The sequence below is a fragment of the Streptomyces sp. N35 genome, assembly GCF_016464295.1.
GTDB lineage: Bacteria > Actinomycetota > Actinomycetes > Streptomycetales > Streptomycetaceae > Streptomyces.
Genome location: NZ_JAEIMH010000079.1, coordinates 1 through 42,934, shown reverse-complemented (window position 1 = coordinate 42,934; position 42,934 = coordinate 1). Strand labels below are relative to the sequence as shown.

The 42,934-nt window shown below is 66.7% G+C and carries 31 protein-coding genes and 3 pseudogenes; 16 read left to right on the top strand and 18 right to left on the bottom strand.

The features are described 5' to 3' along the window. From JAO81_RS32745 to JAO81_RS32735, 3 genes and pseudogenes are all read left to right on the top strand, one after another. Positions 1-127 (top strand): annotated as a pseudogene (locus JAO81_RS32745) (IS5/IS1182 family transposase); the annotation flags it as partial. 102 nt (positions 128-229) lie between these two features. Next, positions 230-1,059, top strand: a pseudogene (locus JAO81_RS32740) (IS5 family transposase). A gap of 611 nt (positions 1,060-1,670) precedes the next feature. Beyond that, positions 1,671-2,042: a hypothetical protein gene (locus JAO81_RS32735; protein WP_199551602.1), complete on the top strand. Its 372-nt coding sequence runs from the start codon at positions 1,671-1,673 to the stop codon at positions 2,040-2,042. A 4-nt stretch (positions 2,043-2,046) separates the two neighbouring features. On the opposite strand, the gene JAO81_RS32730 is transcribed toward JAO81_RS32735, so the two are convergent. Further along, the gene (locus JAO81_RS32730) at positions 2,047-2,388 is read right to left on the bottom strand and encodes an STAS domain-containing protein (RefSeq protein WP_199551601.1); all 342 of its coding nucleotides are present in this window, start codon (positions 2,386-2,388) and stop codon (positions 2,047-2,049) included. Positions 2,389-2,952: 564 nt separating this feature from the next. On the opposite strand from JAO81_RS32730, the gene JAO81_RS32725 reads away from it, so the two are divergent. Continuing rightward, positions 2,953-3,504, top strand: coding sequence for a DNA-binding protein (locus JAO81_RS32725; RefSeq protein ID WP_199551600.1), 552 nt, complete (start codon positions 2,953-2,955; stop codon positions 3,502-3,504). 744 nt (positions 3,505-4,248) lie between these two features. On the opposite strand, the gene JAO81_RS32720 is transcribed toward JAO81_RS32725, so the two are convergent. The 4 genes from JAO81_RS32720 to JAO81_RS32705 form a co-directional block, all read right to left on the bottom strand. After that, positions 4,249-5,013, bottom strand: coding sequence for a DUF4239 domain-containing protein (locus JAO81_RS32720; protein ID WP_199551599.1), 765 nt, complete (start codon positions 5,011-5,013; stop codon positions 4,249-4,251). Between the two features lie 78 nt (positions 5,014-5,091). Continuing rightward, positions 5,092-5,631, bottom strand: coding sequence for a hypothetical protein (locus JAO81_RS32715; protein WP_199551598.1), 540 nt, complete (start codon positions 5,629-5,631; stop codon positions 5,092-5,094). Between the two features lie 47 nt (positions 5,632-5,678). Next, entirely contained in the window at positions 5,679-6,146 is a 468-nt protein-coding gene (locus tag JAO81_RS32710; RefSeq protein WP_199551597.1) for a GXWXG domain-containing protein, read from the bottom strand. A gap of 86 nt (positions 6,147-6,232) precedes the next feature. Then, a complete protein-coding gene (locus tag JAO81_RS32705) occupies positions 6,233-7,024 on the bottom strand; it encodes a squalene/phytoene synthase family protein (protein WP_267913094.1) in 792 nt (263 codons plus the stop codon). Positions 7,025-7,348: 324 nt separating this feature from the next. Here JAO81_RS32705 and JAO81_RS32700 point away from each other — a divergent pair, with 324 nt between their 5' ends. The 6 genes and pseudogenes from JAO81_RS32700 to JAO81_RS42970 all read left to right on the top strand — a co-directional run. After that, positions 7,349-8,752, top strand: coding sequence for an oxygenase MpaB family protein (locus JAO81_RS32700; protein WP_307813983.1), 1,404 nt, complete (start codon positions 7,349-7,351; stop codon positions 8,750-8,752). Between the two features lie 20 nt (positions 8,753-8,772). After that, on the top strand, positions 8,773-9,030 hold the full coding sequence (locus JAO81_RS32695) for a hypothetical protein (protein ID WP_199551594.1): 258 nt from the start codon (positions 8,773-8,775) through the stop codon (positions 9,028-9,030). 56 nt (positions 9,031-9,086) lie between these two features. Further along, positions 9,087-10,577: an AarF/ABC1/UbiB kinase family protein gene (locus JAO81_RS32690; RefSeq protein ID WP_199551593.1), complete on the top strand. Its 1,491-nt coding sequence runs from the start codon at positions 9,087-9,089 to the stop codon at positions 10,575-10,577. A gap of 899 nt (positions 10,578-11,476) precedes the next feature. Next, entirely contained in the window at positions 11,477-12,349 is an 873-nt protein-coding gene (locus JAO81_RS32685; protein ID WP_199551592.1) for a hypothetical protein, read from the top strand. Positions 12,350-12,673: 324 nt separating this feature from the next. Beyond that, positions 12,674-13,120 carry a hypothetical protein gene (locus JAO81_RS32680; RefSeq protein ID WP_199551591.1) on the top strand — a complete coding sequence of 149 codons (447 nt, stop codon included), beginning with the start codon at positions 12,674-12,676 and terminating at the stop codon, positions 13,118-13,120. Between the two features lie 33 nt (positions 13,121-13,153). Beyond that, positions 13,154-13,345 (top strand): annotated as a pseudogene (locus JAO81_RS42970) (hypothetical protein); the annotation flags it as partial. A 281-nt stretch (positions 13,346-13,626) separates the two neighbouring features. Here JAO81_RS42970 and JAO81_RS32670 read toward each other — a convergent pair. Further along, positions 13,627-14,943: an alpha/beta hydrolase gene (locus JAO81_RS32670; protein WP_199551589.1), complete on the bottom strand. Its 1,317-nt coding sequence runs from the start codon at positions 14,941-14,943 to the stop codon at positions 13,627-13,629. A gap of 603 nt (positions 14,944-15,546) precedes the next feature. On the opposite strand from JAO81_RS32670, the gene JAO81_RS32665 reads away from it, so the two are divergent. Next, positions 15,547-15,918, top strand: a complete 372-nt coding sequence (locus JAO81_RS32665; protein WP_199551588.1) for a hypothetical protein — start codon at positions 15,547-15,549, stop codon at positions 15,916-15,918. Between the two features lie 260 nt (positions 15,919-16,178). Here JAO81_RS32665 and JAO81_RS32660 read toward each other — a convergent pair whose 3' ends face one another. The 4 genes from JAO81_RS32660 to JAO81_RS32645 all read right to left on the bottom strand — a co-directional run bounded on the left by JAO81_RS32660 (position 16,179) and on the right by JAO81_RS32645 (position 20,103). After that, complete coding sequence (locus tag JAO81_RS32660; RefSeq protein ID WP_307813981.1) at positions 16,179-17,567, bottom strand: gluconate:H+ symporter; 1,389 nt, start codon at positions 17,565-17,567, stop codon at positions 16,179-16,181. Between the two features lie 59 nt (positions 17,568-17,626). Beyond that, positions 17,627-18,010, bottom strand: coding sequence for a RidA family protein (locus JAO81_RS32655; protein WP_199551587.1), 384 nt, complete (start codon positions 18,008-18,010; stop codon positions 17,627-17,629). Positions 18,011-18,082: 72 nt separating this feature from the next. After that, the gene (locus tag JAO81_RS32650; RefSeq protein ID WP_199551586.1) at positions 18,083-19,405 is read right to left on the bottom strand and encodes an alanine racemase; all 1,323 of its coding nucleotides are present in this window, start codon (positions 19,403-19,405) and stop codon (positions 18,083-18,085) included. Then, positions 19,402-20,103 (bottom strand): RraA family protein, encoded by a 702-nt coding sequence (locus tag JAO81_RS32645; RefSeq protein ID WP_199551585.1) that lies wholly within the window; start codon positions 20,101-20,103, stop codon positions 19,402-19,404. Before JAO81_RS32645 ends, JAO81_RS32650 begins: the two co-directional genes overlap by 4 nt. 142 nt (positions 20,104-20,245) lie before the next feature. Here JAO81_RS32645 and JAO81_RS32640 point away from each other — a divergent pair, with 142 nt between their 5' ends. Further along, complete coding sequence (locus JAO81_RS32640; protein ID WP_199551584.1) at positions 20,246-20,932, top strand: GntR family transcriptional regulator; 687 nt, start codon at positions 20,246-20,248, stop codon at positions 20,930-20,932. 774 nt (positions 20,933-21,706) lie between these two features. Here the strand turns inward: JAO81_RS32640 and JAO81_RS32635 are convergent. The 8 genes from JAO81_RS32635 to JAO81_RS43775 form a co-directional block, all read right to left on the bottom strand. Further along, a complete protein-coding gene (locus tag JAO81_RS32635; protein ID WP_199551583.1) occupies positions 21,707-22,015 on the bottom strand; it encodes a hypothetical protein in 309 nt (102 codons plus the stop codon). Between the two features lie 509 nt (positions 22,016-22,524). Continuing rightward, the gene (locus JAO81_RS32630; RefSeq protein ID WP_199551582.1) at positions 22,525-22,998 is read right to left on the bottom strand and encodes a hypothetical protein; all 474 of its coding nucleotides are present in this window, start codon (positions 22,996-22,998) and stop codon (positions 22,525-22,527) included. 94 nt (positions 22,999-23,092) lie between these two features. Further along, positions 23,093-24,292, bottom strand: coding sequence for a hypothetical protein (locus JAO81_RS32625; protein WP_199551581.1), 1,200 nt, complete (start codon positions 24,290-24,292; stop codon positions 23,093-23,095). A 1,348-nt stretch (positions 24,293-25,640) separates the two neighbouring features. Beyond that, entirely contained in the window at positions 25,641-25,895 is a 255-nt protein-coding gene (locus tag JAO81_RS32620; protein ID WP_199551580.1) for a hypothetical protein, read from the bottom strand. Positions 25,896-26,546: 651 nt separating this feature from the next. Continuing rightward, a complete protein-coding gene (locus tag JAO81_RS32615) occupies positions 26,547-27,599 on the bottom strand; it encodes an RHS repeat-associated core domain-containing protein (RefSeq protein ID WP_199551604.1) in 1,053 nt (350 codons plus the stop codon). Positions 27,600-27,647: 48 nt separating this feature from the next. Continuing rightward, the gene (locus JAO81_RS32610) at positions 27,648-28,073 is read right to left on the bottom strand and encodes a hypothetical protein (RefSeq protein ID WP_199551579.1); all 426 of its coding nucleotides are present in this window, start codon (positions 28,071-28,073) and stop codon (positions 27,648-27,650) included. A 256-nt stretch (positions 28,074-28,329) separates the two neighbouring features. Further along, positions 28,330-28,896, bottom strand: a complete 567-nt coding sequence (locus JAO81_RS32605; RefSeq protein ID WP_199551578.1) for a PH domain-containing protein — start codon at positions 28,894-28,896, stop codon at positions 28,330-28,332. Continuing rightward, positions 28,890-35,342, bottom strand: coding sequence for an RHS repeat domain-containing protein (locus tag JAO81_RS43775; protein ID WP_199551577.1), 6,453 nt, complete (start codon positions 35,340-35,342; stop codon positions 28,890-28,892). Before JAO81_RS43775 ends, JAO81_RS32605 begins: the two co-directional genes overlap by 7 nt. A 339-nt stretch (positions 35,343-35,681) precedes the next feature. On the opposite strand from JAO81_RS43775, the gene JAO81_RS32595 reads away from it, so the two are divergent. The 4 genes from JAO81_RS32595 (at position 35,682) to JAO81_RS32580 (ending at position 41,653) form a co-directional block, all read left to right on the top strand. Continuing rightward, on the top strand, positions 35,682-38,771 hold the full coding sequence (locus tag JAO81_RS32595; protein WP_233416247.1) for an FG-GAP-like repeat-containing protein: 3,090 nt from the start codon (positions 35,682-35,684) through the stop codon (positions 38,769-38,771). 77 nt (positions 38,772-38,848) lie between these two features. Further along, complete coding sequence (locus JAO81_RS32590; RefSeq protein ID WP_199551576.1) at positions 38,849-40,507, top strand: lytic transglycosylase; 1,659 nt, start codon at positions 38,849-38,851, stop codon at positions 40,505-40,507. A 22-nt stretch (positions 40,508-40,529) separates the two neighbouring features. Then, positions 40,530-40,994 (top strand): hypothetical protein, encoded by a 465-nt coding sequence (locus JAO81_RS32585; RefSeq protein WP_199551575.1) that lies wholly within the window; start codon positions 40,530-40,532, stop codon positions 40,992-40,994. 35 nt (positions 40,995-41,029) lie between these two features. After that, entirely contained in the window at positions 41,030-41,653 is a 624-nt protein-coding gene (locus JAO81_RS32580; RefSeq protein WP_199551574.1) for a hypothetical protein, read from the top strand. The last annotated feature ends 1,281 nt before the right edge of the window (positions 41,654-42,934 follow it).

Genomic DNA, 42,934 nt, shown 5'->3' with positions numbered 1-42,934 from the left:
CGTCGAGCACACCTTCGCCCGGATGAAGACCTACAAGATCCTCCGCGACTGCCGGCAACACGGTGACGGCCTCCACCACGCGGTCCGAGCCGTCGCCCACATGCACAACCTCGCCCTGACGACATGACCACCACACCCCGCGAACCGGCCCTGACCTGCCCTAATACAGCCTTCTGCAACAGCCTTTAGGTCGTGTCCGCAAAGTGGTTGGCGCGTTGGTTTGTTCGTGGTGCGTCGTCATGAGTTGACTGATCAGGCATGGGTGGTCATCGAGCCATTGCTGGCTCCGTCGCGGATGGGCCGCCCTGTTCGTGATCGGCGGCAGGTGCTCAACGGGATCCTGTGGAAGCTGTCCACCGGGGCGGCCTGGCGGGACCTGCCCGAACGCTATGGGCCCTGGAAAACGGTCTATGAACGCTTCCGCCGCTGGTCGGCCGACGGCACCTGGGACCGCCTGCTGGCCCACGTCCAGCAGCATTCGGATGCCGTCGGCGCCGTCGACTGGACGATCGTGTCGGTCGACTCCACGACCGTGCGGGCCCACCAGCACGCGGCCGGAGCCCGAAAAGGGGGCTCTGGCCAGGCGAGGCGATCGGCCGGTCCCGCGGCGGACTGACCACGAAGATCCACCTCGCCTGCGACGGCCACGGCAGACCCCTGGCCTTCACCCTGACCGCCGGAAACGTCAACGACTGCACCCAATTCGAGGCGGTCATGACCCGCATCCGCATCGAACGCTGCGGGCCCGGCCGACCTCGCACCCGCCCCACTTTGGTCGCTGCGGACAAGGGATACTCGTCCGCCAAGATCCGCACCTACTTGCGCAGGCGAGGCATCAAAGCCACCATCCCGGAGCGGATCGACCAGATCAACGGCCGCATCCGACGCGGCCACAGCCGTTGCCGACTCGACCGGGCCGCCTACCGGCGCCGCAACACCGTCGAGCGCTGCTTCAACAAGCTCAAGCACAACAAAGCCCTGGCCACCCGCTACGACAAACGCGCCCGCCACTACCAAGCCATGGTCACCCTCGCCTGCCTACGACTCTGGCTCCCCTAACTTTGCGGACACGCCCTAGTGCAGCAAGTCAGGTGTTGGCCAGTGCGTCGACGGGCTGGCAGGTCCCCCGTTCAGGGGCCCGGGCGCTACGGGTCATTCAGCGAGCGGCAGCTGGAGTTCCAGTTCGCGGGCGGTGGGGTCAGGCACGTAAGGCATCCTGGCACCGGTGGGGCGGAAGCCTCTGCGGTGGTAGACCGCGTGCAACTACGGGGAGGCGTGTGGGGCATACGGGGTCCGTTCAGGGCGATCAAGGGTGCGACTGCGGCAGCCTCGACGTGTCCGGGCCGTGGGTGCCGCAGTCGCAGGGGGCCGGGATGCGCTGCGGGATGACGGTTCGCGCGCGTCATCCACTCCCGGCCATCGGGCCTTGGTCGTTTGCTAGGGACATTCGACTGGGCTCCGTAGGGGTATCTTCACTCGATGGGAACCTGGGCGCGAGTCATGTGGGCTGTCCGGGTGTCGCCGGTGCGTGAACGCCCGCATGTGTGGACTGCGTTGCGTGAGGAGGGACTTGGGCCGACTTCCCCGGCGCGGCCAAGGGGGCTGGTCTGGTTTTCACCCGTCGGGCTTCCACGGCGGGCAATGCGCCTTCCGGAGCCTTAGCTTCAAGCATGATCATCCGCCGGGCCATGATGAGCCTTGCTGCTGCCGTGCTGGTCCTGTTGCCTGCGATCCCCGCCGGAAGCGGCCGCACCCTGGCGCCCTTCGAGATTGAGGTCGGCACGATGCCTGGCCTGAGCGGGCCGCCGGCCGTGGCGCATCCTGCTGCGTTGAGGGTGGCAGAGCGCCGTTTCTGCCTGCGGGTGGCTGCCCAGCTGCGGGATCAGGTGCCGAGGCCGGACCTCGTCGCGGTGTTCCAGCGTGAGCTGCGCCCGTCCCTGGCCCTGTTGGGCCGTTCTTACGCTGAGGCCGACGGGGATACGGACACGGGCAAGAAGATTGTCGCGGCGTGTAAGCGCCTCGGCTGGAAGAAGACCTGGTAGCGGCTCACGGCCCGGCAAGGCCCTGCCAGGCGTTGCGGCGATTGTGGTAGCGAGGGAAGTGGCTGTTGCCGCCTGATGCCCGGAACAGCAGACCAAGTCTGTTGTGGTAGATCACGCGGACCCAGCCGTGCCGGTGTGAGCAGTCCGTCCATGCGTCGTTCAGTGGGCTGAGCACGCTGCTGTCCATGAAGGAGACCAGGCTCAAGTCCACGATGAGGAACGGGCATCCGGCAGCGTTGCGGGAGTCCCACAGGGCCTGGGTGAACGGGGTGATGGTCGTCAGGTCGAGCTCGCCTTCGGCGGTGACCAGGCGGCACTCGTCGAACAGGTCGGGGCGCACACGCATGAGGCCCACCAGCTCCTGTAGATCCGTGAGGTGCGCAGAGCCTCTATTGCGCGGAGAGGGCGTGCACGGAGAGGACCAGGGTCAAGGGCGCCCGCACTCTCAACGTATGCGTCTCCGACACTGGGTACGGAAACTGTCCGAAATTGCGTTAAGTGTGCCCCGCTTCGGGATTATTCCTAGCCGAGACCGACGGCGAACCCGACACGCGAAGGTCGTTACCGCGTGTGTTGCGGCGTTGCTGAAAGAAGAACCGTTATGGACTGGCGCCTCGAGCCGACGACACCCGCTCAACAGGGGTGGACTGCGGTAGCCGGAGGAGCATGGCTACCGCAGTCCTGTTGGTCGGGGGCGACTTCGGCGACACAGCGTCTGGAAGACCGCGCGTATCGTCCGCTCTCGGCCATCGGGTCGGCGACGGGGCTGCAACGGGGGCACATCCACCAGCGCCGGTCCGTACTTACAGGGTCCCCCTGCCGCCTCTCATCCGCCACTCGGGTGATGGCTGCAATGCCTGGTATATCCGTATCCTGCAGTTCCTGCCCGCTGCCGCGATGAGGGAATGCATTGGACACCACCCAGCAGGCTGCCCGCGCCAAAGCGAAAGGGCAGCAGCGTCTTTGGTACGGCACGCCCCTCGGCGACATTTTCCAGGGGCTGTTCGACGATCTCGGGCTCAACCAGGCCCGTCTCGCTCCGGTGCTGGGGGTGTCGGCGCCGATGCTGTCGCAGCTGGCGTCCGGTCAGCGTGCCAACAGCCACAACGCTGCGTTCGTGCCCCGGCTGACCATGCTGCGCGAGCTCGCCCGGCAGAAGCGGGAAGGCACGGTGGAGGAGGGTGAGGTTGCCGCCCGCCTGGAGATGATCAGCCAGCACCGGTCGGAGGTGTTCCTGCCCGCACCACGCGAAAAGGCCCCGAAGCCGGCCGGGCCGACGGTGCTCCGCGCGGTCCGCGAGATCCAGGACGCCCTGAGGGCAACCGCGCACGCGGCGGACCTCCTCGACGCAGCCGAGGCGCTGGCCAAGACCCATCCCGAACTCGCCGAGTTCCTCTGGGTGTACGGGGCCGGCCGTACGGCGCAGGCGGTCGAGCACTACCAGACCCTGCACCGCGACTGAGCAGGGACGGACGATTCCTGCGGACGGCTCTCCTTGGTTCCTTGATCGCCGGTAGGGTCACGCCAGCCCGTGCCGACAAGGTGTGCGTGGGTGAGGCCCGGCGCCCCCGAGATTGCTCTGGGGTGGAGTACCGCCGGGCCGCTACGCCTTCGTCCGCGTCCGTGACGGAAGTCCGGATGTACAGACCCGGCCTCGAGGAGTTGTTCAGCTCGATGGTGTGCCGTGGGTGGTGGCGGGGTTGGCGGCGTCGATGAGTTGGTGCAGTGCTCCGTAGCAGATGTCATGGGAGACGACTCCGTGGACGACGGCGGTGAGGGTGCCGGTGAGTGCGGGGAACTCTTCGGGGTCGAGGGCAGCCGGGCGGTGCGGGTGGCGGCCTGGGCCTGTTTCGGGTCACGGTGGTCGACGAAGCTTGCGCTCCTGGGATCGGTGTGGACGTGTCCCCGGCCCGCATCGGCCACGCTGCCTTCAGGCACGATGACGAGCGGCTCGAGTGGTGGCTGGGCGACGCCTGCGCCATCACTCCGTGCCTGCCCGTGCTTGACGTCCGCCTACAGGACCCTCTGGTTCGCCGACCCCCACCAGTCCTTCCCGCTTTGAGCACTCGATACGGCTCGGCGGCAGGCTCGTGTTCTTCTGCCTGACTCGCCAGCCGGGGCCGCGTCACCCACCTCGTCCGCAACGACCCAGTTCCAGCCCCTGCTACACGTGGCGGCTGGCTCGGGGCCGGTGCGACCGGCATGCTCAGCCGTCCGCTCCGGGGAAGTGATGCAGGAACGCGTCCGTACCGATCGCCATCGAGCGGCTGAAGGGGGTGTCCATGTCCCAGATGAGATAGAGGAGGAAGGCGAAGAGCGCGGAGTACAGCCCCGCCACGATCAACTCCCTTGGTGTACGCCGGATCTGCAGGGCGAAGACCATGCCGATCGACACCAGCGCACCAGTCACGAGACCGAGCCAGACGACGCCCGGCATGGTGGGTTCGGCCGCGGAGGCGCGGGCGGTGCGGGCGTCGTCGGCGATGGCGACCTGGTCGGTCATCGGCGCGTAGGCCTGCCCCTGGAGTTCGTTGCGCGGCTCGCTTTCCTGGACGGCGCGTCGTACGGCCGTGAAGAGCCGGTTGCCCTCGTCGGTCATCCGGTGCTGCTCGGACAGGTGGGACCATTCGGTGCCGACCGCGTAGGTGACGTACGCGTCCACGCTGTCCCGGATCGCCGTGCGCTCCTTCTCCGGGAACACCTCGGCCCGTTCGTACACCTCGTGCAGCGCCTGGGCCTCGGTGTCCACGACGGTCTGCGCGGAGCCGCGGGCCTCCCAGACGCCTGCGATGGCGAGGCCCAGCACGATGGCGTAGACCACGCCGATCATCATGGTCATGTACTCGATGACATCAGGGGTTTGTGAGGGGTCGTCGTCCTCGCCGACGCGGCGCTGGACGAGTCCGGTGGTGAGGTAGATGACCGCGCCGATCGCGGCCACGGCGCACAGCATGACGAGCCAAGGAGGCATGCCCATCTCCGGTTTCTGGGGTGGTGCGTGAAGCGAGGTGTCCGGCGTCGCGCGACACAGACGGCGCGGACGTCGTGGTCAGCGGCGACCGCGGCCCGCGCCGAGCGCGGCGGCAGCAAGTACGGCGGGGGCAACGAGCAGCAGCGTCTTCGAGGTGAGCGGCTGGCCCTCGGGGCCCTTCTTGCCCGGGGCGCCGCGGTAGGCGCGGGGGATGATGGGCGTGGGGCTGGGAGTGACGCGCGGTGGCGGCTTGGCGGGCACCGGCTCAAAGGGTTCCGGCGACTTCGGAGGTGTCGGAGGTGGTGGCGGTGACGGGGGCGGTACGGCGGGCTGCACGGCGGTCGGTGGCGGCTTCACCGGTGCTGCGGGCGGTGGTGGCGAAGGAGGCGGAGGCGTGCGTCGGCAGGCCGCACGTACGGTTTCCTCCACGTCCCGTTCCCGTGCGATCCGCCCTAGTTCGGCCAGATTGAGGTCGACGCCGGCGTAGCCGCAGCCCTCGGCGCGAGTGACAACGGGCGGGCGGGACTCGACCACTTCGGGCGTCCGCGCGAGCGCCGGCGACACGGGCAGCAGCAGGATGCTCACGGCGGCCGTACACGCCAGCAGTGCCCCCGCCATACGCAGAGCCGCCACGGCGCGTGACGGGCAGGGCCGGGACATCGCCGTCAGTCCCGGTCGAGGGAGAAGGAGAGGTGCCGCTCCTGGTGGAGCCGTCCCTCCCCGTTCATGATCCACGTGAGCGTGCCGTCGTCCACCTTCTTGGCTTGGTCGAACAGCGGCCGCCCGTCGCGGACCATGGTCGTGGCGGTCTCGCCCCGGAACTCGACGGACCACAAGGTGACTTCGCTCTGGCCAGGTTCGACAGAGGAATAGAGCGCACTGTCGTCGTCGCGGCACATCAGTGGTCTGGCGTCGAGCAGGGACTCGAAGGTCTTCCGATACCAGGCGACGGAATCCGATTGCCCGTTCCTGAGATGGCCCGTATCGAACTCAATTCCTCGCCAGTCGCCCGTAACCTCCTCGGGCCGCAGACATTCGAATGCCTGCCAGATTTCATCGAGTTCGTCGGGGTCGACGAGTGCTCCGGCAGCTCGCAGACGTCCGAAGCGGGCGCACGCCTTGCTGATGTTCACTTATTCCTCCCAAGTGGGGTGCTGTGTGCGGCCGGATGAATCCGACACGCCTGCGGACGGCGTGATCTGATACCTCTGCGACCGTGTCAATCGGATACGGCATACCGGTCGGCGAGCGCGGTAATGGTCGTCCGGTCCAAGGGAGTTCCCTCTTGGAGAGCGGACAGAGTCGCACGGAAGATATCCAGGGTGAGCGAGCAGAAGTCCCTGATCGGTCCTGCCGGAATGGACTCGACATACGCCTCTGCGGCGGGGAGATGCCGACGGGCGTAACCGCACATGTCGTCGGTCGTCCAGCCGGTGGGAAAGAAGTCCACACCCCGTGCCAAGTCGTCCTCGTGGTTCCAGGCGATGTTCGCCGCCTGGACCGCCCGTCCGAAGGCGACGGCCTCGGGAAAACCGGTGACGATCGAGGCATGCCGGTTCCACAGGTCCGACAGCGTGATGCCGATGGAGCTCGCCACCGCGAACGTGTAGCGGTCCAGGTCCGCCTGGCCGTCGATGCGGAAGTCCGCCCGGACCCAGTCGGCCATCCGGTCAGCGAGGGTTGCCAGGGAATCCCACAGGCGTGGCGCGATGTCGCGCGGCGGGAGTTGGACGGCCCAGTCGTAGAAGCGCCGGGTGACCGGTTCCAGGTGGGTGCGATGGGGATGGAAGAGGCGGTCGACCTGGCCCGGAGTGAACGTTTCTTCCTGCAGCAGGCGGCTCACTCCGCACAGCAGGTCGATCTTGGCCTCGGGCGTCAGATCCGGATGGTCCTCGATCTGGTCGAGGGCCCGGTTGGCGAGGTAGTACGCCGCGACGGTATCCCGTAGTTCCCCATCGAGCCGCATGATGGGAAGGAAGAAGGTGCGGCTCGTACTCTTCAGAGTTTCCATGATGCGCGCGTCGAACATGTACATCCATCTCGTGGTGCCAGTACTCCGCTGTGGACATTTCTGGTGTACCCAGGTCGCTTTATGCCCATGCCGAGACCGTGCACATCCCGGGCAGGTGGACATTGCGTCACTCGATCGAGTTCTCTTTCGCGATCAATTCGCCCTGGAAAACAGGGGGTTTGAATTCCGTCGTCCTTGAACTGGCTGCCTCGAAAGCGCCCTTGCCTCCAGCGATACGGGAAAGAGGCCGCAGCCGTTCCGAGTTTGCGAAGGGCTGGGCGCGCGCAGGAAGCCTGCGTTCATCGCCGCTGCAGGAGGTATCGCGTGAGTGACCATCCCCTACCCGGGCCCGGATCGCTGTGCTGGCGTCTGCTGGGCCAACGAAGAATGCTTCTCGTGACCGGGCGGGCCCTGATTCTGGAGGCGGCGCTGCCCGCCGGCGGTGCGGCACTCGCCCGTCATTCGACCTACCGGACGCGGCCGCTGCGCCGCCTCGAAGTCACCCTCGAGAGCCTGCAACGCGTCACCTACGGCGACGAGGACACCCGGTCCCGCGAGTTCGACCGGATCCGCCGCGTCCACCGGCATATCAACGGCACCGACGACCAGGGCCGCCGCTACGACGGCCTGGACGATGCGAGCCGCACCTGGATCGCGGTCACCCTCTTCGACGCCATGGTCACCATGGAGCGGCTGGGCGGCCGGCCACTCACCCCCGCTCAGGAGTCGCAGTTGTACGACGAGTGGCGGCTGATCATGGTCTCGTTCGGCATGGCCGACAGCGCCGTGCCACGCAACGTGACGGACTGCCACCAGTACGTCGCGTCCATGGTCGACGAGGTGCTCGAGGACAACCCCGAGGCCCGTCATCTCCTCGGCGCCCTCTACGCCTCCTTACCCGTACCCCCCTGGCTGTCCTGGTGTCCGGCGCCACTGTGGCGAGCGGTGTGCGCGCTCGCCGAGGCGGTGATGGGGTCCGTCCTGCGGGCCGATCTGCCGCCCACGTACAGCAGTCGCCTGCAGTTGCCCGCCCGGCGCCGCGACCGTGCCCTGTCCTGGCTGGTGCACCGCACAGCCCGGTGGTGTCTGGCCGGCGTGCCCGTGCGGTGGCGGTATCTGCCGCTCGCATCGGCTGCCCTGGAAGGCCGACCTGCCGAGTCCCGAGCATCCCGGCGGCGCATTCCGGCATCGCACAGGCACGGGGGTGATGCGCGTCCGGCGCGGGTGAAACGGTTCTTCGACGAGGTGCTCGACCAGACCGGCGACGGCTTCCTCGCCCGTGAGGATCTGCAGGCCATGGCGCGCTCGGTGTGCTGGCCGCTGGAGCTCACCGACGAGGCCGAACAGCGGGTCTACGAAGCCTTCGACACCTGGTGGGCTCAACTTGCTGCACTGGACACGGACGGCGACGGCCGCGTCTCCTGCGACGAGTTCGTGGCCGGCACGTTGTCGGAGCCCGGTGGGCGCCCGCCGTCCGGCCTGCTCAAGGCCATGGCAGCCGTATTCGACGTGGTCGACGGCGATCACAGCGGACATCTGGATCTGGCGGAGTACCGCCGGGTCTTCGGACCCAAGCTGCACCCGGCCGATGTCGCGCGCGGGTTCGGGGAGATCGACCGGGACGGGGACGGGCAGATCACCAAGTCGGAATTCCTCGACGCGCTGGGGAAGTTCTTCACCGCTCACAGCGACACCGAGGCGGCGACGTGGCTGTTCGGCCGCTCGTGAGCAGCCGCGAGGAGAGCGCCATGACGGCTGCCGATCCCCGTCCCTTGAGGATGCTGATCCGTACCGAGGACGGCCGGCTCATCGATCCGCAGCAGGGCCGAAAGGAGGTCGCACTGACGGAGTTCCGGGCGCTGTTGCAGGCCGGTGAGCGGCTGCGGGTGCGGCATGAGACGACAAACGTCGACTGCACCATGGACCTGGTGACCGACCTGCTCGCCACCTTCCTGCAGAAGGAAGGTGGTCTGCTCGGCCTCCTCGGCGGCGGGCAGACGAAGTGAGCGGATTGAGCGGAACAAAGGGATCGGGCGTACGCAGCTGCAAGGTGGCGCAGCTGATGGCACTCCTCGTCGCCGATGTGCTCACCTCACGGGAACGCATCGGCGTCGAGCACGCCGAGCTGGCCCGTCAGCAGCGCCGCGCCCGCCGTATCCGCGAAGTGATCGAGGGCCTGGGCCCGTTCTGGGTGAAGGTCGGGCAGATCCTCGCCACCCGCTCGGACGTCGTCTCCGACGCCGTCCTTGCCGAACTGGCCGGACTCCAGGACTCGGTACACACCGAGCCGTTCCCCGTCTTCGAACCGGTGCTCCGCCAGGAACTCGGCCCGCGCTGGGCCGCGATGTTCCGTGAGATCGACACGGAGTCCCCGCTGGGCTCCGCTTCGCTCGCCCAGGTGTACCGCGTGGTCCTCGCCGACGGCCGCTGCGCCGTGCTCAAGGTGATGCGGCCCGGCACCCAGGCCCGGGTCTACGCCGACATGGCCTATCTGCGGCGCGGCGCCCGGTTCGCGGGCCATGCTGTTCCCCGTATCGGATCCGTCCTCGATGTCGAGGCGACCCTCCAGGTGATCTTCGACTGCATGCAGCCCGAGCTGGACTTCACGACCGAGGCCAAGCACATGGCCCAAGGCCGGCGCATGGCAAGGGACTTCAAGGGCATCCACATCCCTGACGTCCACCTGGCCACCCCTCAGGTCCTGCTGCAGAGCATGGCCCGCGGCGAGGCCCTGAACCAGGCGGATCTGTCGGCCTTCTCCGACAAGCAACGCCGCAGGATCGGCCGCGACCTCCTGACCTTCATGTACCGGGGCTACTTCGTGGAGCGGATGTTCCACGCCGATCCGCACCCGGGCAACATCTTCGTCCACCCCGAGCACGGCGCCACACTCATCGACTGGGGCATGGTCGGCCGGATCGACCGCAACCTGGGGTCGCTCGGCATCATGGCGCTGACCAGCCTCGCCCAGAACGACGCCCGCGGACTCGCCTCCGCCTGGACCGAAATGGGCCGGGCGACCCCGTTCGCCGATCTCCTGGGATTCCAGGAGGACATGACACGGCTCGTACCGCTGATCACCGCCGCCGCCCTGGAGGACCTCGACTTCGGCGTCGCCCTCACCCAGGTGCTGCGCTGCGCGGCCCAGCGCGGGATCCGCACCAGCCCCATGGTCGGCATGCTCGGCAAGTCGATCACCAACATCGAAGGCTCGGTACGCCTGGTCGCACCCGAACTGTCCGCGCTCGACGTCTTCGAGGACGCCCTCACCGACGTGATGCTGGAACTCGCCCGAGACGTCCTCTCCCGCGAGCAGGCCGCACGCCGCGCCCTGGAACTGATCCTGGCCACCAACTCGACCTTCGACCAGCTCCGTTCCACGCTCCGCGATCTGGCGAACCGTGAACTGACCATACGCATCGGCCTGTTGCCAGGCCACGGCATCGGCAACGACAGCAACGGCATCCTCACCCGCCGAGTCGCCCCCGTCCTGGCAACCGGGCTCGCGGTGTGGGGGGTGCGGCGGCTGACCAGCCCACCCCGCGGCGGCTGACTGGGCCACTGCAAGACAACGGTTTCGCATCAGCGCCGTGGCGCGAAGCTTCAGGAGCATCCGAACTACAAGCGTTTAGGCCGGCACTCGACGGAGGAGCGGCACGACTTCGTGTTCCACACGAACGTTGGCACAAGCCGGGAGATCAAGATTGCGTTCCTGTCCTTCTTTCTGCCGAATGAACCTCGCCCGGCAACGGCCCACTGAACAGCCCCTGCGATCGGGACCCTGCCCATATGGCGGCCTCCTTGGCCATACGGCTCGCTCAGGCTTTGCTTGTTCCCAGCGTGGGCCAGGTTGGTGCAGCCGTCCGCCGATAGGTCGACGTGCACACGGGCGGTACCAACCCACGGCGGTTCACACAGCCGGTGACAGCTTTGGGCGGGCAGCGTCATCGGCTGATGTGTTCTTTCTCCTCTTTAGATCCGGTCTTGGATTCGAGTGGTGAAGGAGTACGGGTTGTGGCGATAGGACGCTTTCGGCGGCCGCATTTGGTGGTGTCTGTGCTGGCGGGGGTGCTGGCGCTGAGCGGTATGGGCTCCGCCGCCTCCGCATCGGAGCCGTCGCATCCGGCAGTTTCAGACGCCACCGCTGGAACAGCGCAGACCTTGGTCGGCTTTGGTGCCGCTGTCGAGGTAGCGCGGGGGCTTGGTACGGCGCGTGCCCTCACTTTGGATGATTCGGGTAACGCCTTCGTGATCGGCACAGCTACCGACTCATTCCCGCGGGAGCCGATGTTCAAGGTGTCATTGGCGACTGGGACCGTCTCTGGGCCGCTTGGAAATCTTCAGCGAGTTTCGCAGTTTGTGGCGGACTCTGCGGGCGTCCGTGGATATGGGGCGGGATGCGGTGCAAAGTTTCTGTCGAATGTGGATCTGGCTCGAGGCACGGAGACCTACATGGACGCGACGGCCCCGTATGCGACATCGGGTGGCTGTGGCGTGGCCCTGGACGAACAGAGTGGAACGTTCTACGTTGCGACCGGCGGCAACCTCCCCGGCGACCTGGAGGGGGAGCCTGTCCTCACCAAGGTCTCGCTTGCCACGGGGAAGGCCACGTACCTTCCCCTGCAGTTGGACGCTCTCCCGGTCTCCAGCCTCCAGTTGGATGGCGAGGGGAATGCCTACCTGACGTCCTACCGGGATTTGGTGAAGGTTTCCGTCACGACCGGACAGGTTCTGAAGCGATTCAGCCTGCCACGAGCTCCCCGTTCGATGGCTCTGGATGGCGAAGGCCATGCTTACGCGGTTTTTGGTGAACTGAGTAAGGGCACATTGTCCAGGATTTCCCTCACGAGTGGCGAGGTCACCTCCGTCGACCTGGGGCTCAGGTATCTGAACAGCGTTGCGGTCGACCGCAAGGGTGATCTCTACCTTGCGGATTCTGGCACCGGAAAGCTGTGGAAGGTGCCCGCTTCCCCGGAGCCGACGTCCGACCCGACACCTGCCCCGGGTGATGGAGGGGATCCGGATCCTGTTCCGACGCCTGGCCCGAGTGACGGCGGTGCCCCGAGCCCGCACCCCGGCAGCACTGCTGGGAGCGCCGGGGTTGGTTCGGAAGCGACGGACGACAACGATTCCGGTGCCGGTGGTGCTTCTGGTGCGGCGACATCGGGCGCCGCCAGCGCCACGGGCACGAAGGCTGAAGGGAATCTCGCGGCTACCGGCTCAGGTTCCGCGACGCCGATAGCGGTGGTGGCCGGTGGTCTGCTGGCTGCCGGGGCAGCTGCGATGAGTCTGGTCGTCCATGGCAGGCGCAGGCGCGCACGGTAGGGGCAAGGCGGTAAGTGGAGCGCACCTGTTAGAACGTCCTGCCGCCGGCCGAACAGCGCCTGTACGTCGAGGGGATGAACCCCACCGAGGTCGAGATCAATGAGTCGACTCCTGTGCAGGAACGGGCTGGGTGCTGGCGCTGGGGAGTGGAGGCCAAGCACAAGAACGGCTTCGGCATGTTGCTGTACAAGCAGTGGCAGCAACTGCGTTGGTGCTCCAACAGCAAGAACAAGATCACGTCGTACATGGTGCAGGGGCGGGGCGGCTCCGCGCATGCCCCCCCGCTTCACCTACATGGGGAAGGGCGGCAGCGGGAAGCGCAACGTGGGCTGGGAGATCCGCTCTTCTATGCAGGAGCGCTTCGGCTTCATCAACGGCTGGGTCGGGTCGAACGCGCCCTGCGTACAAATACGCGGAGGCGCCACCGGCAAGGTCTCGGTCAACCGCAGCTGCAAGTTCTATGAGGCGATGTTGAGCACCGCACCCGCTACGGAGAGCCGGATCTGGGGGCCAAGCCCTGTCATCGTGCTCGCCCTGGCGGGCGTGATGTGCTCGGGCTGGCTGCCCTTGGTGGGGCTCTTCATTACCAGCCTTGCGTTGGTCCTTGCCTGGAGGGGGCGATGGCTCCACCGCACCGTCGCGCTGTCCGTGACCGGGTTGGTGACTGCCGTGAGCCTGTACGCCCTCATCATGCAGCCCGTAACCGTGGACCTCACTCCCATCTCTGACGGCCCGGCACCACAACACTCGGCGCCGGCAATCGCGGACTAACACCGCGCGCCGCAGACGGCCAGGCGCGGCTAGCACAGGATCTTCCGCTCCGGACTACTGCTGGTCCGCGGCACCGTCGAGAAGCGCGGCCAACGGCGCACCGTGGTCGGACAGATGGCCTGGGACCTCGACCGCGTCGCCACCACCCGCCGCGACCACGGCCCGGAAGCCGCCCTCCAACTCCTCGGCCGCACCACGCCCGCACGCACCCCACCGCGCACCGACGTACCGGCGGCCGCAGCAAGCCGAGCGCATTGACGCCATCGACACGCCCTGGGCAGTCGGCGCCGAGGGCCGGAACCCACAGGGGGTCTTCACCCGGACGGTGCCTGGCCGCGAGTCATGGGGACCGTCCGGGTGTGGCACGCGGCCGGTGGACCAGCCTGCTCGGATTCCGGTGCGCGCACGGAGGCTTGGGCCGATGGCTGTGGCTCCATGCTACGGATCAAGCTGCCCCGGTCCGTCGGCATAGGAGTCGACCCGCTAGCCAGTCGGGAGCGCACGGGCTATGCATCGGTAGGAACATCCGGCGGGGAGTCGCCGCCAGCGCATGTCACCGGACCGGACGGCAAGATCCCGCGCAGGAGGTATGCGGCAACTTGCTGGTCCACGCAGGCATTGCCCTGGTCCAGGTACTGGCCGTGCTGTCCGTCCTGGACGGTGAGCAGGATGTGGTCGAGCCGGTCGGCCATAGCCACGCCGCCTTCGTACGGTGTATTCACGTCGCGTTCGGCCTGGACAACCAGTCCGCGCGGATACCCGTCCCGTTGGATGTCCGTCGGTTTCTCAGGAGGGGTGAAGGATCTGAAGGCGGGAGGATGGGGCATGAAGTCGTTGATTCCGAGGCCGTAGGGGTAGCGGTCACGGTTGTTACGGACGTCCTCGCGGTAGGTGTCCAGATCGCTGGGCCAGTCGCCCTCGGAGAGGATGGTGTACTTGGCCTCCTCGGTCAGTTCACGCTGCTTGGACGCCGCAGCATCAGCTGTGAGGTCTATTCCAGGGTCCTCGCCATCGCGCAATGCGGCCACCCGCTCGGCCAGTTCGATCCAGGTCGACCAGTGCTGTGAGTCGCCCATCCCCAGGTCGAACATGCTCTGGGTCCAAAACCCCACAGGGTCCTGGGCAAGTTGAGCCGAGACTGTCTCGACGGTTTCCATTACCTCGCCACGTGTTGTTCCCAGTCCGAAAGTCTTGTCGCGCTCGGCCACCCACGAGGCCCACACTTCGACGTTACGGCGTACGCCCTTCGCTTTCGAGATCATGTACGGGCGCCCGGTAAGGTCCGGGTGCATTGAGGAGTCGAGGACGCTGCGATCGAGGTGGGCCGCGAACATGCTGCCGTACACGGCTCCGAGGTAGGTGCCGTAGGAATAGCCGACGTAGTTGATCTTCTTCTCGTTGAGGGCTGCTCGCATGATGTCCATGTCCCGGGCGGTGTTACGGGTGTTGAAGAACCGGCGTTTCTGTCCGTCTACTTTGTCGCACGCGTCCTCGGACTTCTTCCCCCAGGCTGCGAATACCTCGAAGTCTGCATCGGTGGGCCGGGACACGATCGGGGGCAGCTCCTCGACCTTCTCGCAGTGCAGCGGGGTCGACTCGCCGATCCCTCGTGGATCGAAACCGATCAGGTCGTAGACGGTGTTCAGCCCGGAGTTCTTGAATTGCTCCTTCGGTGCGGACTTCCCATCGCGTGTCTTCAGCCCGGAACCGCCAGGACCACCGGGGTTCCAGAACAGTGCCCCCCTGCGCATCTCGCGATCCGTTGCCTTCTGGCGGCTGATCGCCACCTTGATGCGCTCACCTTTGGGGTGGGAGTAGTCCAAGGGGACATCCACTGACGCGCACTCGACCTCAGGGTCGAAAGAACACGGCTCCCAAGCGAGTACCTGCTCATAGAACGGCCGCAGCTCATCTGCGGGCGATTGTGCCACTGCCAGGGCCGGTGCTCCAGGCAATGTAACCAGCACGGAAAGGATGCTCCCACCGAGGAAGGAGGGGAGAGGCAACATAGTTCCACTCCCTGGGGAGAGCGAATTCGGCATGTGTGATTGCTCCTTACGTGACAAGGGTTCGGCTCCGCTTTTTCCTTGAGCTGAACCGTAAGCGCGAAAGGTGATGGTCCGGTGAGCATTCGGTGACTGTTGATAGTCAGAACGGATCCGAAGATTGCTGTCGTCCGTTCCCGGCGGCGGGGCCTGGGCCGGTTGCGAGGGCACCCGTCCGGATTCCGCACAGGAATCTTCGCTGGGTGGGTGCCTGGAAGCGAGTCATGGGGACCGTCTGGGGGCTGCACGCGGCTGGTGGCTGGCATGCTCGGATTCCGGTACACGCGGCAGGACTTGGGGCCTCGGGTCTGGTTGCTCTGGCCTGCTACCTGCCGGGCTTTCACGGCGGGCAGGCGGCTTTCCGGGGTCTTAGCTTCAAGCATGATCATCCGCCGGGTCGTGATGGGTCTTGCTGCTGCCGTGCTGGTCCTGTTGCCTGCGATCCCCGCCGGAAGCGGCCGCACTTTGGCGCCCTTCGCGATTGAGGTCGGCACGATGCCTGGCCTGAGCGGGCCGCCGGCCGTGGCGCATCCTGCTGCGTTGAAGGTGGCAGAGCGCCGTTTCTGCCTGCGGGTGGCTGCCCAGCTGCGCGATGGGACGCCGAGGCCGGATCTGGTGAAGGTGTTCCAGCGGGAACTGCGCCCCTCCCTGGCCCTCCTTGGCCGTTCTTACACCGACACTGACGGCGACACCGGCACGGGCAGCCGGATTGTGACCGCGTGTAAGCGGCTGGGCTGGAAGAAGACCTGGTAGCCGTTACTGCCGAGCATCGCAATGCAGATTGCGCCCGGCCCGATCACTCGCGCTGCGCGAGGTGGGGGAGTTGGTCAGGCGGCCGTTTGACGTCGCGTAACGGACGGCCGCCCGCAAGAACGACAGTAGACGGGGCACTGTCAACGTGGGGGCCGCCGACGGCGGGCCGCTCACGTGCAGCAAGTTTGTTGCCCAGGTCCGGGCTGCGGTCAGGTGCTCGGGCTGCAGGCCGGTGGGAGGGTCGGGCTGAACAAGGAGCGTCATAGGATCAGGGAGAGCGTCATCACCCCGGCGAGCCCCATTACCGAGATCAGGGTCTCCATCACCGACCAGGTCTTGATGGTGTCGACGACGCTGGTGCCGAGGTACTCCTTGACGAGCCAGATACCTGCGTCGTTCAGGGAGAAGAACAGTGATCCCGCTCCGATGGCCAGCACGACCAGCGAGGGGTCCGCGCCGCCGACCTGGGCGAGGACGGGAGCCATGATGCCCGCCGCGGTGACAGTGGCGACAGTCGCCGAGCCGGTGGCGAAGCGGATGGCGACTGCGGTGAGCCAGGCCAGCAGGACGGCCGGGATGTGTGACGCCTGGGCGGCCTTCGCGATGCTCTCGCCCACCCCGGTCTCCACAAGCATCTCCTTGAATCCGCCGCCGGCGCCCACGATTAGGGTGACTCCGGCGATCGGGCCGAAGGCGCCCGAGACCAGGTCGCCGAGGCGGCCCGCATCTGTGCCGCGGAACACCCCGAAGGTGAACATCGCGACGGTGACCGCGATCAGCATCGCCATCAGCGGGGCGCCGACGAATGCGGCGACCGTACGCAGCGTCGAGCCCTCGGCGGTGGTCAGCTCGACGACCGTACGGAAGAGCATCAGGACGACCGGCAGCAGCAGGGTTCCGATGCAGGTAAGGAAGGAGGGCGGGTTGGTGGCCCGGCCGCGGTTGAGGAACTCCTTCACCATGGGCTCGGGCAGCTGCGGGTTCACGTGCCGGGCGATGAAGTTGCCGTACAGCGGTCCCGCGACGATCACCGTCGGTACGGCGATCAGCAGCCCGAGCATCAAGGTCCGGCCGAGGTCCGCGTGCAGCGCCTCGATGGCGATCAGCGGGCCGGGGTGCGGAGGTACGAGGCCGTGCAGCACGGACAGTCCGGCGAGGGCGGGTACCGCAACCCGGACCGGGGAGGCCCCCACCCGGCGGCTGACCGCGAAAATGATCGGCATCATCAGCACGAACCCGACCTCGAAGAACAGCGGGATGCCGATGAGTGCCCCGACCAGCGTCATGATCCAGGGCACCGCGCGGGGCGAGGCCCGGCCCAGCAGCCGGTCCACGATCCGGTCGGTGCCGCCGGAGTCGGCCATCAGCTTGCCGAGGATCGACCCGAGCACCACGAGACTGGCGATGCTGCCGAGAGTGGAGCCCAGTCCCTTCTCGAACGTCTCGACGATCTTGTTCGTGTCGAGACCCGCGGTGAAGCCGAGCAGGATCGTGCCTGCGGTGAGCCCCAGGAAGGGGTGCACCTTGAAACGGATAATCAGGGTGATGGCGACGGCTATCGACAGCAGCGCCCACAGGGCGAGGGCCGTGTCGTGGCCCGTCCACGCACCTGCGGCGGCGGCCAGGGTGCTGTGAGCAAGGGGTGGCACAGGGAACTCCAGACGGGGTGGGGCCGAACAGTGGCAGCGGGACGGAGATGCGGAGGGCGTCAGCCCCGCAAGGCGGCCACGACGTCGATCTCGACGAGGATGTTCCAGAGGTCGGACCCGACGGTCGTCCTGGCGGGCAGCGGCAGCGGGAAGTGCGCCCGGTACACGCCGTCGAAGTCGCGGAAGTCCCGGTGCAGGTACTGGAGGTGCACGGTCGCCTTGACGACGTCGGCAAGGTCCAGCCCTTCGACGGCGAGCACCGCGCGCAGGTTGGCCACGGTCTGCTCGGTCTGCTCTTGCACCGTGGTGCCGACGATCTCCCCGGTGACCGGGTCCTGGGGGCCGAGCCCTGCGGTGTACAGGAAGCCGTTCGCGACGATGCCCTGCGAGTAGTGGGCCCCCGGTGCGGCGGCGTCGGATGTAGTGACGAGGCGCTTGGTCATGGTGGTGCCGCTTTCGTGAAGTGGACTTCCGGAGAAGGGGGTGCAGGGAAAGGGGTTGACTGGCGAGGAGTCTCAGAAGAACGTGCGGACGCAGTCGATGACCCGGTAGTCGTCCGTGACGAGCGGAACGAGCCGCCACTTGTCGAAGGCGGTGCACGGATGAGACACCCCCAGCCGCACCCAGTTGCCGACCGCGAGCTGCTCTTCGACAGGCCCGCGCAGGTAGGCGTGCTGATCGTTGACTTCGCTGACGGTCAGCGAGTGCAGCGGACGCACAGTCCCGTCGGCCGTACGGACGGCCTCCGCACGCGGCAGGTGGATATCGTACGGAACGTCCCGCTTGCCCGCGCCGAGCAGGGCCAGTCCCGGCTCGGGCACTGACAGGACGCTCGCCCAGACCTCCAGGGCGGCGAACAGCCCCGGGTTCTCCCGGCTGCCGTGCGGGGCGCGGGTGAACGGCGACAGGCCATCGAAGAATTCGGAGTCGTGGGTGAGGTAGGCACCGCTGCGCACCACGACCTGTACAGGCAGCTCCGGGTCCCAGCCGTCGGCCAATTCCTCGGCGACGAGGTCGAAGTAGGCACTACCGCCGGCGGACACCAGGAACGGCCGCTCCTCGCTCGCCCGTCCGCAGCCGCCGGGGGTGAGCAAGCTCCGGGCCACCGAGCGCAGAGTGCGCAGGAACGTCCGTACGGTGTCAAGGGAGTCCGCTTCGGCGTCGTGGGCCAGCACGCCCTCGAAGCCGGAAACTCCGCGCAGCTCCAGCCGGCCGGTGCGCGCGACCTGCGCGGCGACGGCCAGTGCTCCCTCCGCCGTGCGGTTGCCGGTACGTCCGCCTGGGGTGCCCAGTTCCACCAGGACGGGCAGCGCCCGGGTGCCGGGCAGTTCGGCGAGCGCGGAGGCGAGCAGTCCGGTGCCTTCAGGGGAGTCGACGTACGCGATCAGCTCGAAGGACGGGTCGGCCTCCATCTCGGCCATCGCCCAGGCGAGGCCGGCCGGGTCGACGAGTTCGTTGGCCAGCAGGATGCGGGTGGCGCCGAAGGAGCGGTAGACGCGGGCCTGCGAGACCGTGGCGACGGTGACGGCCCAGGCGCCCGCGGTCAGCTGCCGGTGGGCGAGCTGCGGGGACATCATGGTCTTGCCGTGCGGAGCGAGCAGCAGTCCGCGGGTGGTGCAGAAGTCGGCCAGACGCGCGATGTTGGCATCCAGGGCGCTCTCCCTGAGCACCATGACCGGAGGCAGGAACCCCGCTTCGAAGAGCGAGGGGCGCGCGGCGGTGAAGGCGTCGACGGTGGTGCCGGCGGGCAGGGCCGGGAAGCCCTTCACAGTGGCGTCGAGCTCCAGGCTGCCGAGCCCGCGCAGCTTCTCGCGGTCCAGGCCGTGCGGCGCGCTCACAGGACGCCGAACCGCGCGTAGGCGGCAGTGGCCGTGGAGCCTTCGAGGATCGCGTCGAGGAACTGGCGCTCGCCGGTGCGCTTGGCGAACGCGCCCTCGACGACCTGCTCGACGACCGCGTGCGGGACGACCACCACACCGTCGCAGTCGCCGAAGATCAGGTCGCCCGGATCGATGCGCACCCCGTCGATCACGCACGCGACGCGGTGGGCGACGATCTCGTGGCGGCCCTTGCTGTCGTACGGGATCGTGCCGCAGGAGTGGACGGGGAAGCCGAGTTCGCGGATCTGGTGGGTGTCGCGGACCAGGCCGTCGGTGAGCGCGCCGGCCGCGCCGCCCTTGGCACTGACCGTCGACAGCAGTTCGCCCCAGACGGCGATGTCGGTGGCGCGGGCGGTCGGGGTGACGAACACCTCGTCGGGGCCGATCGCGTCGAGGGCGGCGACCAGGCCGCCGAAGGGCGCCTCGGGGACGTCGTAGACGCGCTGGATGGCGACCGGGAACGCGAATCCGGCAAGCACCTTTTCCTGCTGGAGCGGGACGATGCCGTGGGCGAGCGCCTGGTTGCGCAGGCCGATGCCGTCCAGAACGTCACAGATCACGGCGGCGTTGAGCTCGGCCCGGACCCGGGTGAGGTTGATAGCTGGACGAGTGGCGGGGGCTGCGGCAGGGGGTGTGACAGGTGCGGGCGAAGCCATGGTTGCTTACCTCGATCAAATTGACTGACTCAATCGCCAATCGATTGGCGATTAGCGATTTGGGTATGCTCATCCTGCGGGGTGGAATCTGTCAACCCGTCGCTGCCCCGACACCCACCGAGATCCCGCACGAGGAGCCGACGTGACCGCTTCATCCGACCCCGCCAGCACCGACCTGGGCGCACCCGTCGGCAACGCACGGTTGTCGGAGCAGGTCTACGAGCGGCTCAAGGCCGCCATCTCCGGCGGCGACCTCAAACCTGGGGAGCGGCTCGGCGAGCAGGACATCGCCCGCCGCCTGTCCGTGAGCCAGTCGCCGGTGCGCGAGGCCCTGCTGCGGCTCACCCGCGAGCGCATGGTGATCCAGATGCCCCGGCGCGGCAGCTTCGTCGCCGAGATCAGCCATGACGAGGCGCGGCATGCGTACCAGGTGCGGATCCCACTGGAGCGGGTGGCGGCGGAACTCGCCTGCCTGCATCACGACGAGACCCTGATTCCCGGCCTGAAGGAGGACCTGCGGCGGATGCGCGCAGCCGCCGCGGCCGACGACCTGCAGGGCATGGTGGAGGCAGACGCCTCGTTCCACCGGCGCGTGTGGCAGGCGGGCGGCAACCCGCTGCTCTCCGACATCTGGGCCATGGTTGAGGGGTGCATGCGCGGCTTCACCGTGATCAGCAACCGGCTCTACTACCCGGACCTGGCCTACATCGCCGAGACACACGCCCCGCTGTTCGACGCGATCCGCGCGGGCGAACCGGCCCGTGCGGCGGATCTGTTCGAGGAGCATGCGCGCACGGTGTGGCAGCGGATCGAGGACGACGCCGTCTGACGGCCCAGCAGGCGTACGGCGGGTGAGGTCAGTTGGGGTGCTTAACCCCAACTGGTCTCATCTGCACTCCTGTTCGGCCGGCCAGCTACCCAGCCGTCACCGTCACCCTCCACGAAGAACGCGCTCCCCGCGCCGCGCTGCCCCGTTGTCCGCGCTCATGTCGATGTGGCGACCTCGGTCCACGTCGTGCCGTCTGTGTTGAAGGCGGTGCCGCGGCGGGTCAGGCGCAGGTGTGGTGACGGGCAGTCGCAGCCCCGCTTACGCTGCCAGCAGCACAACCCTCGCAAGCCTCATCAGACACTCGCTAGAAACCAGAACGAACTGCACTCAAAGCGAGGTAGGCGCCTTTTCGGCTGGAGAAGATTCCTGTGCACGGCTCCCTTTGTTCCTTGATCGCCGGTAGGGTCACGTCAGCCCGTGCCGACAAGGTGTGCGTGGGTGAGGCCCGGCGCCCTCGAGATGCGTTCTGGGGTGGAGTACCGCCGGGCCGCTCCGCGCAGGTTGGAGCCGACATGATCAGTGGGACAGAAGCCGCCGTTTCGTGGTTGCGGTAACGGTGGTTCGGAATGGCCGGCACGTCTGCAACGTGTGCTTTGCCGGGAAGGCTGATGAGCACGGCGGTGCCTGTGCTCGTCAAGGGCCGGTCCAGCACTGGTAGAGCCCTCCTGCGTTCTTGTGAAGGCGCTTTTGTTGGCCGGTCTTGTGCTCATTGCGGGGGTGCGCATGGGAGCTCCGGAACCTGCCAGCATCTCGCTGGCGGGCTGAACGTTGGTGTCAGGTCTCTTCCTGATCAGACACCGGACCTTGTCCCGCAACATCACTGACGCGCATCTTTGCTTCCCGTCGGCGACGGGCCAGCGCGACCTGGACCGGATGCCCGATGAGAATCAGCAGGCCGAGCCCCGCCAGGTACAGCCCCATACGCAACAATCTGCCCCAGTCCGCAGCCAAACCCGCTGCGAAGGCGACCGCTCCCAACCCGAGGCCGAGGACGCCCATGACCATGAAGTCAGCGCTGACGCGGCCTCCCCTCCAGCCCGTCGCAGCCTTCGCCGTGATCCTTGGGCCGTCCATCTTGTCCAAGGCCGGGGGCTTGATGCTGGCGCGAGCGAGCCATCATCGCGGCTTCCGCTTCTGTAAGCGGGGCGGACCGTCTGCGGCGTCCCATCTTGTTATCGCTCCGCCACGTGTCGGGGCTCGAGCATCTCGCTGCGCACCAGGTTGCCGCTCGCCGCAACCGATGCCAGCACGGTCATGATCGCGAAGAGCGCGTCGTAGCCGTCTTCCCGTACATCGGCGGCAGGCTGCCGCGAGCAGGACGATCCCCACAGTGAGCGGCAGGCACACAGCGGCTATGAGTCGCCCGGGCAGGCAGCGGAACATCAACCACGCCAGGGATCGGTCCTGAACGAACAAGCCGCCGCCGATGACCACAGGGATGAATGTGAGGAACAACAGGAGGGCGCATATCCCCATGACGATCCGATCCATGGGAGCGGGCAGGAGCAACGGGCCGGGCAACCAGGTCGATAGGGCAACGCCGGCGCTCGCCCCCGCTGACGTGAGCGCGAGCACGCGAAAGAGGCGTCCCACTATGCGCAGCCACCTTCGGGTCTACTTAGGGCCACATGCCTGTACTGCTGGTCGGGCAGGCGGTAGGCGATGGGGGAGCGGGCCTGAGCGCCGGCTTGTCGGATGATGACGCTGCGAGCGCCGATCTCATCCAGAACCCCCCGGACTTCTCGCACGCTGTACGGTCCGGCGAACTCGCCGATCAGAGCCGACAAAGTGATCCCGGAACCCACCTCGGCGTATCCGAGAAGTTCAACGAGCTCTTCGCGTAGGTGCACGGGTTCAGCCTTCCTTCCGGCCGAGTGCACGCCACGGCTGTTGCCTGCGGGGCGTTGTTGGTGCTGCAGTTTCATCTCTGTGAGGCTGACCCGCACCAGGCCGCCGGCGAGCAGACCAACGTCGATCAAGGAGAGCTTCGGGACCAGGCCGTCGTTGGTGTGGATCCACCGAATCCGGCGATCACTCCACACCAGCTGAAGAGGAACGACCGCCACCCCAACACATAGCTGGAGATCCTCACGGGCTCGGCTCCCTTGCTGTGCCTGCCCACTGGGGAGTCTCCCCTCTCATAGGGTCGGCGCTGCGCGCTCAGTTGGGTATGAGCGCGTCAAAGAACGCCCGGTCCTCGGCGAGATCAACGCCCAGGAGCATGCAGTCGCCGGCGGGCCATACGGGGCGGCCCTCGATCCAGGGCACGAGGATCTCCACCTGGTCCGCAGTGCCGTGCAGGCGGACCTCGCCGGTGGGACCCGGTAGTGCCTGGTTGGCGAGGAGCGGCTGTGCAGCAAACGGTGTGTCCTCGCTGCCTGTCGAGAAGTACACCGCCCAGGGCGCATGCGTGGCGCCTTCACGCAGCAGCACGTAGCGGCCAGCCTGCTGCGGCTCACTCGCGGCGTCCTTGACGAGCGTCCGTGCAACCCGAGCGGCGCGCACGGTCCGGGCGCCCGCGGCGAGGAACATGCCGCACATGAGCGCGACAATGATCCATGAGCCGCTACCGGTGACCGTGAAGGCAACGAGCACCGCCGCGAAAGCGGACGCTGACACGCCCAGTTGCCTGATCCCGGCCATCTCCACCAGCGGCCGAATCCGCCACCACGGAGCGGAACCATCCGATGGTGCGGGCCCGCGCGGGTTCGTTGCCGTCGGTTGGGATTGGGCCTGCTCGGTCGCTGCGGCGGACAGCGCGGCCCAACCGTATCGGCCGTCCTTGGCGTGTGGCTGGCTCAGTGACACACGCGGCTGGCCTCCCTGCGACACCCCGAAGGCGAGGCCGCTGGTCGTGTTGCGGCGGCGTGACGCGTTGGACCAGCGGACGGCGAGAGTGCCGGCCGAGCCGAGGAACAACAGTCCGCCGGCGATCATCCCGATGCCGTATGCGGTGAAAGCCTGGGTGCCCTCGAGGTCGGCGTTGTAGAGGTCGCCCTTGAACGGCCCGTGGGCGATCACCCACCCGTCCATGTAACGGAATCCGTACTCATCCGGGGCGTCGATCAACCGCTCCGCACACGGCAGGTCGACGAAATGCTCCGCATCGGTGTCCTCTTCCCTCCACGACACGACGCAGCGTCCATCGCCATTGGGGCCGGACTCCACAATGAGCGGCACATACGGATCCGAGTCCGTGGACATCCCGGCCGTCAGGCCGGCACCGAACAGCGCCAGGCCCGCGACCGCGAGTCCTGCGAGTAGCCGCCACCGCAACGGCCCACGGCCTGCCCGTACCTCCGGCAGCGGCCCGGCAGCAGCAGCCATTGAGAGGGCGCCGGCACCGGAAGGCTGCACCACACCCGCCCGTGTCAACAGACCGACTGGAGCGCGGCCCGGGACACACGCAGAGCTCGGGCCGCACCCACAGCTCTCGCCCACAGGAGACCATCGCCGTCGGGTCGTACCAGGACCCCGCCACCCGCCGGGTCCCCGCACCACCACAGCGACCCGCGGGCGTCCGGTTCGGCTAGGTACCACCGCTGCCGCACGGCAACGACCGAACGCACCAGCACCGCACCGCTGATGGGGTTCCGCAGCACCACACTCGGCCCCGACCACATGGAGGGGGTGGTGACCGCAGCGCAGGCAACCCACGGATGACTCCGCAGGACACGGCGCATCCGCCAGTGGTTCCGCAGAGCGAACAGGCCAATGCCCCACGTTGCCAGCCCCAGCCCGCCAGCCCACATCCCCGCCCCCGGCAGCATCCAGCCGAGCAGCACCGCCAGCAACATGGTCACGAAACCACCGCCCGCCCAGCACCAGGCACGCCTGCGATATATCTCCAACGCCTCACACGTCGCGGGATAGTCGATCGCTCTCACAGAAACTGCTCTCCGGTCTCGCTCATGATCGTCGGGGGGTGGTCACCCCGAGGACTGGCGCCAGTTCATCTGCGGCGATGTTCTGGCACTAGAGTCGTTGGTCCCCGTCCATATCGGCAGGATCCAACAGCCTTGCCGGCGCTGAAAGTGCCAGCCCCGCAGAACCCGAAGTTGAATCCGGTGTTCGTCACCATGCTTCCACCGGTGGCTGACCAGTTGACTGACCCTGAGGTCCAGATCGCGCCGCTCGTAGTTGTGGCACGCTCGACCCTTCGCCGCTGGCAGCCAACCCTGTAGCGGCGAGCCTGGCCGAGGTCGCATCGGAGACGACAGCAAAGGTCCGCGAGATCCCGGCACCGAATCGCATCGAGGCTGCGGTGAACATGCCTGAGCCTCGTGTCCCGCTCAGCAGCGAGGCTGCCATCTTGCAGCCTCCAATGTCTGCCCCAGCCATGCCCAGACGCCCGTCACGCAACTGCCGCCGAGTCGGGGCGCTTCAGTTCGTGTCCATGGTTCCGCGGGCTCAGTCGAGTTGGTTGGGCCCGCGGAAAGCGATATCTACCGTTCTCGCAAGAATCAGCTCCACGACCCGTAGATGCCCAGACCGGCAAGCAACGCAAGCACGGGCAGCGGGACGCACAGCAGGTCCATCCATGTCCAGTCTGGGGTTCGTATCGCTCGTGAAGTGATCTCAGGTGCGCCCGGGCTACGAGTCTTTGATCGGCGCATCTGCTCCGCTGCGGCACGGGACTGTCCACGATCCAGGAGGGACCGCGAGAATGCGAAGACGGGCAGCTCATCGCCGTGCACGATAGAGATAGTCATACCGTCCTCGCGTCAATCCTGCGCACCGTTGCACTGGGGATCCAGCACCGGTCCCAGAACCCAACCACCTGCAGGCCGTCCTTGAAAACGTCCACTCGTGGTCGTACCAGGGCGCGGTAGATCAATCTGTCACATGCCAGGAGCATGCTGGCCACGGCAGGCATCTCACCTGGGTCGTTCTTCTCCCAACCCAGGACCATCGCAACCCCGCCGTCAATGGACACCGCCATGATGGCCAGGATGCCGAGCACGGGCCCACTCTTCCGACGCTGCGTGGTGAGTCGCTCTCCGCCGCGCAGGGGCAACGGCTTCCAGGCGCTAGTCAACTGTCCAACCTCCGCACGCAGCTTGCCCACCGCTCAGTCCACCAGCTCCGCAGCCAAGCCAGGCGAGGCCGGCGTTCGTACTCATGTTTCGACCGGTCTGCCCCCAGTCGATGGCACCTTTCGCCCCAGGCGGCCTGCTGGTGCCTCGCCACAGCGGGGTCGAGGGCCGGCCGGCCCTCGCGAGAGTGCGCTGCCTGCCAGATACCGACCAGCGCCAAGCCACACAGTCTGAGTCGCCAGATTACCGATGCTGAATTCACTGTTGACCGCGTCTGTGATGTTGTCAGCAGCTAGCACGCGAGACATCCTCTACATAAGAATGCTAATGCCGGGCCCGAATTCGAAACCGGCATCAACGCTTGCACAATCAGAGAATGCTCGCTCCGAAAATACACAGAGCGACTATTCCTAGAATCCCGCAGAGTGCCCGAACTGTGGTAGGCGAAAATCTCGGATCGGGCGGACCGCCGGGAGTGAAGCACGCAATAGTATCGTAAACGCGAATGGCGAGATTGCGATAGTCCAAAGCGATAAGAATTCCAACGATTCCAATCGCTAGATTATAGGCGGGGTACATCAACGACTCCTCACGAGTTGCGCTTGCTTGCATCGTCCACTACCACGTGAAGAGCTTGTGAACTCCTGTCTTTCCGGATCCGAAGTTCCCCTCGACGCCGGATACCAAACCGTACCCGTGAAGCTGTGGACGATATCTCCTCGGCTGTTTCGGGTCCCAAACGTCCCGCGATGGCTTCCAGTAACACCCCAACCAAGTCCGGCGGACCCAGCTACACCGGCGGACTCGCCCCTGATTTGGTCAAAGTCGTCGGCGTTGCTGAACATTTCCTGTGCTGAAACACCCAACCCTGCACTGGCACCAACTTGGTGTTCGAAGGTGCCGCTGAGGCCGTAGTCAGATTTACCGTCAGGGCGCCTGGTTCGGATAAGGCACCCAGTAGCCTCGTATCCGAATGCGATTGCCCCACCGATGCTGATGCACAGGCCAGATGTGCTCGAGAAGCTGGTCAGCTTGTCCCATGCACCCTTCGCGCCGTCCTTGAATTTCTGCCAGTTGGATCGGGTGTCTTGGGTGTTCTTGGTGATTTGGTCTTGGCGTGTGCGTTCGGCGTCGCGTGCCTTTTGTGCTGCGGCGTCTCGTGCCTTCTGGGCTGCGGCGTCGGCTCGGCGGTACTCGCTGTGGGTGTAGCGGGTGCTGATTCCCTTGCCCTTGGTGTAGGTGTACTTACGGCCGGTGACCTTCTGGGCGTAGTAGTTCCTGGAGATGGTGCCGCCGTTGGCTCGGGTCACCTGCTTGTAGTTGTTGCCGAAGCTGACCTTCTTGATGTCGCCGGTGCTCTTGCCGTAGGTGCACTTGTACTGCCCGCTGACGCATTCCTCGAACGCCAGGCCGGTCGGGTCTGCGTAGATGAGGGGGTTGTTGTTGCCGTAGGTGTAGCCGTGCATCTGCTGCGGATCAGCGGCGTCCATGATCGGGTCGACGGAGACGAACCGGCCCAGCGTGGGGTCGTATTCGCGGGCACCGAGGTGGGTCAGGCCGGTGTTGTCGATGGTGCCGCCGACGAAACCGCGGTTGCCGCCGGCTGATGACTCTGGGCGGTACTTGTTCAGGGCTCTGGCTACCCGCGTGAATTTCGGGTGACGATATCGAGGTTGCCGTCAGCTTGCGGCCTGTTTCCAGTGCTCACGGAGCAATGCGAGCTTCGCCTCAAACTTCGGGTCATAGTCCTTGCTCGTGAAGGCACCTGGGACCGTCAAGGACCGCCCATTCGTGCACACGATGCGCAAGTCCCACCAGCTGCTACTGCGAGCCGTATGGTGCCGCTTCTTGATGTCGGAAATTTCTGCCCACGGAATCGACCTTCGGCGAATGAAGCCGTGGAGGCGTATTTCCCGCTCGGCGAGCAGAGCCCTACCGTAGCCGCGCCGGACTATGTAGGTGATCGAAACAAGCCAGAAAATCAAGACTGCCCACACGAGCGAGTGTGCCCCTTCGGACAGCTTCACCGCAATCAAGATTCCCGAGCAAATACCCGTGAAAATTCCCGCTGCTCTCCAATTTTTGCGCCGCTCGGTGACGTCCAAGGTAATCCATCTGTCAGGCACCACTGGTTTTAGCGCACCCTTCGCAGCCTCATGACTTCGGGCGAGACGTGTTTTATTTATCCTTGTGTCTCGGCATGTTGGACAACCTTGCAGGTTCACGTATCACATCGGCCACATCGTCCCTCGCGAACGCCTGCCACTCCAGGTGTCGGTATTCGCCTTTTCGACTGCCAGTGCAATCCCAATTTGAACGTGCTGGTTTGTGGGCGTAATAGATGTGCGGAACCCGTGAATTCTAGATCCACCCGAATACTCCGGCAATCATGAGCATCGGCAGTGGGATTACCGCCACGTCCCACCATGTCCAATCGATCTGCCGCTTCACGCAATGGCCCTGATCGTCTCGGCGCACAACAAGAGCCTTGCGGATTTCCGCCGCTGCGGCCTCCACTGTCCTCCCTCGATCAATCAAAGAATTCGAGAATGCGAAGACTGAGACATCGTCATCACCATCAATTCGGATGCGCAGCCCGTGACTCGTGTCGACGCCGCGGACGGATTTCAAGGGAACCCAGAAGCGATCGAAGAGGCCAATTATCTGCAGTCCCGACTTATGGATGACCACTCGTGGTCGGCCCAGCGCACGCCAGATGAGCCGCGCAAAGGAAACGAGCGCCAAAGCAAGCACAACGGTGTCTGTGCTTGAGTTCTTGGACATGGAGGTTGGCATAAGTGCCAGCATGACAACCATCACGCCAACGCCAATCGCCCCCAGGATGGGACCGCTGCGCCTCTGCAGGGTGATGGTGCTTGAGCCGCGACGGCCCACGGCTCGGATCACTCGCTTTCGTCCTGTCAGCACGTCGGCGCTCCAAACGATCCCGCGCTACATGTCCCAAACGCCAATCCAGCATTGGTAGCCATGTCGCCTCCAGTGACGCTCCAATTTACCGTGCCCTGTGGGGCCGGCGGGCGCGTCGCACCGCGCCACAGCGGCGGACGTGGTCCGGAGGGCCCGCGAGTGATCGTGCTACCGCCCCAGCTCCCGGCTAGACCTCGCCCAAGGAAGCCGCCTCCGACCGTCCACGCCAAGTCCTTGAACAGGTCTCCGCCCTTGAAGTTTCCGTCCCGATGATTCGCGAAATGCTTCGCCCCTGTATAGGCAAGTCCGGCACCGAGGCACACTCCCGCCGAGCTCACCACACAGGCTGCAAAGACCGCCCCTTCGGCATAGCCACGCCAGTGGTCGCTTACGTGACTCACTACTTTGCCGCCGGTGTTGTCCCAGGTGTTCCTGAGCCAGCCGCCGAAGCCGCTGCCCTGCTGAGTGTTCTTGGTGATTTGGTCTTGGCGTGTGCGTTCGGCGTCGCGTGCCTTTTGTGCTGCGGCGTCTCGTGCCTTCTGGGCTGCGGCGTCGGCTCGGCGGTACTCGCTGTGGGTGTAGCGGGTGCTGATTCCCTTGCCCTTGGTGTAGGTGTACTTACGGCCGGTGACCTTCTGGGCGTAGTAGTTCCTGGAGATGGTGCCGCCGTTGGCTCGGGTCACCTGCTTGTAGTTGTTGCCGAAGCTGACCTTCTTGATGTCGCCGGTGCTCTTGCCGTAGGTGCACTTGTACTGCCCGCTGACGCATTCCTCGAACGCCAGGCCGGTCGGGTCTGCGTAGATGAGGGGGTTGTTGTTGCCGTAGGTGTAGCCGTGCATCTGCTGCGGATCAGCGGCGTCCATGATCGGGTCGACGGAGACGAACCGGCCCAGCGTGGGGTCGTATTCGCGGGCACCGAGGTGGGTCAGGCCGGTGTTGTCGATGGTGCCGCCGACGAAGCCCTTGGTGCCGGGCCAGGTCGCGGGTTGCGCAGTGCGTTCCCCGCCGAAGATGTCCGTCTTGCGGCGAGTGATGGTCTGGGCGGTCCCCAGAAGAACGGCGACGGTGGCGGTGCCGGTGTGGTCGTTGAGGAGGAGGCTGGTCTGGTTGCTGGCCTTGACAGCGATGGTTTCGTCGCCGGCGGTGTAGTAGCGGGTGGTGGTCTTCGTGCCGTCCGGCTTCAGGACCATCTCGTTGCCGCCGGGCAGCGTGAGGGTCGTCTGGGTCGGAGTCTTGGAGATGATGCGGTTGCCGTCCGCGTCGTAGACGTATGCGGTCTTCTTCCCCGCTTCGGTGGCCGTGCCGAGGCGGCCTTCCGTATCCCAGGCAAGATCCTGCGTGCCCGCGCCGACCTGACGCTGGGCGGTGTTTCCGGCCTTGTCGTACGCGTAGCGGTCGGTGGTGGTCTTGCCGCCAGTTGCGGTGTCAATGCCGGTCAGTTGCCGCTTGCCGGCGCCGTCTTGCCCGTACTTGTAGGTGCGGGTGACGTCCTGGTCAGCGAGCGGGTTGCCGTCGACCTTGTGCCGGGTTTCGGTCTGGCGGTTCCCGATCGCGTCATACGTGTAGGAGTGCCAGTAGGCGTCCGGGCCGCCGACCTTCGGCGTCGCGCCGCTGGTGCCGTCAGCGTTGGGCTTGGTGGCGCAGTCGTCGGTGGCGGTCCAGGCGTTGGTGATGCGGCGCAGGGCGTCGGTGGTGAAGCACTGCGTGTCGGTCGACTTCTGCTCGTCCTGCCCGGAGGCGGTGGTGAGTCGGGTGAGGTTGTCGGCTTGGTCGTAGGTGTAGTGGATGTCGTCGATCCGTGCGGGCCCGGTTTCCCGGTCGGTGGTGGTGCGGGTCAGAGCACCCGTGTGCTCGTCGTACTCGTTACTGGCCCAGACCTTCTGCCCGAGCCGACCGTATTCAGTGCGCAGGACTTGGCCGTAGGGGTTGTGCTGGCGGTTGTTGATCAGCACGCTGGCGGTGGTGCTGACGCCGACAAGCTGGTCCAAGTGCCCGTACCGGTAGACGACGTTCTCACCGATCTGGCCGGGCATGGCGGGCTCACGGAGCCAGTCCTGCAGCCCGGTCTGCGCGTTGAAGCTCGCCGTGAACGCGTAACTGCCGGCGAGCGCCCCTTCTTGCGCGGGGATGGTGACCTTGGTACCGGTCGCCTGATAACGGTCGTTCAGCGCGGTGACCTCGTTGACGTAGTCCTGGCCGCCCTCATGGCGCACCGACTTCGCGAGCAGACCCTTGGCCACCGTGTCGTAGACCCAGGAAGCGCGGAGCTTGTCGCCTTCCTTCAGGCTGGTCTTGCGCCCGAGGACGTCGTAGCCGGTGGTCAGGGCCGTGCCGCGGGCGTCGGTGATGGTAGTCGGCCGGTCGAGTTGGTCGTAGGTGGTGGTGTAGGTGCCCTTGTCCGGGTCCTCGACCTTGATGGCACGGTCGCGGTGGTCGTAGTGATAGATCCACTTCGCGCCGGTCGGGTCGGTGACCGTCTCCTGCTGCCCGGACGGGGTGTAGGTGTATTTCGTCGACTGTGAGCTGGTGCGGTCGTCGTTGGTGTACTGGATCAGTTCGGTGGTGCGGCCCTGGGCGTCGGTGACGGTGGTGGTGGCGGTGTCGCCCTTCGGCGGGATCACCGTGGTCCGGTCACCGTCGTACTGGGTGGTGGTGCGGGTGACCTCGTCGCCGTACTTTTCGCTGCTCTGCACCATCGGGCGGCCGGCGCCGTCGTAGCTGGTGCGAGTGGTGCGCGGGGTCTTGGTGTCGTCCCCAGTCACGAGTTCAGGCGACGGGGCCCCGTCGGCGTAGTAGCCGTCGTAGGACTTCCACTCCAGGCCGCGCGAGTCGTACATCTTCTCGGTGATCAGGCGGCCGGCCACCCCGGACGCCGACGGGGACTGCGTGGCACGTTCGCGGCCCAGACCGTCGGTGAACGTGTAGTCGGTGCGGTAACTGCCGTCCCGGGTCAGCGTCTTCGCCGTCACCACGCCTGGGGCGGTGGTGGACACGGTGTAGGTGAACTGCTTGCTCGGGGTGTCGGGGTGGGCTGCCTTGGGCCAGGCCGCCTCCCACACCTTGACGGTCCGACCGAGGCCGTCCACGTCCTGGTCGGTGCGCTTGCCGTTGGCGTCGATGGTGGCGACCGCGACGCCGCGGCCGGGCTCGGATTCCTCCGTGGCCGTGTGGCCGAGCGCATTGGTGACGACGGTCTTGGTGACCGCGTACTGGGTCGCGGGGGTGTAGGCGGTAGTGGTCTTGTTGCCGTCGGCATCGGTGGTTTCGGTGACCCGGCCGTGCTGGTCGACCTTGTTCGTCTCGACCGTCACCATCCCAGTGCCGGCCGCGTTCTGTTCATCGGTACGGGTGACGTCTCCCTTCGAAGGGGCCGCGCCGAGGGTGGTGGAGCCGTCAAAGAAGGTGCGCTTCTCCGAGATCAGATCACCGGGCAGCTGTGGGGTGGCGCCGCAGGCCTTGGACACTGTCTTCGCCACCGAGGCGAACTCCAGCATGTTCTTGCCCGTGTTGCGGGCGTAGCTGATCGTTGTGCACTGCTCGTCGCCGCCCTTGGCGATGTCGCCGTGGTCGGATTCGGTGGCGACCATGCCGTAGGTGTCGAAGGTCCGCTCCACCTTCGTGCGCCTCCATCCCGTGCCGACTGCGGTGCGCGTGGTCTCGGTCGCGCTCTCATCCACACGGAACGCTTGCAGGTCGGGCAGGCCATCCCGCTTGCGGGTGGCGGTCGCCGCCGACTTCCACGGCACCGATGCGGATGCCTCGATGACGCTGCTGCCGTTGAACGTGGCCTCGTCGCGGGTCATGCCGGCGAATGCGGGGTGGTCAGCTGTCTCGTTGCCTTCGGAGTCCGCCACCTTGGCACCTGGGATGCCGCGGAAGTAGCGGGCTTCGCTGATCTGCTTCGCGCCATCGCTGCCGGTGCCCACCGAAGTCTTGACCCGGCTGTAGCCGCGGAAGTCGGAGTAGGTGCGGTACTTGGCCTCGGTGAACTCATCCTCCGCCTTGGCCCACGCTGCACCCCCCAGGTAGGTGTAGTCGGTCCGGACGGGGACCTGGCCGCCGACCTTGTCCTCCTCGCGGACCTGGGTGACGACGTAGGTGTGGAACCAGTCCTTGACGGGCGTGTACTCGGCGCCGGGCGAATCCGGTGACGACCAGTACACCGGGTAACAGCGGCGTGTGTTGCCCTCTTCGGACGGCAGGTTGCTGCGGGTGCAGTCCTTTGCGGAGTAGACGATGCTGATGGTGCCGCCCATCTCGTTGTGGACCGCGCGGATGCGGTAGCGGATCAGCGGCGGAATCCCGTCTCCGGTGGCATCCACCCGGTTCTCGAGCTGCTGCCCATAGAAGATGATCTTCGGCAGTGTGGTGTCGGTACCGCCGGTGTGGCCTGTGCGCTGGATCGACTTCAGCCACAATGCGGGCGAGGAGCCGTCGCCGGTGGAGGGGAAGTTCTGGTCGAATGCGTAGGTGTCGACCTGCTTGTATGCGGAGCCGTCACGGACCTCGGTCGAGACCTGCGTGATGCGCTTGCGGGACCAGAACGACGGCGAATAGCGGTTCTTGCAGTCCGTTCCTGCGGCGCAGTACTGGTCGAACGGCACATCCGGCCAGTACTTGGCGTTGGCCGCGGTGAACTTGTCCTCGGCACAGTCGAAGCTGCTGGACTTCACGCACCGCTCTGCTGCGCTGAAGGTCACCTTGGCGGCAGGCGTGCCCGTGTAAAGGTTGTCGGAGCGCAGCCCGTAGTCGATGCGCTTGAGGTAACCGCCGCGCGTGTACGCGGTGGCGGTCGAGTTGCCGGTCGCCAGCTGGACGTTGCGGCCGTAGTGGTTCAATTCCTTAGCCCAGTAGTACGCCATCGCGTCCCCGTGCGGGTCGACGACGTAGTCCAGGTTCCACCGCCATCCTTGCTGGCACCACGCGGAGGCGAAGTCGTCCTTGTAGCACGGCTCGCCCGTGTGGTTGCCGAATACCGGCACCGTCCAGGTCGAGTTGGTTACTTCCTTGCCGTCGGTGTAGCCGGGGAGCTTGTGGTAGCCGAAGAAGTACTGCACACCCTTGGGGTCGGTGAGCTTCCAGTACTCCCCATCGGCATCCCCGTTGCCACGGGTGGTGTCCTTGATCTGTTCGATCTTGGAGCCGTCGTCGTGCTTCAGCTTCCACGCACCCGAAGCGTCGTCCTTGACCAGCTCATTCGTCGACCCGCCGAGCGACAGGACCGCGTTCTCTCCGCCCCAGCACAAGTCCCCGTTACGGGCTTTGTTGGTTCCATCGGCCATGTCCGCGTTGCAGGCTTTGTAGCGCCGCTCGATGAACCCCGGCTCCAGAGTGAAGCCGTCACCGATGTTGTCGGCCTGGTTGTTCGTCGCCGCCGTACGCCCGTCCAGGACGCTTGAGGAGTAGCCCAGCGACAGGTCCGGCCCAAGGTCACCAGCGACATCCGGGGTTTCCAGGTCGTAGTTCCATGTGAAGGCACCGGAGGAGTCGCCGGCCTGCCAGCCCCCAGACGGAGACAGCGAGGTGGCCTTGAAGTCACCGCCCGCACCGGCCGGCGCCGAAGTCACCGCGAACAAGGTCCGCCCCAGCACCGGCTCGCCCTCGCCGGCCGGGGTCGAAGGATGCGCGCTCCCGGACGGAGACGGCTCAGAGGCCGAGGCCGAGCCTTCCGGCTCAGGCACGGCGGACGCCTTCGCCTGGCTGCTGTCTCCGGGCTCGCCCGAGGGCTCATTGCTCGGGGTGGCGTCCGCCGACGTGCTGGGCAGCTCAGATGCGGAAGCCTGCGGCGCCAGGCCGGATTTGACGTCCGCGCCGGCGGTGGCCTGCTTCGCCCCGGTCTCGAGCGCCACCTTCGCGGTCAGCCGGGAGGACGCATCATCGTTCTTGACCGCGGAGAGTGGGGTGACGGTGCAGGTGCCCAGCTTCGCACCGTGCTCATCACAGCCGGCAAGCTGTACCAGGGTCAGGCGGGAGGCCCAGTCGCCACCGATCGCATTGCGGAACGTGCCGTAATCCACGGCAAGTTCCGCCGCGCCGCCGGTCGATTCGACGGCGAACACCACCCCGTCAATACCGGCCTTCTCAACCGCCTTGCGATCCAGTACCTCGATACCAACGTCCCCAGAAACTGGCACCTTTGCATGCGCGCCGCGGGCTGCCTTGGCCGGGGTGACTTGGACCGGCAGAGCCCCGACCTTCAACGGTGCGGCGGACTTCCCGGATATGGAGCCTTTCGCCTTGGCAGCCTTCGGCCACGCCGCGTCAGGGACGGATTTCCAAGCCCTACCTGCCGTCTCATCCTTGCCGGCCTTCGAAGCCCCGGCGCCGACCTTCGACACCGGGACCGGGTCGGTCTTCTGCAGGTCCGCCAGCGCAAGCGGCGCCAGGGCCACCGCCTGCGCGGACAACAGGCCCACCAGCAGCGCAGTCGCAGTGAGTGTCGTCACCGAACGGGCACCATGGCGCCGTAGCCGATGCCGACGTCTGCCTGACGAATCCTCAAATGCCCTGCGATCTACGAGAAATGACACGACGCGAGCCTCCGCCGAATCTGAGAATTGTCTGAACGCCGCGACCTTACCCCACGCTTACAGCGCCGAAAGATGACATTCAAGCGCATCGAAGGGTGACGGAATCAATCGCCGAAAGTTGATTGCGCAGAGAACTCGAGCAGCGTTGAAGTGCCATGCCTGAACGGGTAGTTGTCTTCGCCGGTCGGGCCTTTACGTATGCTATATCTTCGGTTTTGCTGTGAGGTTGTTCCACCAATCTTTGAGAGGCGCACCATGCCTGCCCCCCAACGAATAGGCCCTCGCCGCAGATTGCTGCGCGCCCCTGTGGCGTGCGCGCTCGTGGCGGTCCTCGCCGCCACCGCCCTGACAGCGCAGGCCGCCGCCGCACCAGACACCAAACCGGATGCGTCCCCCCAGGCGCAGGAGGAGACATCGGCTCTGGCGAAGGCGGCACGCACCGGGGAGCGGGCCGAAGTTGTCTCGCACCGCACGCAGTTCTCCTCGGTGTTCGCGAACCCGGACGGCACCTTCACACAGGACACTTCCGCGATCCCGATCCGTGTCCGCCAGGACCAGGCCCTGGTCGATGTGGACACCACGCTCGAGCGCAAGAGCGGTCTGGTGCGGGCGAAGGCGGTGGACGTCGGTCTGGAGTTCTCCGCCGGCGGTGACACCCCGCTGGTGAAAATCACCCGCAACGACCGGTCGGTCACGGTGGATTGGCCAGGCGCGCTGCCCGCACCACGGCTCGAGGGCGATACGGCGGTCTATCCCGAGGTGGAACCGGGCATCGATCTGCAGCTGAAGGCAGGAGTCGACGGCTATCAGCAGCTCCTGGTAGTCAAGACCCGCCAGGCCGCAGCCAATCCGCTGCTCAAGCAGGTCCACTACTCCCTGGCCACCGACGGTGTCGAGGTGAAGGCTGACGCCGCGGGCAACTTGAAGGCCACCAACCCGGCCGGCCAGGAGGTGTTCACCGCGCCGGCCCCGGAGATGTGGGACTCCGCCGGCATCCCCGACGCCCAACTACCCTCCCCTTCAGCGGAGCGCCTTGATGTGCTCCTGAACGAGGAGGGCGGCAAGCCCGCTAGCAGGGATGAGGACGTGTTCGAGCCCCGCTACGGCTCGACCAACGCGGAGATGCCCATCGAAGTCGGCGACGATGAGCTGACCCTGACACCGGATCAGAAGGTGCTCCAGGATCCGGGCACCGTCTACCCCGTGTACATCGACCCCACGCTATCCAGCCCCCGCCTGGGCTGGACGTCCGTGTCGAAGGCGTATCCCACCACCTCGTACTGGAACCACTCCTCGAACGTGGCCCGCGTTGGCCACGAAAACGAGACCAGCGGTACCTGGCGCTCCTTCCTGCAGTTCGATACGCGCTCCCTGCACCACAAGCAGATCACCAAGTCCACGCTGCGGATCAAGAACACGCACTCCTGGTCATGCACGAAGAAGCCCGTCGAGGCATGGCTGACCGGGGGGATTTCCTCGTCCACGACGTGGAGCAAACAGCCCGCCTGGAACGACCACTACGCCACCGTCACCGACGCCAAAGGCTGGTCGTCCGCCTGCCCGGCCGGGAACCTCGAGTTCAATGTGAAGGGCGCCACCGAACGCGCCGCGAACGGCACCTGGAACCAGGTCACCTTCGGGCTGCGCGCCTCCGAGTCGGATGTGTACGCGTGGAAGAAGTTCGACGCCTCGACCGCGGTGCTGTCCACGGCCTACAACTCGGCCCCGAACACCCCGGCCGGCCTGGACACAGTGCCCTCCACGCGTATCAACAACACCTGCGGCGACCAGGGCACTTACGTCACCGTGGGCAACACCGATGTACAGCTGACCGCGAAGGTCTCCGACCCCGACGGCGGCACCGTCACCGCACGCTTTCACCTGTGGCCCACCGGCAAGCGTGACGTAAGTCCCGGCCTCATCGTCGACCGTGATGTGAACGTCACCTCCGGCGGCATCGCCCGCACCACCATCTCCAAATCCCTGCTCACCCAGCACCTTGGCGCCGCCAACGGCAGCTACTCGTGGAAAGTCCAGACACGCGACACCTCCACCGCGTCCAACTGGAATCCCACTCTCGGCGCCCCGGGCTGCCGCTTCGTCTTCGACCCCAACCGGCCCTCCACCCCACCCCACATCACCTCCACCCAATTCCCCAGCGGGGAAGACGGCTGGCCCACCAACACCGGCCCTGCACGCAGCGAGGGCAACTTCACCATGTCCGCTGACGGCGTCGCGGACGTCGTCAAATACGAATACTGGACCGACTGGGACCCGACGGTCCGCACCGCAACCGTCTCCGCAGGGGCTAGCACCACGGTGAAGCTCACCCCGCCGAGCACCGGCCCACAGCGGGCGTACGCCCGCTCCCTCGACAAAGCCGGCAATCGCTCCGACACCACGGTCTACCTCTTCTACGCGGACCCCACCGGCACAGTCGACGAACCCGGCGACCTGAACGGCGACGGCAACCCCGACCTCACCGGAGTACGCAGCGACGGGGAACTGTGGCTGTACGCCGGCCAGGGCAACGGCCGCCTCGGCGTCTCGGCCAAAGCCAGCCCGCACTCCTTCGACAGCTCCCTGATCACACACCGCGGCGACTGGACCCACGACGGCTACGAAGACCTCATCGCCTCGACCGGCGCCAAGGGCAGCCGACAGCTGCACATCTACCCCAACAACGGATTCGGCCACTCCTGCACCGACCACGAGGAGGAAGCCAGCGGCTCCATGTGTGCCGACAAGCGCCGCGACCTCAGTGTCTACGACGAGGCCAACGACCACTTCAAGGACGCGGATCAGATTCTTGCGGTAGGCGACGTCGACGGCCCCACCGATCTCGACAGCGACGGTGCAATCGGAGAGTGGGACCTGCCGTCCTTCCCCGACCTGCTGGTCAAGGAAGGCGATCACCTGTGGCTCTACTACGGCCACCTGGGTGGGTTCCTTGACGAATACGCCGCACCTGTCCTGATCGGCAACGGTGGCTGGGCCAACTACGACCTCGCTGCCCCCGGCGACGTCACTACCAACGGCCGCGTCGACCTGCTCGCCCGCAAGCGCAGCACCGGTGAACTGTTCCTCTACACCGGTACCGGAGACAACGGGGAAGGACTCGGCGGCGGGAACCGCCAAGTCGTCGCCACCGGCTTCACGCCCACCGCCCGACCGCTGTTCACCTCCGGTACGGACGCGGACAACGACGGCGTCCCGGACCTGTGGACCACCACCGACCAGGCCAGCGCCGGCCTGTACTTCCACCTCCGCATCACCCCGACCGGTATCGGTAGCCCGGCCACGGTCGGCACCAGCGGCTGGGGCAACTTCCAACGCCTCAGCTGAACCAACTCCCCTTCGGGGCCGAGGCCACGTGGCCTCGGCCCCGCCACAGCCACACTTGTCTTCGAAGGATCTTGTTCGTGCCTCACGACCGCGCTCGTCTCTTCCGCGCCTGCCGTCACACTGCGTGCGCGCTCGCGCTCGCCGTGACCCTCACCACCGCAGCGTCGGCCGTCATCACCCCCGCGGCCGACGCCAAGGGTTCGGTGCCCGACGAGACGTCTGCCCAGGCCCAGCCCCACGGGGAGTACCGCACCGAACTCCCGCCCCTGAACGGGCATCCCGGCACCACTCGCCGTGCCCGGGATCCCAACCCGGGCGCCGCGGGTGACAAGGGCATCCCGGCCGTCGCGCTGGAGGCATACCAGAGTGCGGCCGAGATCTTGGCGACCACCGACCCGAACTGCGACCTGGACTGGGAACTCCTCGCCGGGATCGGTCATGTCGAGTCCGGTCACGGGGCCGGCTACGGGCTGAAGGGCGACGGCACCACCGAGAAGCCGATCCTCGGACCACGCCTGGACGGCGACCAGTTCGCACTGATCCGCGACAGCGACGGCGGCCAGTACGACGGCGACCCTGAATACGACCGGGCCGTCGGCCCGCTCCAGTTCATCCCGTCCACCTGGAAGCAGTGGGGCGCCGATGGAGACGCCGACGGTGAACGTGACCCGGGCGACATCCACGACGCCGCCCTCGCGACCGGCCTGTACCTGTGTGCCGGCGACCGCGATCTCCACGACCAGGGCGACCTCGATAACGCGATCCTGAGCTACAACAACTCCCGCGCCTACGTGAACACCGTCCTCGCCTGGATGCGGTACTACCAGCAACACGCTCCCGCACCGGCCGGCGGTGGAGACGAACCGGGCCCTGAGGCCTCGCCCGCCCCTGAGACCGATCGGCCGGCGGCGAAGCCCACAGATCCGCCCCGCACCCTGCCGCACGCGCCGTCCGAGCCCAGCCGCCCGACGACCATGCCGCGGCCCATCGCAAAACCCAAGCCGAGCCCGACGCCGTCGAAGCCCGCCCCGGCCGAGCCGCAGCCGGTCTCCGAACTCGCGAGGGTCGGGCCCGAGCAGCTCACCGCACCGGCCGGGCACGCTTTCGCGATTCGTCCGCAGACCAGAGTGCTGCGCGCCGACGGCACACCCGCCGCCGACATCAAGGTTCGCTACGAGATCCGGGGCACCACCGACGCACGCTTCACCGACGGCGGGCGCACGGTGACTGTCACCTCCGATGGGCGCGGCACCGCCACCGCGCCCGTGGTCAATGCCGGAGCGAAGACGGGCTCGTTCACCGTCCGTGCTGTCCTGGTCGAGCACCCCGATATCGAGATCGCATTCCGGGCGACTGTCACCGCTCCCGCGGCTGACTGTCTCACCTACGTCGATGAGCTCCCGCTGGAGTCCGCCACCGGGGAACTCCTTGCCGCGGCCATCGAGTTCCGCGCCAGCTACATCGGCATGCCGATGGAAGGTGTGGAGCTCACCGCCAGCGTCCTCACCTGGCATGGCGAACCCAGGGACGACGGGCCGTACTTCATGGATGACGCCGGGCAGCCGGTGCGCACGGTGCTGCTCAGCCCCACCAGCGGTGAGGGCCTGGCCACGCTGGCCGACCTGTTCGCCGGTGACACAGCAGGCTCCTACCTGCTGCGGCTGACCGCACCCGGCGGCGCCAGCGTGGACGTACCGCTCACGGTCCAGCCCACTCCCAACACCCCCTCAGCGTAAGGAACCCACAGCCGTGAACGGCATGCGTTCTGATACCCCCATCCAGCCCTACGCGCCCCGCCCCCTCGCCGAACCGGCCGCCATACCCGGCAGCGTCAAAGTCGCCCGGCTGAGTCTGTATGTGCTGGGCGCCTTGAACCTGCTAGGCGGAGCCTTGGTGATCGCCAGCGCTCAGGCCGCGGCCAGCGGAGACACCCTGGACGCCGCCGGGCTCCAGGACTACTCGGCCGGAGCCCTGTATGTGCTCGGGCTGTTCGCGCTTGTGTTGGCCATGGCCGCGCTCACCCTCGCCACCCGCATGGCACGCGGTCGACGCGTCCTGCGCATCAGCGCGATCACCCTGGGCGCGCTGGTCTGTGTGATGGGTCTGGTCAATGTCCTGGCCGGACAGTTCACCGCTCTGGCCGACGTGGCCCTCGGCGTCCTTGTGGTCGTCAACTGCTCCATGAAGGACGCCAAGGCGTATTTCCAGCGCCCTCGCTACTGACACTTGCCGCACCTGTACAAGAGAGGGCCGGATCCGTGCTGCCCGACTGGGCCCAGACTTCCGCCGCCGTTGCCGCCGCCTCGATCGTGGTGTGCGGCGTGACGGTGTGGACCAATCTGCACTTCGCCCGCCAACGCGCTGGCTGGGAAGCCCAACTGGAGAACGCCCGCTGGGAGAGCGAACGCCTGCGGGTCTGTCTCACGCACCTCATCGAGGCCGCAGGCGCCGCCAACCGCTACATCGCCGCCCTGCACACCGTCGACCCCACCGACTTCGACCAGCGCAAAGAACATGTCATGGCCGTCCTCGACCCGGTCGGCAAAGCCGAAGCCGAACTCGCCGCCGCCTACCGCAGCCCCGGCACGGAGCGCGCCTTCGCCGAGGTCGAGCACGCTCTCGATGTCCTCGGTGAACTCATCACCGCCCCCAATCCACTGCCAGATCCCGCGTCGGCCGGCGGCCTGGATACCCTCGAACAGGCTGTCACTCCCATCACATGCCACTTCGCCGATGCTGACACCCACCGGGCCCATGCGTGGAAGATCTGGGACGACGGCGAACCCGTACGCAAAGGAATCACCGCCGCCGCCCGCCTCGCTCGCCACCCCTTCGACACCCTCACCACCCCCAGGGCGTGGCGACAGACAAGGCAGCCCTGAACATCGCGCACGAGTGAACCCGCGCCCCGCGAATGCCACCGGACTCATGGCCATGCAGTCCGCTGAGCAATCGATTGCTCAGCCGAAGGGCTGATGGCGCGCGCGTCGCGACGGGCTCGGGGCCACAAGGCCCCTGTCAACTAGCGGCGCGCCATAGTCCTCCTGTTGACCGAGCCATATCCAGGAGCGGTGTCCGGCACTGGACCTTTCGCCTGTGTCCGCCCTGTTGAGGTAACGAACCCGGACCACACGATGGACAACCCGCGCCACGCAGCCTCGCACCACCAGCCCACCTTCGAGCGGCCAGACTGTGCCGTGCCTGATGGCCCTCTCGCCCCCGCCCGCTTGCAGGGAGCCATCGGCGAGGAGCCTCTCTGCTGCCAGCTCTATGCCGAAGACCTGTTGACGCACCTCGCCGTGACGCTGCCGCCCCGCATGGTGCCCGCGGCTGGCCAAATCGCCCGCCGCTAGCGCATCCCGTACCCCACCGCGCAATTCCTGCGCCGCGCCACACTCGCGCGGCTACGCCCACCCTCCGACTACGCCACCAGCGGCACCCGCCGCAGCTTTCCGGAAAGCGTGGCAGCGGGTCTCCGACGACCTGCGTCACCGCATCCGCACCGGACAGCTCACCGGACGGCTCCCCACCCCGCCTGAGCTCGCCGCCCACTACCTGGTCAGCATCGACAGCACTGATCGTCGTGCACGCCGCGTCGGATCACGGCGGCCGGCTCGTCACCGCCCAAGGCCATGTGCTCGGCCGTGCACACAGCGGCCAGGACCTCATCGAACTCCTGCGGCGCTCTGGGCTCATCGACCCCGAGCACTCCCTTGACGAGCCAGGGTGGTGCGCTGACAGCCCTGCCCACGCCTACGCCATCGTCGCCTTTGCGTCGGATGGCAGCAGTCAGTCCGAATCCCGCAGCCGGTCCACAAGCCGCGGGCTCACGCCCCTGCGGACAGGGACACGGCCGACCGTACAACCAACGCCCCATGAACCGAGCCGAGCCGTCATCGTGCCGCAGGGCGGCCATGCGCAGTGCCCGAAACCCTCCATCCGAGGACCTGGGCGACGGTGCGTCGGATGCGGTGCACGGCCACGGTCACACAGCACACAGCCATGAGGAATCCTCCGGGTTGGTCGACTCGGGCCGGTACCGGTGGTCGACGCGGCATGTCGGCCTCCTAAGGGGGAGGTCAGGTCGTGGAGCCGGCGCGCAGCGTGTCCAGGTCGGCCTTCACATCGTTGATCGGGATCGCGAAGCCGAGGCCCACGCTGCC

What these genes read in the sequence shown, in the direction of transcription:
- JAO81_RS32735 (WP_199551602.1), top strand. Translation starts at nt 1,671, where the DNA reads ATGATCATCCGCCGGGCCATGATGAGCCTTGCTGCTGCCGTGCTGGTC.
- JAO81_RS32685 (WP_199551592.1), top strand. Translation starts at nt 11,477, where the DNA reads ATGGACGCGACGGCCCCGTATGCGACATCGGGTGGCTGTGGCGTGGCC.
- JAO81_RS32595 (WP_233416247.1), top strand. Translation starts at nt 35,682, where the DNA reads ATGCCTGCCCCCCAACGAATAGGCCCTCGCCGCAGATTGCTGCGCGCC.
- JAO81_RS32585 (WP_199551575.1), top strand. Translation starts at nt 40,530, where the DNA reads ATGCGTTCTGATACCCCCATCCAGCCCTACGCGCCCCGCCCCCTCGCC.
- JAO81_RS32730 (WP_199551601.1), bottom strand. Translation starts at nt 2,388, where the DNA reads ATGCGTGTGCGCCCCGACCTGTTCGACGAGTGCCGCCTGGTCACCGCC.
- JAO81_RS32645 (WP_199551585.1), bottom strand. Translation starts at nt 20,103, where the DNA reads ATGGCTTCGCCCGCACCTGTCACACCCCCTGCCGCAGCCCCCGCCACT.
- JAO81_RS32715 (WP_199551598.1), bottom strand. Translation starts at nt 5,631, where the DNA reads ATGGCGGGGGCACTGCTGGCGTGTACGGCCGCCGTGAGCATCCTGCTG.
- JAO81_RS32690 (WP_199551593.1), top strand. Translation starts at nt 9,087, where the DNA reads ATGGCACTCCTCGTCGCCGATGTGCTCACCTCACGGGAACGCATCGGC.
- JAO81_RS32665 (WP_199551588.1), top strand. Translation starts at nt 15,547, where the DNA reads ATGATCATCCGCCGGGTCGTGATGGGTCTTGCTGCTGCCGTGCTGGTC.
- JAO81_RS32705 (WP_267913094.1), bottom strand. Translation starts at nt 7,024, where the DNA reads ATGGAAACTCTGAAGAGTACGAGCCGCACCTTCTTCCTTCCCATCATG.
- JAO81_RS32655 (WP_199551587.1), bottom strand. Translation starts at nt 18,010, where the DNA reads ATGACCAAGCGCCTCGTCACTACATCCGACGCCGCCGCACCGGGGGCC.
- JAO81_RS32720 (WP_199551599.1), bottom strand. Translation starts at nt 5,013, where the DNA reads ATGCCTCCTTGGCTCGTCATGCTGTGCGCCGTGGCCGCGATCGGCGCG.
- JAO81_RS32695 (WP_199551594.1), top strand. Translation starts at nt 8,773, where the DNA reads ATGACGGCTGCCGATCCCCGTCCCTTGAGGATGCTGATCCGTACCGAG.